Annotated in this window: 54 protein-coding genes, 1 tRNA gene and 2 pseudogenes (2 of these 57 running past the window's edge); 33 read left to right on the forward strand and 24 right to left on the reverse strand. The window is 61.2% G+C overall.

Going from position 1 to position 55,841, the window contains the following annotated elements; all coding sequences use genetic code 11:
* Positions 1–563, reverse strand: partial view of an ABC transporter substrate-binding protein gene (locus CAK95_RS13675; RefSeq protein ID WP_086091403.1) — the 5' end (the start) only. Its footprint begins 1,021 nt before the window's first position; only the first 563 of its 1,584 coding nucleotides appear in the window; it begins with the start codon at positions 561–563; its stop codon lies beyond the left edge, outside the window.
* A gap of 63 nt (positions 564–626) precedes the next feature.
* Positions 627–2,681, reverse strand: coding sequence for an ABC transporter ATP-binding protein (locus CAK95_RS30200; protein WP_280949876.1), 2,055 nt, complete (start codon positions 2,679–2,681; stop codon positions 627–629).
* A 162-nt stretch (positions 2,682–2,843) separates the two neighbouring features.
* On the opposite strand from CAK95_RS30200, the gene CAK95_RS13685 reads away from it, so the two are divergent.
* From CAK95_RS13685 to CAK95_RS13705, 5 genes are all read left to right on the forward strand, one after another.
* The gene (locus CAK95_RS13685; RefSeq protein WP_086088415.1) at positions 2,844–4,220 is read left to right on the forward strand and encodes a malonyl-CoA decarboxylase; all 1,377 of its coding nucleotides are present in this window, start codon (positions 2,844–2,846) and stop codon (positions 4,218–4,220) included.
* A gap of 22 nt (positions 4,221–4,242) precedes the next feature.
* Complete coding sequence (locus CAK95_RS13690) at positions 4,243–5,751, forward strand: malonate--CoA ligase (protein WP_086088416.1); 1,509 nt, start codon at positions 4,243–4,245, stop codon at positions 5,749–5,751.
* A gap of 15 nt (positions 5,752–5,766) precedes the next feature.
* On the forward strand, positions 5,767–6,936 hold the full coding sequence (locus tag CAK95_RS13695) for a hypothetical protein (RefSeq protein ID WP_425349688.1): 1,170 nt from the start codon (positions 5,767–5,769) through the stop codon (positions 6,934–6,936).
* A 134-nt stretch (positions 6,937–7,070) separates the two neighbouring features.
* The gene (locus tag CAK95_RS13700) at positions 7,071–7,994 is read left to right on the forward strand and encodes an ABC transporter ATP-binding protein (protein ID WP_086088417.1); all 924 of its coding nucleotides are present in this window, start codon (positions 7,071–7,073) and stop codon (positions 7,992–7,994) included.
* A complete protein-coding gene (locus tag CAK95_RS13705; RefSeq protein WP_086088418.1) occupies positions 7,991–8,752 on the forward strand; it encodes an ABC transporter permease in 762 nt (253 codons plus the stop codon). Before CAK95_RS13700 ends, CAK95_RS13705 begins: the two co-directional genes overlap by 4 nt.
* Positions 8,753–8,767: 15 nt before the next feature.
* On the opposite strand, the gene CAK95_RS13710 is transcribed toward CAK95_RS13705, so the two are convergent.
* Positions 8,768–9,874 (reverse strand): carboxylate-amine ligase, encoded by a 1,107-nt coding sequence (locus CAK95_RS13710; RefSeq protein ID WP_086088419.1) that lies wholly within the window; start codon positions 9,872–9,874, stop codon positions 8,768–8,770.
* A gap of 107 nt (positions 9,875–9,981) precedes the next feature.
* The gene (locus CAK95_RS13715) at positions 9,982–10,812 is read right to left on the reverse strand and encodes a universal stress protein (protein ID WP_086088420.1); all 831 of its coding nucleotides are present in this window, start codon (positions 10,810–10,812) and stop codon (positions 9,982–9,984) included.
* A gap of 163 nt (positions 10,813–10,975) precedes the next feature.
* Between CAK95_RS13715 and CAK95_RS13720 the strand changes: the two genes are divergently transcribed.
* Positions 10,976–12,469: an FAD-linked oxidase C-terminal domain-containing protein gene (locus tag CAK95_RS13720; protein ID WP_086088421.1), complete on the forward strand. Its 1,494-nt coding sequence runs from the start codon at positions 10,976–10,978 to the stop codon at positions 12,467–12,469.
* Positions 12,470–12,647: 178 nt separating this feature from the next.
* The gene (locus CAK95_RS13725; RefSeq protein WP_086088422.1) at positions 12,648–13,901 is read left to right on the forward strand and encodes a YeeE/YedE family protein; all 1,254 of its coding nucleotides are present in this window, start codon (positions 12,648–12,650) and stop codon (positions 13,899–13,901) included.
* Between the two features lie 7 nt (positions 13,902–13,908).
* Here the strand turns inward: CAK95_RS13725 and opgC are convergent, their stop codons facing one another.
* A complete protein-coding gene (gene opgC / locus CAK95_RS29985; RefSeq protein ID WP_245303754.1) occupies positions 13,909–14,481 on the reverse strand; it encodes an OpgC domain-containing protein in 573 nt (190 codons plus the stop codon).
* Positions 14,482–14,560: 79 nt separating this feature from the next.
* Positions 14,561–15,097 (reverse strand): annotated as a pseudogene (locus tag CAK95_RS30470) (OpgC family protein); the annotation flags it as partial.
* 135 nt (positions 15,098–15,232) lie between these two features.
* On the opposite strand from CAK95_RS30470, the gene CAK95_RS30475 reads away from it, so the two are divergent.
* The 3 genes from CAK95_RS30475 to msrP all read left to right on the forward strand — a co-directional run bounded on the left by CAK95_RS30475 (position 15,233) and on the right by msrP (position 19,337).
* Complete coding sequence (locus CAK95_RS30475) at positions 15,233–15,865, forward strand: class I SAM-dependent methyltransferase (RefSeq protein ID WP_157699621.1); 633 nt, start codon at positions 15,233–15,235, stop codon at positions 15,863–15,865.
* Positions 15,866–16,046: 181 nt separating this feature from the next.
* The gene (locus tag CAK95_RS13740; RefSeq protein WP_086088424.1) at positions 16,047–18,122 is read left to right on the forward strand and encodes an elongation factor G; all 2,076 of its coding nucleotides are present in this window, start codon (positions 16,047–16,049) and stop codon (positions 18,120–18,122) included.
* Between the two features lie 237 nt (positions 18,123–18,359).
* Entirely contained in the window at positions 18,360–19,337 is a 978-nt protein-coding gene (gene msrP / locus CAK95_RS13745) for a protein-methionine-sulfoxide reductase catalytic subunit MsrP (protein WP_086088425.1), read from the forward strand.
* A gap of 356 nt (positions 19,338–19,693) precedes the next feature.
* On the opposite strand, the gene CAK95_RS13750 is transcribed toward msrP, so the two are convergent.
* Positions 19,694–20,587 carry a LysR family transcriptional regulator gene (locus CAK95_RS13750; RefSeq protein WP_086091406.1) on the reverse strand — a complete coding sequence of 298 codons (894 nt, stop codon included), beginning with the start codon at positions 20,585–20,587 and terminating at the stop codon, positions 19,694–19,696.
* A gap of 49 nt (positions 20,588–20,636) precedes the next feature.
* Positions 20,637–21,602 (reverse strand): thioredoxin-disulfide reductase, encoded by a 966-nt coding sequence (trxB, locus tag CAK95_RS13755; protein WP_086088426.1) that lies wholly within the window; start codon positions 21,600–21,602, stop codon positions 20,637–20,639.
* A gap of 243 nt (positions 21,603–21,845) precedes the next feature.
* Here trxB and CAK95_RS13760 point away from each other — a divergent pair, with 243 nt between their 5' ends.
* From CAK95_RS13760 to CAK95_RS13775, 4 genes are all read left to right on the forward strand, one after another.
* A complete protein-coding gene (locus CAK95_RS13760) occupies positions 21,846–22,328 on the forward strand; it encodes an Lrp/AsnC family transcriptional regulator (protein ID WP_086088427.1) in 483 nt (160 codons plus the stop codon).
* Positions 22,329–22,508: 180 nt separating this feature from the next.
* A complete protein-coding gene (locus tag CAK95_RS13765; RefSeq protein ID WP_086088428.1) occupies positions 22,509–23,519 on the forward strand; it encodes a TRAP transporter substrate-binding protein in 1,011 nt (336 codons plus the stop codon).
* Between the two features lie 36 nt (positions 23,520–23,555).
* Entirely contained in the window at positions 23,556–24,041 is a 486-nt protein-coding gene (locus CAK95_RS13770) for a TRAP transporter small permease (RefSeq protein WP_086088429.1), read from the forward strand.
* Positions 24,038–25,348, forward strand: coding sequence for a TRAP transporter large permease (locus CAK95_RS13775; protein WP_086088430.1), 1,311 nt, complete (start codon positions 24,038–24,040; stop codon positions 25,346–25,348). The genes CAK95_RS13770 and CAK95_RS13775 overlap by 4 nt, the downstream gene beginning before the upstream one ends.
* A 144-nt stretch (positions 25,349–25,492) precedes the next feature.
* Here the strand turns inward: CAK95_RS13775 and CAK95_RS13780 are convergent, their stop codons facing one another.
* The 3 genes from CAK95_RS13780 to carB form a co-directional block, all read right to left on the reverse strand.
* On the reverse strand, positions 25,493–25,894 hold the full coding sequence (locus CAK95_RS13780) for a DoxX family protein (protein WP_086091407.1): 402 nt from the start codon (positions 25,892–25,894) through the stop codon (positions 25,493–25,495).
* Between the two features lie 284 nt (positions 25,895–26,178).
* Positions 26,179–26,652, reverse strand: coding sequence for a transcription elongation factor GreA (greA, locus tag CAK95_RS13790; RefSeq protein WP_086088432.1), 474 nt, complete (start codon positions 26,650–26,652; stop codon positions 26,179–26,181).
* Between the two features lie 152 nt (positions 26,653–26,804).
* The gene (carB, locus tag CAK95_RS13795; protein WP_425349689.1) at positions 26,805–30,320 is read right to left on the reverse strand and encodes a carbamoyl-phosphate synthase large subunit; all 3,516 of its coding nucleotides are present in this window, start codon (positions 30,318–30,320) and stop codon (positions 26,805–26,807) included.
* A 153-nt stretch (positions 30,321–30,473) separates the two neighbouring features.
* Between carB and CAK95_RS13800 the strand changes: the two genes are divergently transcribed.
* The gene (locus tag CAK95_RS13800) at positions 30,474–31,631 is read left to right on the forward strand and encodes a YihY/virulence factor BrkB family protein (RefSeq protein ID WP_086088434.1); all 1,158 of its coding nucleotides are present in this window, start codon (positions 30,474–30,476) and stop codon (positions 31,629–31,631) included.
* Here CAK95_RS13800 and CAK95_RS13805 read toward each other — a convergent pair whose 3' ends face one another.
* The 5 genes and pseudogenes from CAK95_RS13805 to CAK95_RS13825 form a co-directional block, all read right to left on the reverse strand.
* Positions 31,632–31,997: a DUF4180 domain-containing protein gene (locus tag CAK95_RS13805; protein ID WP_086091408.1), complete on the reverse strand. Its 366-nt coding sequence runs from the start codon at positions 31,995–31,997 to the stop codon at positions 31,632–31,634. It lies immediately after the preceding gene.
* A 103-nt stretch (positions 31,998–32,100) separates the two neighbouring features.
* Positions 32,101–32,175: transfer RNA gene (locus tag CAK95_RS13810), tRNA-His, on the reverse strand.
* Positions 32,176–32,258: 83 nt separating this feature from the next.
* Entirely contained in the window at positions 32,259–32,948 is a 690-nt protein-coding gene (locus CAK95_RS13815; RefSeq protein ID WP_157699622.1) for a class I SAM-dependent methyltransferase, read from the reverse strand.
* Positions 32,949–33,061: 113 nt separating this feature from the next.
* A pseudogene (locus tag CAK95_RS13820) lies at positions 33,062–33,270 on the reverse strand (hypothetical protein).
* Between the two features lie 9 nt (positions 33,271–33,279).
* Positions 33,280–33,801, reverse strand: a complete 522-nt coding sequence (locus CAK95_RS13825) for a cupin domain-containing protein (protein WP_086088436.1) — start codon at positions 33,799–33,801, stop codon at positions 33,280–33,282.
* Positions 33,802–33,877: 76 nt separating this feature from the next.
* Between CAK95_RS13825 and CAK95_RS13830 the strand changes: the two genes are divergently transcribed.
* Positions 33,878–34,090 (forward strand): GDCCVxC domain-containing (seleno)protein, encoded by a 213-nt coding sequence (locus CAK95_RS13830; protein ID WP_183044278.1) that lies wholly within the window; start codon positions 33,878–33,880, stop codon positions 34,088–34,090.
* A 6-nt stretch (positions 34,091–34,096) separates the two neighbouring features.
* Here the strand turns inward: CAK95_RS13830 and carA are convergent, their stop codons facing one another.
* Positions 34,097–35,290: a glutamine-hydrolyzing carbamoyl-phosphate synthase small subunit gene (gene carA / locus CAK95_RS13835; RefSeq protein ID WP_086088437.1), complete on the reverse strand. Its 1,194-nt coding sequence runs from the start codon at positions 35,288–35,290 to the stop codon at positions 34,097–34,099.
* 54 nt (positions 35,291–35,344) lie between these two features.
* Here carA and CAK95_RS13840 point away from each other — a divergent pair, with 54 nt between their 5' ends.
* Both CAK95_RS13840 and CAK95_RS13845 read left to right on the forward strand, forming a co-directional pair.
* The gene (locus CAK95_RS13840) at positions 35,345–35,674 is read left to right on the forward strand and encodes a YnfA family protein (RefSeq protein WP_086088438.1); all 330 of its coding nucleotides are present in this window, start codon (positions 35,345–35,347) and stop codon (positions 35,672–35,674) included.
* 12 nt (positions 35,675–35,686) lie between these two features.
* Entirely contained in the window at positions 35,687–36,139 is a 453-nt protein-coding gene (locus tag CAK95_RS13845) for a GatB/YqeY domain-containing protein (RefSeq protein WP_086088439.1), read from the forward strand.
* Between the two features lie 167 nt (positions 36,140–36,306).
* Here the strand turns inward: CAK95_RS13845 and CAK95_RS13850 are convergent, their stop codons facing one another.
* Positions 36,307–37,005: a helix-turn-helix transcriptional regulator gene (locus CAK95_RS13850; RefSeq protein WP_086088440.1), complete on the reverse strand. Its 699-nt coding sequence runs from the start codon at positions 37,003–37,005 to the stop codon at positions 36,307–36,309.
* 84 nt (positions 37,006–37,089) lie between these two features.
* Between CAK95_RS13850 and CAK95_RS13855 the strand changes: the two genes are divergently transcribed.
* Both CAK95_RS13855 and CAK95_RS13860 read left to right on the forward strand, forming a co-directional pair.
* Positions 37,090–37,845, forward strand: coding sequence for a glutathione S-transferase family protein (locus CAK95_RS13855; protein WP_086088441.1), 756 nt, complete (start codon positions 37,090–37,092; stop codon positions 37,843–37,845).
* 71 nt (positions 37,846–37,916) lie between these two features.
* Positions 37,917–38,285 (forward strand): hypothetical protein, encoded by a 369-nt coding sequence (locus CAK95_RS13860; RefSeq protein WP_086088442.1) that lies wholly within the window; start codon positions 37,917–37,919, stop codon positions 38,283–38,285.
* 59 nt (positions 38,286–38,344) lie between these two features.
* Here CAK95_RS13860 and CAK95_RS13865 read toward each other — a convergent pair whose 3' ends face one another.
* Positions 38,345–39,247, reverse strand: a complete 903-nt coding sequence (locus tag CAK95_RS13865; protein ID WP_086088443.1) for a LysR family transcriptional regulator — start codon at positions 39,245–39,247, stop codon at positions 38,345–38,347.
* A 98-nt stretch (positions 39,248–39,345) separates the two neighbouring features.
* Here CAK95_RS13865 and CAK95_RS13870 point away from each other — a divergent pair, with 98 nt between their 5' ends.
* From CAK95_RS13870 to CAK95_RS13900, 7 genes are all read left to right on the forward strand, one after another.
* Positions 39,346–39,996 (forward strand): pyridoxamine 5'-phosphate oxidase family protein, encoded by a 651-nt coding sequence (locus CAK95_RS13870; RefSeq protein WP_086088444.1) that lies wholly within the window; start codon positions 39,346–39,348, stop codon positions 39,994–39,996.
* Between the two features lie 217 nt (positions 39,997–40,213).
* Positions 40,214–41,095 carry an IclR family transcriptional regulator gene (locus tag CAK95_RS13875; RefSeq protein ID WP_198343843.1) on the forward strand — a complete coding sequence of 294 codons (882 nt, stop codon included), beginning with the start codon at positions 40,214–40,216 and terminating at the stop codon, positions 41,093–41,095.
* 31 nt (positions 41,096–41,126) lie between these two features.
* Positions 41,127–42,068, forward strand: a complete 942-nt coding sequence (locus tag CAK95_RS13880) for a dihydrodipicolinate synthase family protein (RefSeq protein WP_086088446.1) — start codon at positions 41,127–41,129, stop codon at positions 42,066–42,068.
* A gap of 90 nt (positions 42,069–42,158) precedes the next feature.
* Entirely contained in the window at positions 42,159–43,139 is a 981-nt protein-coding gene (locus CAK95_RS13885; protein ID WP_086088447.1) for a Bug family tripartite tricarboxylate transporter substrate binding protein, read from the forward strand.
* A gap of 157 nt (positions 43,140–43,296) precedes the next feature.
* Positions 43,297–43,533 (forward strand): hypothetical protein, encoded by a 237-nt coding sequence (locus CAK95_RS29205; protein WP_147413663.1) that lies wholly within the window; start codon positions 43,297–43,299, stop codon positions 43,531–43,533.
* Between the two features lie 2 nt (positions 43,534–43,535).
* Positions 43,536–43,826 carry a hypothetical protein gene (locus CAK95_RS13895; protein ID WP_086088449.1) on the forward strand — a complete coding sequence of 97 codons (291 nt, stop codon included), beginning with the start codon at positions 43,536–43,538 and terminating at the stop codon, positions 43,824–43,826.
* Between the two features lie 2 nt (positions 43,827–43,828).
* Positions 43,829–44,305: a phage holin family protein gene (locus tag CAK95_RS13900; RefSeq protein WP_342588008.1), complete on the forward strand. Its 477-nt coding sequence runs from the start codon at positions 43,829–43,831 to the stop codon at positions 44,303–44,305.
* Positions 44,306–44,344: 39 nt separating this feature from the next.
* Here the strand turns inward: CAK95_RS13900 and ppa are convergent, their stop codons facing one another.
* Positions 44,345–44,875, reverse strand: a complete 531-nt coding sequence (ppa, locus tag CAK95_RS13905; RefSeq protein ID WP_086088451.1) for an inorganic diphosphatase — start codon at positions 44,873–44,875, stop codon at positions 44,345–44,347.
* A 244-nt stretch (positions 44,876–45,119) separates the two neighbouring features.
* Here ppa and CAK95_RS13910 point away from each other — a divergent pair, with 244 nt between their 5' ends.
* Entirely contained in the window at positions 45,120–47,270 is a 2,151-nt protein-coding gene (locus tag CAK95_RS13910; RefSeq protein WP_086088452.1) for a PQQ-dependent dehydrogenase, methanol/ethanol family, read from the forward strand.
* Positions 47,271–47,378: 108 nt separating this feature from the next.
* Here CAK95_RS13910 and CAK95_RS13915 read toward each other — a convergent pair whose 3' ends face one another.
* Entirely contained in the window at positions 47,379–48,035 is a 657-nt protein-coding gene (locus CAK95_RS13915; protein WP_086088453.1) for a hydrolase, read from the reverse strand.
* Between the two features lie 100 nt (positions 48,036–48,135).
* Here CAK95_RS13915 and CAK95_RS13920 point away from each other — a divergent pair, with 100 nt between their 5' ends.
* Together CAK95_RS13920 and CAK95_RS13925 are read left to right on the forward strand one after the other, a co-directional pair.
* Positions 48,136–49,062, forward strand: a complete 927-nt coding sequence (locus tag CAK95_RS13920; protein ID WP_086088454.1) for a LysR family transcriptional regulator — start codon at positions 48,136–48,138, stop codon at positions 49,060–49,062.
* An 84-nt stretch (positions 49,063–49,146) separates the two neighbouring features.
* Positions 49,147–50,004, forward strand: a complete 858-nt coding sequence (locus CAK95_RS13925; protein ID WP_086088455.1) for a sulfotransferase family protein — start codon at positions 49,147–49,149, stop codon at positions 50,002–50,004.
* A 19-nt stretch (positions 50,005–50,023) separates the two neighbouring features.
* Here CAK95_RS13925 and CAK95_RS13930 read toward each other — a convergent pair whose 3' ends face one another.
* Complete coding sequence (locus tag CAK95_RS13930; protein ID WP_086088456.1) at positions 50,024–50,815, reverse strand: N-formylglutamate amidohydrolase; 792 nt, start codon at positions 50,813–50,815, stop codon at positions 50,024–50,026.
* A gap of 178 nt (positions 50,816–50,993) precedes the next feature.
* Between CAK95_RS13930 and CAK95_RS13935 the strand changes: the two genes are divergently transcribed.
* Together CAK95_RS13935 and CAK95_RS13940 are read left to right on the forward strand one after the other, a co-directional pair.
* Positions 50,994–51,872, forward strand: a complete 879-nt coding sequence (locus CAK95_RS13935; RefSeq protein WP_086088457.1) for a transglutaminase family protein — start codon at positions 50,994–50,996, stop codon at positions 51,870–51,872.
* A gap of 145 nt (positions 51,873–52,017) precedes the next feature.
* The gene (locus CAK95_RS13940; protein WP_086088458.1) at positions 52,018–52,824 is read left to right on the forward strand and encodes a transglutaminase-like domain-containing protein; all 807 of its coding nucleotides are present in this window, start codon (positions 52,018–52,020) and stop codon (positions 52,822–52,824) included.
* 34 nt (positions 52,825–52,858) lie between these two features.
* On the opposite strand, the gene CAK95_RS13945 is transcribed toward CAK95_RS13940, so the two are convergent.
* Complete coding sequence (locus CAK95_RS13945) at positions 52,859–53,212, reverse strand: lysozyme inhibitor LprI family protein (protein WP_086088459.1); 354 nt, start codon at positions 53,210–53,212, stop codon at positions 52,859–52,861.
* A 115-nt stretch (positions 53,213–53,327) separates the two neighbouring features.
* Entirely contained in the window at positions 53,328–54,170 is an 843-nt protein-coding gene (locus tag CAK95_RS13950) for a class I SAM-dependent methyltransferase (RefSeq protein WP_245303756.1), read from the reverse strand.
* A 207-nt stretch (positions 54,171–54,377) separates the two neighbouring features.
* Here CAK95_RS13950 and dnaG point away from each other — a divergent pair, with 207 nt between their 5' ends.
* Positions 54,378–55,841: the 5' portion of a DNA primase gene (gene dnaG / locus CAK95_RS13955; RefSeq protein ID WP_086088461.1), read on the forward strand. The gene runs 480 nt beyond the window's last position; only the first 1,464 of its 1,944 coding nucleotides appear in the window; the start codon lies at positions 54,378–54,380; its stop codon lies beyond the right edge, outside the window.

Here is a 55,841-nt window from a genome sequence, read left to right on the forward strand (position 1 = left end):
TTGGTGCGCGGCGCGGCCGGATCGGCAGCCAGATCCTTCGCCGAATAGATCACGTTCCACGGCGAGGCGAAGTGTTCGAGCATCGCCGCATTCACATTCTTCATCTTGAAGACGACGGTGAGCGGATCGGGCGTCTCGATCGAACCGATATCACCGAAAGTGGCTTTGCGGGTGGACACCACGCCCTGCGGCGGGCTGCGCATCCGGTCGTAGGTGGCTTTCACGTCGGCGGAGGTCAGCGGCGTGCCGTCATGGAATTTCACGTTCGGCTGCAGCTTGAACGTGAAGGTCATCAGGTCGGGCGCGACTTCCCAGGATTGCGCGAGATCGCCTTCGACTTCCGGAAACTTGTCGAGGTTGAAGCGAAGCAATGTCGAGTAGAACGGTGCCGAGAAATGCAGCGTCGCATAGGTGTCGCTGCCATGCGGATCGTAATGCGGCGTCTCCGCGCTGATGGCGAAATTCAGCGTGCCGCCCTGTTTCGGCGTTTGCGCATTCGCGGCGTGGCCCGCGAATGCGAAAGCCGCAAGTGCGGCAACCCATAACCCCAGCTTCCTTATCATCTTCATTTCTCCCTAGAGTATATTTTTTGTCGTTATCGTTGTCGTCGACGCCCCGCTTAACTCTTAAACCTTGATGCATGCCGCGAAATGGCCTGGCCGCTTTTCCTCCAGCGGCGGAATGACCTGCCGGCATTCGTCGCTCGCGATCGGGCAGCGCGTGTTGAAGACGCAGCCTGACGGCGGTGACATATGTGACGGCAACTCGCCCTTGATCAGCCGCGGTTCACGCCCCTTTTCGACAGTCGGATCGGGGATCGGCGCCGCGTCGAGCAGCACCTTCGTGTAAGGATGCAGCGGGTTACGATAGATTTCATCGCGGTCGGCCACCTCCATCACGCGGCCGAAATACATGACGACGACGCGCATCGAAATATGCCGCACGACCGCGAGGTCATGCGCGATGAAAAGATAGGCAAGGCCGAGCCGCCGCTGCAGGTCTTCCAGAAGATTGATGATCTGCCCCTGGATCGACACGTCGAGTGCCGACACCGCTTCGTCGCAGACAATGAAGGATGGCTCCATCGCCAAAGCACGGGCGATGCCGACACGCTGCCGCTGGCCGCCTGACAACTGGTGCGGATAGCGTGCCGCCATTTCGGGACGCAGGCCGACCTGCTCCAGCAATTGCGCCACGCGCTCGTTCTCACCCTTGCGGTTCGGCACGAGCTTGTAGACATGCAACGGCTCGCCGATGATCTGGCCGACCGTCATGCGCGGATTGAGCGAGGAGTACGGGTCCTGGAAGATCACCTGGATCTTGCGGCGGACCGCCTTCATGTCCGCGGCGCTCGCGGTCGTGAGATCGCGTCCCTCGAAGCGCAGTTCGCCTTCGGTCGGATCTTCCAGCCGCAGGATCAGACGGCCGACTGTGGTTTTGCCGCAACCGGATTCGCCGACCAGACCCAGCGTTTCGCCGGGAAGAATATCGAAACTGACATCCTGCACGGCACGCACGGTACCGCTCGCCGCGCGCAGGCCGCCGCGCACTTCGAAATGCTTGGTGAGATGGCGCACCGACAGGAGAGGAGTGCCGGTTTTGGTAATGCTGGTCTGCAGGGCCTGATCGGCCGCCGTCCAGACGATTTTGCCTTCAGCGATCTCCTCATGCCGATGACAGCGCGACAACCCTCCGGTATCGGTGCGCAGAAGCCTAGGTTCGGTTTCGCAGATCGCGATTTTGTAAGGACAGCGCGGCGCGAAGCGGCAGCCGGGCGGCGGCGCTGCGGCATTCGGCGGTAAGCCCTCGATGGTTTCGAGCTTGGCACCGCGCGGCCGATCAAGCCGCGGCACCGAGCGCAGAAGGCCCATCGAATAGGGATGGCGCGGCCGATGAAATACGTCGTCAGCGTCGTTCTCTTCCACAAGCTGCGAGGAATACATAACGATGACGCGGTCGGCGTAACGCGCAACCACGCCGAGGTTATGCGTGATGACGATCAGCGCAATGTTCAGCTTACGCGACAGATTCTTCATCAGCTCGAGAATCTGCGCCTGGATCGTCACATCCAGCGCAGTCGTCGGCTCGTCGGCGATGATCAGCTTCGGATTGCAGGCGAGACCGATGGCGATCATCACCCGCTGGCGCATGCCGCCGGAAAACTGGTGCGGATATTGTTCGAGTCGCCGCGCCGGGTCGGGGATACCGACGAGACCGAGCAGTTCGATCGCCCGCGCACGGGCCTGCTCGGTCGTCATGCCCATGTGGATGAGCAGGGGCTCGGTGAGCTGCATCCCGATCGTCAGGATCGGATTGAGCGAGGTCATCGGTTCCTGGAAGATCATCGAGATATCGCGGCCGCGGATCTCGCGCATTTGCTCGTCTGACAATTTGAGCAGGTCGCGGCCGTTGAAGGTCACGCGGCCTTTCGGAATGCGGCCGGTATGGCGCGGCAACAGGCGCATGATCGACAGGGCCGAGACCGACTTGCCGGATCCCGACTCACCGACGATGGCGACGATCTCTCCCGGATCGACGTGAAAGCTCAATCCCTCGACCGCCCGGACGATGCCGCGCGACGTAAGGAATTGGACGTGAAGGTCCTCGACCTCAAGCAGAGGTGAGGCGGACTCCAGGCCCACCCGATCCTTCGTTTCCACCCGCTGTTCGATGGTAACCACCGATTATTTTTTTTATCCCAATTACAGCCTATAGCTGATTGGGCCGAAAACGACCACCTCGAAAATCCGCCAGCTTTGTCGTCATTTCTGCTAAGAGCTTGTCTGCTATAGCTGCGACGGGCTGCGGGAAATCGCCGCACAAACCTTGGAGCCGACCTGTCCATGAATGGCGCCTTTTTTGGCGATATGCTGCAATCGATATCGGACCGCGGACGCAAGCTGCTGGACCGGACCCTGTCGCGCCGGCCGGATTCGGTCACGCGGTCGGCCGATTTCGTTGTGCTCTGCGATGACCTGCTGTCCGGCCGGGGCGAGGCCTCCGGTGTCGCGCTCGCCCGCGAAATCCTGAACCGCTATGCGACCCTGACGACCGGTCCGCGGGTCGCCTTCTTCGAGGCGCTGGCGCAGCGCTTCGGGCCGGACCGCGAGCGCATGGATAAAGCCATTGCCGCCTGGCAGGCCGACCCGAACGACGCGACCGCTGCCGAAGTTCACCACGCGGCAGAGCCGCGCCGGCAGGAGCTGTTCCGCCGGCTCAATCTCGCGCCCGGCGGGACCGCGGCGCTGGTTCGCATGCGCGAACAATTGTTGGATGCCATGGCGCATCGCGACGATTTCAAGGTCGTGGATGCCGACTTTGTCCATCTGTTCTCATCATGGTTCAACCGCGGCTTCCTTGTGCTGCGCAGCATCGACTGGTCGACGCCGGCCAACATTCTGGAAAAGCTGATCAAGCATGAAGCGGTGCACAAGATCCGCAGCTGGGACGATCTGCGCCGCCGCATCGATCCGTCGGACCGCTGCTGCTTCGCCTTTTTTCATCCGGCGCTGAACGACGAGCCGCTGATCTTCGTCGAGGTCGCGCTGACCGACGACATACCGGGGGCGATCGAGCCGATCCTGGCCGCCAAGCGCGACACGCTGGAGGCCGACAAGGTCGATACCGCGGTGTTCTATTCGATCTCGAATTGTCAGCGCGGTCTTGCCGGCGTGTCCTTCGGTAACTTCCTCATCAAGCAGGTGGTGGAGGAAATCTCGAAGGATAATGCCAAACTCCAGACGTTCGTCACGCTGTCGCCGGTGCCAGGTTTTGCATCCTGGCTGAATCGTGAGCGCACGTCGGGCTCCTCCCGCGCCCTGACGCAGAACGATATCGACGCTTTGGCCAATCTCGACATCGAGGGGTGGTGGCAGGTACCGGAAACCCGGGAACCGGTCGAGGAGCCGCTGATGCGGGCTGCGGCCTGGTATTTCCTTTATGCCAAGAGCCCGCGTGGCTTGCCGATCGATCCGGTGGCGCGTTTCCATCTCGGCAATGGTGCGCGGCTGGAGAAGATGCACTTCCTCGCCGACAGTTCCGAAAACGGCATGAAGCAAGCCTATGGCGTCATGGTGAATTACCTCTACGACCTCGACGATATCGAGAAGAACCACGAAGCCTTTGCCGAAAACCGCGTCGTGGTCACAGCGAACGCCATTCGAAAAATGGCACGCCCCGGCCCGACCGGCGACGTCGTTCCCCTAGCCAACAAAGCCTGAACCAAAAAGTCTGTATCGCATCATGAATCTGTTTGAGCTGATCCGCAGCCGTATCACCGATCCTGCGCGTACCTTCATCATCAAGGCCGATGGCTCGACCATGTCCTATGCCGACATGCTCGATCGCTCCGGTCAGATCGCCAATGTGCTGGTGCTGGATGGCGTCGAGCCCGGCGACCGTGTCGCCGCGCAGGTCGAAAAAACGGTCGAGAATTTCATCACCTATCTCGCGGTGCTGCGCGCCGGTGCGGTCTATCTGCCGCTCAACACCGCCTATACGCTGGCCGAACTCGATTACTTCATCGGCGATGCCGAGCCGAAACTGGTCATCTGCGATCCAGCCAAACGCGAAGGACTGGCCGAGATTGCCAAAAACCGCGGCGTGGCATCGGTCGAGACAATCGACGCAAAAGGGCAGGGCAGCCTGATCGAGGCCGCCGACAAGGCGCCGAAGGATTTCGCCGATGTGCCGCGCGAGGATGACGATCTCGCCGCCATTCTCTACACATCCGGGACGACCGGCCGCTCGAAGGGCGCGATGCTGACGCATCGCAATCTGTCGTCGAATGCAGAGACGCTGCGCGAGTATTGGCGCTTCACCGACAAGGACGTGCTGCTGCACGCCTTGCCGATCTATCATACGCATGGCCTGTTCGTGGCCAGCAACACGGTGATGATGGCCGGCGGCGCGATGATCTTCCTGCCAAAATTCGATGCCGATGAGGTGATGCGTTATCTGCCGCAGGCGACGTCGATGATGGGTGTGCCGACCTTCTACACGCGGCTGCTCAAGCATCCCGGGCTGACCAAGGCAGCCTGCGCGCATATGCGGCTGTTCACATCAGGTTCGGCGCCGCTGCTGGCCGAAACGCACGACGAATTCCGCGCCAAGACCGGTCATGCCATTCTCGAGCGCTACGGCATGACCGAGACCAACATGAACACGTCCAATCCGTATGACGGTGACCGTATTGCCGGCACCGTCGGTTTCCCGCTGCCGGGGGTGGGCGTGCGCATCGCCGATCCGGAGAGCGGCGCGGTGCTGAAACAGGGTGACATCGGCGTCATCGAGGTGAAGGGCCCGAACGTCTTTCTGGGCTATTGGCGCATGCCGGAAAAGACCAAGGCGGAATTTCGGCCCGATGGCTTCTTCATCACTGGCGACGTCGGCAAGATCGACGAGCGTGGCTATGTCCACATTGTCGGCCGCGCCAAGGATCTCATCATTACCGGCGGCTTCAACGTCTATCCGAAGGAAGTCGAGACCGAGATCGACGCCTTGCCGGGCGTGGTCGAATCGGCTGTCGTCGGCTGCCCGCATCCGGATTTCGGCGAAGGCGTAACAGCCGTTGTCGTGTTGCAGAAAGGTGCGAGCGCGGACGAGAAAGCCATCATCTCTGCGCTTGAAGGCAAGCTCGCCAAATTCAAGCTGCCCAAGCGCGTGTTGTTTGTCGATGATCTGCCGCGCAACACCATGGGCAAGGTGCAGAAGAACGTGTTGCGGGAGCAGAATGCGAAGCTCTACGGATAGCGGGATCATCGTTGCATGCGGCATCTGTTTCTCGGCTTTTCCATCGCTGCAACGATCTTTGTCTTCGGCAGCGCAGTTGCGCAGGATGACAACGCCGCACGGCCCAAGGTGCGGGCGCCATCGCTCGATCAGGCGATGGCGGAATACCGGCGCAAGCTGAAGGACTATGAGGCCACCCGCGCGAAGTTCGAAGCGGTGGCCGGGCCCTACTGGGAGCAAGTCGGGGAAAAGCGAAAGGGCCGCATCGCCAAGCGCCGCGCTGGCCACGCGATTGCGCTGTCGGATTACGTGCTCGAACAGCCGCCGCTCTATTCAGGACCGTCGCGCCCGGCCGATCCTTCCAAGCCCGGCGAACGGCCCGAGCGTGCCGAAATCCCCGTGGTGGCGGACTTTCTGCGAAACGCCAAAGAGCATTTCGGTTTCGTGCCGGAAAAGCCTGAAAGCGAAATGGATTTCAAGCGCGCTTATGCGCGCGTTGCATCGGCGGCCGGCATCACCCGCGATCAGGCGGTCCGCGTTTACAGTTTCGAATCCGGCGGCAACGGCAAATACGACGTGCAGGCCGGACTGGAATCGGTGAGGCCAGGCGCACGCGCGATCTCGACCGCACTTGGCTACAACCAGCTTCTCACCGCCAACACCATCAGCATCCTGGCCGAGAAGGGCGATCGCCTGATCAAGACGATGCATGCCAAGGCGGTGTCCGCTTCCGGCGACCGCAAAAGGACACTGGACGCCAAGACCGAGGTGCTGAAACGCATGGTGGCTTACAGCCACACGGTGCCGTCGCGCTGGAGCGAGCATGTGAAGCTTGGCCGCACGCCGAAGGGGCTCGGCCTGCATGCGCTCAATCTCGATATCGATATCGGGCCGCTGCTGCAGACCCAGAAGCTGCTCGATTCCGTCCTGTTCGCACGCATCAAGGGCCTTGCCCGGACCTTGACGGCGGCAGAACTCGAAATGATGAATCTGACCGGTGATGGCAACGGCTTCGATATGATCTCGATGCCGCAGGCGATGCGCCCGCAGGTGCCGACGTCGAACTTCTTCCAGCAGCGCGGCTATGAGCGCAATCCGGTGGCGATCCGCAACAACGTGGTCGAAAAACTGCTGGCTGCGACCGACGCTGTGATGGACCGTGAATCCAAATTGCAGGGCGCCCGGGACATGGCAGCGTTGTTTTAGCGTCACACCAGGCGCGGGTTTCGGCCGTTTCGGGGTAAATTTATCCATTCTCCTATGGCATCATGGCATGGGATGACTAGATGCCGACCCCTAGTCTTTGCTAATGCAGGCGCCCCGCCTCCGATCGCATCATCATGTCCTCCGTCATTTCCATCCAAAATCTCTCAAAGACCTACGCCACCGGCTTCCAGGCGTTGAAGACCATCAACCTGGATATCCGCCGCGGCGAGATCTTCGCGCTGCTGGGGCCGAACGGGGCCGGCAAGACGACGCTGATTGGCATCATCTGCGGCATCGTCAATCCATCGACCGGCAAGGTGACGGTCGATGGGCATGACATCGTCGACGATTATCGCGCCGCGCGCTCCGAAATTGGGCTCGTGCCGCAGGAATTGACGACCGATTCTTTCGAGACGGTGTGGGCCACGGTCAATTTCAGCCGCGGGCTATTCGGCAAGCCGCGAAATCCAGCTCACATCGAAAAGATCCTGAAACAGCTTTCACTCTGGGAGAAGAAAGACTCCAAGATCATGACGCTGTCCGGCGGCATGAAGCGGCGTGTGATGATCGCCAAGGCGCTTTCGCATGAACCGCGCATCCTGTTCCTGGATGAACCGACCGCGGGCGTCGATGTCGAATTGCGCAAGGACATGTGGCAGGTGGTGCGCGAGCTGCGCGCGTCCGGCGTCACCATCATCCTGACGACGCATTATATCGAGGAAGCCGAAGACATGGCGGACCGTATCGGCGTGATCTCCAACGGCGAGATCATGCTGGTCGAGGAAAAAGCTGAACTGATGCGCAAGCTCGGCAAGAAGCAGCTCACCATCCTGCTGCAGAAGCCATTGGCCGCGATCCCGCCCGAGCTGGCGCCGCACAATCTGTCTTTGGCCGATGGCGGCAATGAACTCGTTTATGGTTATGACACGAAGGGCGAGCGCACCGGCATCACCGCGCTCTTGTCCGATCTGAATGCCGCGAATATTCGCTTCAGCGATCTGCAGACCACGCAGTCGTCGCTGGAGGATATCTTCGTCGGTCTCGTGGGGCGGAAATGAACTGGCGAGCGATCTGGGCCATCTACCGGTTTGAAATGGCACGCACGGGCCGCACGCTGCTGCAAAGCATCGTCTCGCCGGTGATCTCGACCTCGCTTTATTTCGTGGTATTCGGCGCCGCCATTGGCTCACGCATCCAGGAGATCGATGGCGTCCCCTATGGCGCCTTCATCGTGCCGGGCCTCGTCATGATGCTGATCCTGACGCAAAGCGTCATGAACGCATCCTTCGGCATCTATTTCCCGCGCTTCGTCGGCACGATCTACGAGATCCTGTCGGCGCCGGTCTCGTTCCTGGAGATCGTCATTGGCTATGTCGGCGCGGCTGCGACCAAATCGATCATCCTTGGTGTCATCGTCCTGATCACCGCCGGCTTCTTTGTGCCGCTGCATATCGCCCATCCATTCTGGATGATCGCCTTCCTGATCCTCACGGCCGTCACATTCAGTCTGCTCGGCTTCATCATCGGCATCTGGGCCGACGGGTTCGAAAAGCTGCAGGTGGTGCCGCTGCTCGTCATCACGCCGCTGACGTTCCTTGGCGGCAGCTTCTATTCGATCGATGTGCTGCCGAAATTCTGGCAGGTCGTCAGCCTGTTCAACCCCGTCGTCTATCTCATCAGCGGCTTTCGCTGGAGCTTCTTCCAGGCTTCGGATGTCGGCATCGGCGTCAGCATCGGCATGACGCTGTTTTTCCTCGCCGCGTGTCTCGTCACGGTGTGGTGGATTTTCCGGACCGGATACCGGCTGAAGAACTAGCACCGGACTGCTGCGTCACTGCAGCGTGGTATCGGCGAGCCATTCGGTCACGGCCTGCAAGGCCTTCTCGGGTTCTTCGGCACAGCTATCGTAGATCGCGATCTGCCGGTCGGCCGACGTGCCATGCTCGATGATGCGACGGCAATGCAGCACTTCCTCGAGGCAGCCCAGCGTCTGCGCATCGCGCCGCACCTCTTCGATGGTGTGCTCGAGCATCTCGGCGACGCTGATAGAACCATCCCCATCGATCCGGGCGAAGGTGCCGTTGACGCCATAGCGTTGCGCCCGCCACTTGTTCTCGACGATGATGGCGCGCGAAATCGGGCTCATGCCCCAGTTCTGCCAAGGATTGTAATAGAGCCGCCGTGCCAGCGCGCGATAAAGTGCGGCGATAGCGATCGTATCTGCGAGACGCGTACAGGCATCCGGTGCCCGCAATTCCAGCGTCGGATGGTTGAACGACGGCCGTATCGCCCACCAGATATAGCTCGAATCCGGGATGATGCCGGCTTTCACCAGCGCTTCGATATATGAGTCGAAATCGGCCTTGGTCTTGAACAGCTCCGGGATGCCCGTGCGCGGCAGCTCATCATAGGCAGCAAGGCGATAACCCTTCAGTCCGGTCGGCTGCGAACGCCAAAAGGGCGATGAGGCCGACAAGGCGATGAACAGGGGTAAATGCGGCAGCATCCGCGTCATAATATCGATGCGCTGGTCGGGGTCCGGCAGTTCAACATGGACATGCATGCCGCACAGCATATTGCGGCGGCCGATCATCTGCAGGTCGTCCATGACGTTGTCGTAACGCTCGCCTGCCGATTGTCGCGATCGCTCCCACACTGCGGTCGGATGGGTGCCCGAGGCGAGAATGCTAAGGCCATGCTGGGCGGCGATCTCGCCGAGCGTCGAACGCAAAAAACGCAGTTCGTCTCGCGCTGCAGTAATGTCGGTATGCGGCGCGGTGACGACTTCGATCTGAGACTGCAGGAATTCGCCGACGACCTTGTCTTCCAGGGCCAGCTTGGCGGCCTGGAAAAAGCCTTCAGGCATCCTGCGCATCACCGCGAAGGTTTCACTGTCGACCAGAAAATATTCTTCTTCAATGCCAAACGAAAAGGACATTCACCCTCATTGCATATTCGCCTCGCCGTGCAAATGATGCCAGCGGCATAGCCACGCGCAAGGTGCAAGGCAACGCAATGAGAGTGAACGGGTTCCTTTTTTTGCGATCAGTGTGACATCAGGGTCGGGATGGTCATCGACTGCAGCAAGCCGCGCGTGGCGCCGCCCAGCACGAATTCCCGCAGCCTGGAATGTCCGAAGCCGCCCATGACGATCATGCTGGCATCGGTATCGGCGGCATGTGAGAGAATCGCATTGGCGACATCGATATCGGCGGCTGGGATACGGACGACCTCCGTGTTGATGCCATGGCGCGCCAGATGAGTGGCGACGTCGGCGCCACTGACGTCCTTCTCATCGAATTTGCCGGTCACCACAGTCAGAACCTTCACGCTCTTCGCCTTTTTAAGAAGCGGTAAACTGTCACCAATGGCGCGCGCGGCCGCACGGCTGCCGTCCCAGCAGCACAGGACATCGTCGACCGAGAAGCCGCTTTTCTGAATATAGGGGACGATCAGTGTCGGACGCCCCGACGCGAACAGAGCGGCTTCGACCATGTCCTGCGCGGCGGCGCTGCCATCGGGCTCGGCCTGGCCGACCACAACGAGATCGCTTGTCCGGCCGAGAGCCGCGAAGGCGTCCGTTGCCGCCAGCAGCGACGCCTCGATCACGAGCGGCTGCGCCGAGAGCTGCGACTGTTTCGTTGATCGCTCGAAACGGGCAACCGCCTCTTTCGCCTTCTTCTGCTGGTCGTCTTTTGCGGTTCGATAGACGTCGATAACCGCGCCCTCCATGATGGACGGGGGCCATGGCGGCTCGTAGGCGAAGGCGACACCTGTGATGTGGGCGTTGTAGGCTTCGGCCAGCGAGATCGCGTAACGGCAGGCCGGATCGGTTTCAGCCCCCAAGGCCAGATTGACGACGATATCCTTGATCATGAACGCCCTCCGAAGGCTTTGTGTGCTATATTGAATGTAGCACTGAGGTTATGTGATTTCAGGCGCGCGGGACTGTTGATGCATATCAATCGATCTGAGCAATTGCAGATGTCTTGGGTGGACGTGTCAAGCCGGCTAGTGTCCCGGTTGATAGGAAATTGAGATGTCCGTGAAAATGCCGCCCATCGACGAAGCGCTGATGACGCACCGCGAAGAGATCGTCGCGGCGTTGCGGAGGATCGTGCCGGGCGAGGGGGTGATCGACGGCGAACGCGAGATGCGTCCGTTCGAATCCGACGGCCTCACCGCTTACAGGCAATTGCCGATGGTCGTGGTGCTGCCCTCGACCACGCAGCAAGTCTCGGACGTGTTGCGCTATTGTCATGAGCATAACATCAAAGTGGTGCCGCGCGGCGCCGGCACGTCGCTGTCGGGCGGTGCATTGCCACTGGGTGATGGCGTTCTGCTCGGCCTCTCGAAATTCAGCCGCATTCGCGAAATCGATTTCGAAAACCGCGTGGCGGTGGTCGAGCCGGGTGTCACCAATCTTGGCATCTCCAATGCGGTAGCGCATCGCGGTTTCTATTATGCGCCAGACCCCTCATCGCAGATCGCCTGTACCATCGGCGGCAATATCGCTGAGAATTCCGGCGGCGTGCATTGCCTGAAATACGGCATGACCACCAACAACGTGCTCGGTCTTGAAATGGTGCTGATGACGGGAGAGATTGTTCGCATCGGCGGGCGGCATCTGGATTCCGGCGGCTATGATCTGCTCGGCGTCATCACCGGCTCAGAGGGATTGCTCGGTGTCGTCACCGAAATCACCGTGCGTATCCTGAAGAAGCCGGAGACGGCGCGGGCGGTGTTGATCGGCTTTCCGACCTCAGAGGATGCCGGCGCTTGTGTCGGCCGCATCATCGGCGCTGGTATCATTCCGGGCGGCATGGAGATGATGGACCGTCCGGCGATCCATGCGGTCGAGGAATTCGCCCATGCCGGTTATCCGCTCGATGTCGAGGCGTTGTTGATCGTCGAGCTCGATGGCGGCAAGGCCGAGGTCGATCATCTAATCGATCGCGTCGAAGCCATTGCCAGGGAGTGCAAGGCCAGCACATGCCGCGTGTCGCAGAACGAGGATGAGCGGTTGTTGTTCTGGGCCGGGCGCAAGGCAGCATTTCCAGCGGTCGGCCGTATCTCGCCGGACTATTACTGCATGGACGGCACGATCCCGCGGGCGGCGTTACCGCTTGTCCTCTCGCGCATGCGCGAGATGAGCGAAAAATACGGACTGCAGGTGGCCAATGTTTTCCATGCCGGCGACGGCAATCTGCACCCGCTCATTCTCTATGACGCCAATGTGCCGGGCGAGCTCGATAAAGCGGAAGCCTTCGGCTCGGATATTCTTCGCCTGTGCGTGGAAGTGGGGGGCGTGCTGACCGGCGAACACGGCGTCGGCGTTGAAAAGCGCGACCTGATGCCGGAGATGTTTTCAGAGATCGATCTCAACCAGCAGCAGCGGTTGAAATGCGCCTTCGACGCGCAGGGCCTGCTCAATCCCGGCAAGGTGTTTCCAACGCTCCATCGCTGCGCCGAACTTGGTCGCATGCATGTGCGCGCGGGCAAGGTCGCGTTCCCGGATATTCCGCGATTCTAGCGTTTCTCTCTCAAGCAATCGCGCTGAAAAAATCTTCTTTGGATGGCGCGATCGAGAGGATGCCCATCCTTTTTTCCCAAAACAATGCATAGGGCACACCAACCCTTTGCAATGGTGTCGTTCGCGTGCGGACCTTATCTCAATTCCTGAGATCCGTAATCCCCGAACGAGACCGATCATGACCGATCTTTCCGTAGATGCCCGCCTGCTCGACAGCGACAGGCGGACAGAAACGTCTATCAATTCGCGCGTTGTTACCTTTGCCCTCGTCATATTGGCGGCAGGTTCGATCGCGCTGGCGCAGGCCTATGGCTGGCGGCAAGGAGCGCTCTTTGTCTTAGGCGGAGGGCTCGGCCTCATCCTTTATCACGCGTTGTTCGGCTTCACGTCGGCATGGCGTGTCTTCATCGCCGACGGACGCGGCGCAGGTCTGCGCGCGCAGATGGTGATGCTTGCGGTCGCCTCGGTGCTGTTCTTGCCTGTGCTCGAACAAGGATCGCTGTTCGGTGAAACGGTTCGCGGTCTCTATGGAGCCGTTGGCGTGTCCGTTATCGTCGGCGCATTCCTGTTTGGCATCGGCATGCAATTGGGCGGCGGCTGCGCCTCCGGCACGCTCTACACCGCTGGCGGCGGCAATACGCGCATGCTGGTGGTGCTCACCTTTTTTATCGTCGGCTCCGTCTGGGGCGCGCACGATCTGCCGTGGTGGTCGGCGCAGCCGAATGTCGGTCCGGTCTCGCTCGTTCATACGATGGGATGGCCGCTTGCGCTGTCGCTGAGCCTTCTGCTGTTCGCGGCGATCGCATCATCGACCGTTTTCATTGAGCGTTGGCGTCACGGCACACTGAAATCCGGCGTCTCGCCGGAGCATCGCGGCTGGCGCCGCTTTCTGCAGGGACCTTGGCCGCTGGTTGCGGGTGCGATTGCGCTGGCGATCGGAAATTTCGCAACGCTGTATCTCGCCGGCCGCCCGTGGGGCATCACCTCGGCCTTTGCGTTGTGGGGGTCGAAGATCGCGGCGCTCGGCGGTCTCGATGTCGCCTCCTGGCCTTACTGGAAAGTGCCGGCCAATGCGAAGATGCTGCAGGAGAGCATTTTTGCCGACATTACGTCGGTGATGGATTTCGGCATCATCCTGGGCGCGCTGCTGGCGGCCGGTCTCGCCGGCAAGTTCAGCCCCGGCTGGCGGGTGGCGCCGCTGTCGCTTCTTGCGGCGGTCATCGGTGGCCTGCTGCTCGGCTATGGCGCGCGCCTCGCCTATGGCTGCAATATCGGCGCGTATTTCAGCGGCATCGCCTCGTCCAGCCTGCACGGTTGGGTCTGGCTGGCGGCGGCCTTCGCCGGAAGCTGGCTTGGCATCTGGCTGCGGCCGTATTTCGGCCTCAGCGTCGAGCGTGAGCCTGGACGGACGAAAAGCCTGCGCGGTCAGTAAAGTCCCGTCAGGCATAACCACCGGCAATATCGGCATCGGCCACACGGCCATCGAAGCCGTATTTCCGATTGAAATTCTTGAAGAAATCGAGCCAGGCGGCGACCGCGACCATGATCGCGACGCCGGCCAGGCTGATTGTGATTTGCGTCGGCCAGCCGCCCGAAGTCTCGGTGATGATGAAATGGGCCGCAGAGGACAGGAAGACGCCGAGGCAGAAAATTTCCAGCGAATGCTGACCGCACAGGATAGCGGGCTTCAGCCACGGCGAATGCAGCGCGCTCCAGGTTTTCGGCACAAGCCATGCGGCGAGCACGGCGTAAGCCGCGAAATGGATGAAGCGCAGCGGATCGAGATTGGTCTTGTCGATCGGATAGAGGAAGTCGTGCAGCCATCCCGGCTTGAATTCACTGAGCGTCGGGTAGTACCACGAGCGCACGATCAGGAACGCGAAGACAAGATAGGCGATCGCCAGCACAATCGTGATCGGCGATTTCAGGACGGGAGACAGCTTTTGCGCCCCGCCCAGCGCGCACCATGCGCCGAAGACGAACAGCAACTGCCAATGCAGCGGGTTGATCACCCAATAGCCTTGCGGATAGGCGGTGAAAGTGCCATTCGAAATGCCCGGCCGCGATATACAGAGCCAGCGATAGTCCTAGCGCCAGTACTGGTGCGCGCAGCAATAGCCACAGCGCGAACGGAAACGTCAGCAGCAGGACGATATAGACCGGCAGAATGTCCATGTTCGCCGGATTGAATTGCAGCGTCAGCGCGCGCGGCAGCGTCACATCAGGCTGCTTCAGCAGATCGACGATGTTCATTTCCTCAGCGAAAAGCGGGTTCTCGAACGTCCTTGCCACATAGGCGATCTGCGCGAAGAACGCCGCAAGCAGAAGGACGAAGGCGACATAGAGTTGCCAGACCCGCTTCAGGATACGCGCCGACGCAATGAGAAAGCCCTGACCGGACATGGCGCGGGCATAGGCGATGGCGGCCGAATAGCCGGAAATAAAAATAAAAATTTCGGCGGCATCGCTGAAGCCGTAATTGCGGACCGTGACCCGGCCGACGATGTTGCCTGGAATGTGATCGACGAAGATCAGCCACAGCGCCAGGCCGCGGAAGAAATCAAGCCGGAGGTCGCGCTGACGCAACGCGGTTGGACCGTCGCCGCTTTTCTCCGTCGCCTGTTGCATGGCCGGACAACACCAGCCGAGTACCGCTTAGTTCCGGGCTGGCGGTGCGGCATTTTTCCCTTGCAATGCGACGACGGGAACCGAGCGGACAACAGCGTATTAGCGATATCGTGTCGTGAAACCATGAGGTCGCTGATGTCGAATACTGCCCTGATTCCGGATCATGAGACGATTGCCCGCTGGTACGACGGGAAGGATTTTTCCTGCGACTGGACGACGGCCAACATTCCGATCTGGGCGAATATCCTGCACGAGCATCGCAACCGGGCCGTGCGTGTGCTCGAAATCGGCTCGTGGGAGGGCCGTTCGGCTTTGTTCTTCTTGAATTATCTGCCGAAAGCGCATGTCGTCTGCATTGATCCGTTCGGCGGCAATGCCGAACATCAGCTGGACGAGTATTTTGCTAATCAGGTGCCAGCCACTGAAGGTCGCTTCGACCGCAACGTGGTGGCGCCGTTCGGCGGCCGTGTCGAGAAGATCAAGGGTGCGTCGGGAACCGTCGTGCCGCGGCTTGCCATCGAGGCTCGGCAATTCGACATCGTCTACATCGACGGCAGTCACTTCGCGGCCGATGTCTATGCCGATGCGGCCTTGATCTGGCCGCTGGTCGCGCCGGGCGGCATCGTGATTTTCGACGATTACAACTGGGATCTGATGGATACCGAACAGGAGCGCCCCAAGCTGGGCGTCGACGCGTTCCTGGCCGGTATTGCGGGGCAATACCGGCTCGTACATTCCGAATACCAGCTCGTCATCGCGAAATCATGAGCGGGCAAAGCGGCGGGAACGCGGCAGAAACACGCGGATCGATCCTTAAATTTGTGCCGACCACGAACCCTCTTGCCTTCACCGTAAAGCAGGCAGAGCATAGGCCTTCCGGCGTCTGATTGCGGCCGGAAGTTCTCCGGCCCTTTCTCGTCAGGCGCTCGCTCACATAAGGGAGGCGTCGATGACGGAAGCGAATGCGAACGGCACAAGAGCCAATGGCAATAGGCCAACGGGTCCCCGGTGCATTGCATTGGTGGGCCCCTTCCAGAGTGGAAAGACCACACTTCTCGAAGCCATTCTTGCGCGCACCGGCGCGATCCAGCGCCAGGGCAGCGTTGATGCCGGCACGAGTGTCGGCGACAATTCCAAGGAAGCGCGCGATCACCGCATGAGCGTGGAATTGTCGGTCGCGACTACTTCTTTCATGGATGAGAATTATACCTTTATCGATTGCCCCGGTTCGATTGAATTCTTGCACGACATGCGCGCCGTATTGCCGGCGGTCGATGCCGCGGTCGTGGTGTGTGAGGCGGATGAGAAGAAAATCCCGCAATTGCAACTCGTGCTGCGCGAGCTCGAGGATCTGAACATTCCCCGTTTCGTGTTTCTCAACAAGATCGACAAGGCCGACAAGCGCCTGCGCGAAACGCTGCAGATGCTGCAGCCGGCCTCACGCGTGCCGTTGCTGCTTCGACAAATTCCGATCTGGCGCAATGGCATCGTCACCGGTTTTGTCGATCTCGCGCTTGAACGCGCCCATGTCTACAAGGAATACACGGCTTCTCAGGTGGTCGAATTGTCGGGTGACGATCTGGAGCGCGAAAGGACCGCACGCTTCACCATGCTGGAGACGCTCGCCGATCACGACGACGAATTGATGGAACAATTGCTGGAGGATATCCCGCCGCCGCGCGACAAGATCTTCGATGATCTCGCGAAGGAGCTGCGCGAGGGACAAGTCTGTCCGGTGCTGATCGGCGTCGCCACGCGCACCAACGGCGTGCTGCGCTTGCTGAAAGCTTTGCGGCATGAGGCGCCGAATGTCGAAACGACGGCGCAGCGTCTTGGCGTCAAAGCCAACGGCAACGACGCCGTCGGATATGTTTTGAAGACCATCAATACCGCCCATGGCGGCAAGATGTCGGTTACGCGCGTGCTTGCTGGTTCCATTGGCGACGGCACCGTGATGAATTCACAGGATCGCGACGCCGGCCGCGTCTCTGGCGTGTACAAGATGATGGGGCAGGCCTTCGAAAAACGCGGGGCGGCATCTGCCGGCGAAACGGTGGCGCTCGGCAAGCTCGACAATGCCAAAACCGGCGACACGCTGGCATCGGGCAGGGAGTTGCCGAAGCGATTGACCGAAGTCACGGCCTATCCGCCGGTGTTGGCGATCTCCATCGCAGCCAAGGAGCGCAAGGACGACGTGAAACTCGGCCAGGCGCTCAACAAGCTGGTCGAGGAAGATCCATCGATCACCATCGTGCACAATCCTGATACCCATGAGGTCATCCTGTGGGGGCAGGGCGAAATGCATCTGCGTGTGATCGCCGAGCGGCTGACGGATCGCTTCGGCATCGCCATCGAAAAGCGGCAGCCGCAGGTCGGCTATCGCGAAACGATTAAGAAAACGATCCAGCAGCGCGGCCGCCACCGCAAGCAATCGGGCGGTCATGGGCAGTTCGGCGACGTGGTGCTCGATATCAAGCCACTGGGGCGCGGTGAGGGCTTTACGTTCGCTGAAACGATCACCGGCGGTGTCGTGCCGCGCAACTATATTCCGTCGGTGGAGGAGGGTGTGCTCGACGGCCTGAAGCAAGGGCCGCTCGGTTTTCCAGTGGTCGATATAGCGGTCACCCTGATCGACGGCTCGTACCATACCGTCGATTCATCGGATCAGGCATTCCGCACGGCGGGCCGCATCGGCATTGTCGAGGCGTTGCCACACTGCCATCCGGTGCTGCTGGAGCCGATCCATCTGGTGGAGATCGTTTGCCCCAACGATGCGACGGCGAAGATCAACGCCATCCTGTCCGGACGGCGCGGCCAGATCCTCGGCTTCGATACCCGCGAGGGCTGGTCGGGCTGGGACAGCGTGCGCGCGCAATTGCCGGAATCGGAGATCGGCGATCTGATTGTCGAGGTGCGATCGGCGACCGCCGGCGTCGGCACCTTCACCTTCCAGTTTGACCACATGGCCGAACTTACTGGCCGCACGGCGGACCAGATTGTCGCCTCGCGGCGGGCGGCGGAATAAATCGTCTCGTTGCCGCCGAATGGATGAAATCCGGCGCCAGATGCAGCCGCGTTTGGCGCCGGTTCCTTTTCGAAACGCAAACAAACACGGCGCGCTCAAGACTATTCGGATGCGGAGCGGTGTTTGTTACATCGAGCGGATGTCAATTTCGTTTCCCGGATCCGTGATTTGCGGAGCGCGGCCGCCTTGCGTATCTCGGGAGCAACCACGGAAATTTGCGATGCAAGGATACCTACAATGAATGTGATCCGCCGCCGCGGCTGGGAAATTCCGGAAAGCCAGGTCACGCCTGAGCATCTCTTCTTCAACCGGCGGGCGTTCCTGACCGGCGCGGCCGGTATCGCCGCCAGCATCCCGGTGATGTCGCCGCAACTCGCCTCCGCGCAGCGTATTGCCGATCTGCCGGACCCGACCGCCGATCTCTACCCGGCCAAGGCCAACACGACATACCCGATCGATCGTCCGCAAACCGACGAGAAGATCGCGACCACCTACAACAATTTTTATGAGTTCGGCGGCGACAAGGCCATCTCGCAGCGCGCGCAGGTGTTGAAGACGCGGCCCTGGACCGTCAAGATCGATGGCATGGTGGAGAAGCCGTTCGAAGTCGGCATCGACGATCTCATTCGCAAGATGCCGCTCGAGGAGCGCATCTATCGCCTGCGTTGCGTCGAAGCCTGGAGTATGACCATTCCGTGGACCGGTTTCCCGCTCGCCAGGCTGGTCGAAATGGCGAAGCCGCTGTCATCGGCGAAATACCTGCAGATGCAAACCTTCAAGGATCCGTCGATGGCGCCTGGCCAGCGGCAGACCTGGTATCCATGGCCTTACACCGAAGGTCTGACGATCGAAGAGGCGAATAACGATCTCGCCTTCCTCGTCACCGGTGTTTACGGCAAGCCGGCGCCCAAGCAGATGGGTGCGCCGCTGCGTCTCGCGGTGCCCTGGAAATACGGCTTCAAGTCGGTGAAATCGATCACGCATTTTACCTTCACCGACAAACGGCCGAAGTCCTACTGGGAATCGCTGCAGGCACGTGAATACGGCTTCTGGGCCAATGTGAATCCGAAGGTCGATCATCCGCGCTGGAGCCAGGCGACCGAGGAGGTGATCGGCGCCGGCGGCAAGCGCGTTCCGACGCTGCTGTTCAACGGCTATGGCGAATATGTCGCCGATCTCTACAAGGGCCTCGAGAACGAACGATTATATGCGTGAGTTCATTCCGCGCAGGTGTGAATCTAGAAGGTTTGATTCAAAGCTGTGTCGTCGGCGCTTGCGTTTGAACGAACGAAGCGATTGATCGTCACATAAGCGCAAGAAAAAACCGGGCCGCGAGGGGAGCGGCCCGGTTGAGTTCATGCCGACGCGGGATGTCGGCATTCACCTTCCAGAGGGGAATCACTGTCTGCGGTTGGTCGCGATCTGGGAGGATTCGAAAACCGCTCGCATCCAGCATATGTAAGAGTATCGGTCTGCAACGCCGCAGCGACAACGTCTAAGCTCGTGAAGCTGCCATGCGCGATCCGCAAGCCTGTGCGCGATAGGCAAACACAATCAGGTCATTTGCGCGATCAGAACGTCCAGCGCTGCGCCTTCGACACCAAAAAGTCACGGAACACCTGCACGCGCGCAACGGACTTAAGTTCTTCCGGATAAACGAAATAGGCGTCAAGCGTGATTGGATCTGTTTCGCCGAGTAACTGCACAAGTCCGCCTTTTTCTTCAATGAGATAATCTGGCAGTAGTGCGATACCCAAACCCTGCTGACATGCGCGCAGTAACGAGATGATGTTATTCACGACGAGGATGGGTGTGCGCGGCGCTTTGCCCTCGCGGCCCACTTCGAGCGGCCATGCGCGATTCTGCAGGAAGGTTGGGATGTTTCCACCGCCCAGCATCAGAATGCGATGATTGTCGAGATCGTCGATCTTTGAAGGCGTTCCAAACCGCTTCAGATAGTCCGGCGATGCATAGACATGGAAATGCACCGAGAACAGTTTGCGCTGGATCAAATCCGGCTGCGTCGGAATGCGCAATCGTATTGCGACGTCGGCCTCGCGCATTGCGAGATCGAGTTCTTCGTCCGTCATGATCAGCGACATGCGGATATCGGGATAAAGATCGAGGAATTCGCCGATCTTCGGTGTCAGCCAATGCGTGCCAAGGCCGACTGTTGTCGTCACCTTGAGATCGCCATTGGGCCTCTCGCGGCTGTCGGTCAGCTTCGCTCTGGCCGATTCCAGCTTCATGAAGACTTCATGCGCGGTCCGATAGAGCAGTTCGCCTTGCTCTGTCAGGATCAGCCCGCGGGCATGGCGGTGGAACAGCGACACGTTGAGTGCCTGTTCGAGCGCGCTGACCTGGCGCGAGACGGCCGATTGCGAAAGGCCGAGCTGCTCTCCGGCATGCGTGAAGCTGCCGGCTTCCGCTGCTGCATGGAAGACCTTCAGCTTGTCCCAATCCATCGAGGTCATTGAGAAACGTGATCGTTGCTGGAGCAAAATCTCACCGCCCTTATTCCGCCGCCGTAAGCAATTGCTCGTGCGCGGCCAGGAATCGTTCGGCCTCGAGCGCGGCCATGCATCCTTGTCCGGCAGCGGTGACCGCCTGCCGGTAGATATCGTCGGTGACGTCGCCGGCGGCGAACAGGCCGGGCACCGACGTCGCGGTCGAATGCGGCTTTGTCGCCACGTAGCCCGACGGCTTCATCTCGACTTTGCCCTGCACCAGTTCGGTGGCAGGCGTGTGCCCGATGGCGATGAATACGCCATCGACATTTCGTTCGCTGACAGCGCCGGTCTTGATGTTGCGCAGTTTGGCTGCCGTCACTTTTGACGGTGCTTCGGACCCGATGAGATCGTCCACCACCGTGTCCCACAGCACTTCGATCTTCGGATTCTTGAACAGGCGCTCCTGCAGGATGCGTTCGGCGCGCAGGTTGTCGCGGCGGTGCACGAGCGTCACCTTGCTGGCAAAATTGGTCAGGAACAGCGCCTCTTCAACGGCGGTATTGCCGCCGCCGACGACGATCACTTCTTTACCGCGATAGAAGAAGCCATCGCAGGTGGCACAGGCTGAGACGCCATAGCCTTTGAATTGTTCCTCGAATGGCAGGCCCAACCAGCGCGCCTGCGCGCCGGTGCAGAGGATCACCGCATCGGCGAAATAAACATCGCCGGAATCGCAGGTCAGGCGGAAGGGCCGGCTGGAGGTATCGAGATTGTTAACGTGATCGGTGACGATGCGGGTGCCGACATGCTCGGCCTGCTTCTGCATCTGCTCCATGAGCCAGGGGCCCTGGATCACATCGGCGAAGCCCGGATAATTCTCAACGTCCGTGGTGATCGTCAGCTGTCCGCCCGGCTGATAGCCCTGGATCAGGATCGGCTCCAGCATCGCGCGGGCGGCATAAATTGAGGCCGTGTAGCCGGCGGGGCCGGACCCGATGATGACGACCTTGGCGTGGGTGGTTTGGCTCATCTGGACTTCCCGGCTTGGAAGGGTTGCAGCCGGGTCAGACACAATCAGCGATCCCGGTCTTGTGCGGTGCGAATTTAGGCATTTGACGCAGCTATGCAAGTTTTGCAAAGCGGCCGACTCGCACGGGCCACCGGAATAGTACCAGAAGTGCCTAAAAAAGGTCGTCCGCGTAATTTTATTTCGTGCTCGGCAGGTATATCTCTAGGGTCCCTGCGAATTTCAATAACTGAGGACCGACGCGGCATGCTGGCCCGACTTGACGCCATCGACCGGAAAATCCTGGCCGAATTGCAGGAGGATGGCCGCATCACCAATGTGGAGCTGGCCCGGCGGGTCGGAATTTCGGCGCCGCCCTGTCTGCGCCGGGTGCGGGCGCTGGAGGATGCGGGCTATATCCGCGGCTACCGGGCACTGCTGGACGAAAAGCGGCTCGGCTACGAGATCACCATTTTTGCGCTGGTGCACCTGTCGAGCCAGGCCGATGCGGACCTTACCGCGTTCGAGGCCTTCGTGCGGGCGCAGCCCCTGGTGCGCGAATGCTGGATGCTCTCGGGCGAGGTCGACTTCATCCTCAAATGCGTGGCGCCGGACCTGAAGACCTTTCAGGCCTTCGTCAATGAACTCACCGGCGCGCCGCATGTGCGCAACGTCAAGACGTCGCTGACGCTGCGCGTCTCGAAAGACGCGCCGAGCGTGCCGATGGAAAGGTTGCCTGCGGCGCTTTGACATCCGCAGGCAATTGACCTGCCTTGGACGGTCGATAACATCGCTTCTACACGTCAGGAGACGAGGGCACCGCACAACAAGCAGACTCTAAATCAAAGCCAAAGTGCTGCAGCCGAGAGCAGATCCGGAAAATCGGACGGCTCGTCGACAGCGAAATCCGTTCCTTGGGAGGAATCGCATATGCAATCGACTCGACGCACTTTTCTTGCCGGCAGCTCGGCATTCGCAGCCGCAAGCACCCTCTCGCTTCCGGCCTTCGCGCAGGACGAATTGAAGCTCGCGACTTTCGTGCCGCCGTCGCATCCGATTCCGCACCAGGTGTTCACCGCCTGGTTTCCTGAGGTCGAGAAACAGAGCGGCGGCAAGCTGAAGATCAAGCTGTTCCCCTCGATGCAGCTCGGCGGCAAGCCGCCGGAGCTCTACCGCCAGATGATCCAGGGCGTCTCCGACATGTGCTTCACATTGCCGGGATATACGTCGAACGATTTCCCGCGGATGGCGCTGACGGAATTGCCCGGCCTGTCGGCGACCGGAGAAAAAGGCACCCGCAATCTCTGGGCCGCCCTCGAAAAATATCTGGCTCCCGAGTTCAAGGGCGCGAAGGTGCTGATGCTCTGGAACAACGACGAGGCCGCGTTGATGAGCAAGTCGAAGCCGATCCGCACGCTGGACGACATGAAGGGCATGAAGATCCGCACGCCGTCGGCCGCGCAATCGGCCCAGCTTGAAGCGCTCGGCGCCGTGCCGATCGATATGCCGGCGAACCAGATCTACAATGCACTCGACCGCGGCGTGGTGGACGCCACGATGATCCCGGTGTCCGGCGCGATCGATTTCAAGCTGATCGAGGTAGCGCGCTATTTCACGCTCAATGCGCCGCTCGGCCGCTCGCCGTTCCTGGTGGCGATGAATCAGGCCCGCTACGACAAGCTTGGTGCCGACGAGAAAAAGACGATCGACAACACCACAGGTCTTGGCCTCAGCCTGAAAGGGACAGAGACTTATGAGGCGCGCGGCCGCATGGCGGTCGAACAGATCAAGAAGGATCGCGAACTGATCATGCTGTCGGACGCCGAGCACAAGCGCTGGCTGGATGCATTCAAGCCGCTGATTGCGAGCAAGACCGCGGAAGCTGAGAAGGCGGGAATTCCGGCCAAGGGCCTGCTCGGTGTCTACGGTATGACGGTATAAGTCGCAGGACTCAACGGCCGATCGGGGCGGCAATCGATGCAGTCATTTGAGCGCGCGTTCCGCGCCCTCGCGCTTGCGAGCGGCTTCATCCTGCTGTTCGTGATGGTCTATACCGTCGCCGATGTGTTGATGCGTTACGCATTCAACCGGCCGTTCAGCGGCTCGGTCGAGGTCACCGAGTTTGCGATGTCTCTCATCGTGTTTCTGGCCTTGCCCTATACAGGCTGGGCGGGGGCGCATATCTCGGTCGATCTGTTCGAGAAATATCTCGACCGTCCCGCTTTGCGATTGTTGCCCTCGGTGATCGCCTTTATAGGTGCGGCGTTGTTCGCGCTGATCGCATGGCGGGTGATGCTGGAAACGGCCGCAACGCTCCATCAGACCAGCAATATGCTGCGCATGCCGCATTACCCGTTCCGGCTTGCGGTCGCGGTCTGCTCGCTTCTGTTTGCCCTCGTCCTGCTGGTCCAGGGCTGGCAAGCCTTGCGGCGCAGGCATGAACACGGCACGCACCATCCATGACGCTCGACAGCGAAACCATCGGCATCATCGGCATTGTCGTGATGCTGATCCTTCTGGCTCTGCGCATGCCGATTGGCATTGCGATGCTGCTGGTCGGCATCACAGGTTTTGCCTGGCTGAACGGGTTGCCGGCGGCGTTGTCGTCGCTCGGCAACGCACCCTATTCCTATTCCACCGTCTATGATCTGGCGGTGATCCCGCTGTTCGTCCTGATGGGTAATTGCGCCGCGGTGTCGGGCATGAGCCGCGACCTTTACGCCGCGGCCTATGCTTGGCTTGGGCATCTGCGGGGCGGGCTTGCATCCGCAACCATTGCGGCCTGTGCGGGCTTTGCCGCCGTGTCAGGGTCGAGCATCGCGTCCGCCGTGACCATGGGGCGGGTCTGCCTGCCGGAAATGAAGCGCTACAAATATTCGGACGCGCTCGCGACCGGCACGGTTGCGGCGGGCGGCACACTCGGCATCCTCATTCCGCCCAGCACCGCGTTCGTCATCTATGCGATCCTTACCGAGCAATCGATCGGACGCCTGCTCCTCGCGGGCTTTCTGCCCGGCCTATTGTTGTCGCTTCTGTTCATCCTGACCATCGCGATCTGGACTTATCTGAAGACCGACATAGGACCGCCGGGCGAGCGTGCAAGCCGCGAGGAGCGGATGCGCACGTTGATCCAGTCTGGCCCCATGATTGCGATTGTCGCGATCAGCATCGGCGGCATTTATGTGGGAGCTTTCACCCCGAGCGAGGCGGCTGCGGTGGGCGCATTTCTGTCCTTCGCGCTCGCCCTGTGGCGGAGGACGATCAACTGGGACTCGCTGTCGATCATCCTGATCGAAACGGTGAAGACGACGGCGTTCGTGTTTCTGATCCTGATCGGGGCGTTCGTGTTCGGGCCGTTTCTCGCCTTGAGTGGCCTGCCGGAGCAGATTGCGACCGCGCTGGTCGCAATGGAGCTGCCACGCTATCTCATCCTGTTCGCGCTGATCCTGATCTATATGATGCTCGGAATGTTTCTCGAGGGCTTCTCGATCCTCGTGCTCACGCTCGCGATCGTGATTCCGATTATCGATGCACTCGGTTTCGACCTGATCTGGTTTGGCGTGATTATGGTGATCGTGCTGGAAATGGGTCTGATCAGTCCGCCGGTCGGCATCAACGTGTTCGTGGTCAAGGGGCTCGTTCCCGACGTCCCGATCGGCGAGATCTTCAAGGGCATCTTGCCGTTCTGGCTGGCGATGGGTGTCTGTATTCTGCTGCTGGTCCTGTTCCCTCAGATCGTGCTGTTCATCCCCAACACGATGATCAGATAAAGCGTTTTCGAGCGAAGTGGGTACGGTTCGCGTGAAGAAAACGCGTCAAAACAAAACTGGAGCCGGCTTTGATTCCATCAAAGCCGGAAGGGCTCTGGGCGCGGTCCGGCGGCCTCATCCGGGAGGCCGCCGGTCGTCGTGGGACTATTGTTTGTTACGCGCCGCGTCGACGCTCCAGGCGCCGCCGCCTGCGAATGCGAGATAGAGGAAGACGAAGCAATACAGCACCGCCAGCTCGCCGCCATTGACGATCGGATAGAAGCCGCGCGGCGCATGCGCAATGAAGTAGGCGAAAGCCATCAGTCCCGAGAGAACGAAAGCCACCGGCCGTGTGAACAGGCCGATCACGAGCAAGGCGCCGCCGATCAGTTCAAACAGGCCGGCCGTCCAGCTCAGGCCATAGGGTTGCAGCTTGGCGAATTGCTCCATGGGCGGAATGCTGAGGAATTTCGCTGTACCATGCTGCATGAAAAGCAGGGCGGACATGATGCGCAGAACACTCAGCATGCGTGGTGTCCAGGCGGTGCAGACGTCTTTCAAAGCCATGAGAATTCCCGTGTGAACGTAGGAGAAGCGATCAACCCGCATTCCATGTTCTGCGACGTGTTGTCATCCGGTTTTCGTCTTATGCACGTTCAAATTCACGTTGAACAGAATAGAGGTATTCAAAACTGGCTGCGTCGGTTTGCCACGCGCACGGTTTGCGTGTGCGTATTTGAAAAAAAGCCACTGGATCAAAAAAATCGTCGAACCAAAAAAGAAATCGCCGGACGAGTGCCCGGCGATCGATTGCATCGATATGAATATATCCGCGTTCGGGAAGACGCCGCTCAGCGCCACTCCACCTTCAGCACTTCATAGGCTTTGGCGCCACCGGGTGTAACCACCTCCACATTCGCGCCCTTCTTCTTGCCAAGCAATGCGCGGGCCAGCGGCGAGGAGATCGAGATGCGGCCGGATTTGGCGTCCGCTTCAGGCTCGCCGACGATCTGCCACACCTGCTTCTTTTCGGTATCTTCGTCCACCAGTGTCACGGTGGCGCCGAACTTGACGGTGTCGCCTGACAGTTTCGAAACGTCGATCACTTCGGCGCGCGCCATCTTGTCTTCAAGCTCGGCGATGCGGCCTTCGTTATGCGACTGTGCCTCTTTGGCGGCGTGATATTCGGCATTTTCCGAAAGGTCGCCATGGCCGCGCGCTTCCGTGATCTGCTGGATGATGCGCGGGCGCTCCACCTGCTGGCAGTGCTTCAGCTCGGTCTCAAGCGCCGTATAGCCGGCCGCCGTCATCGGGATCTTTTCCATCGTCTTCCAACCTCCGGTCCGCAGCCCCCTTTTCGGGCTGCGAGACGCAAAAAAGACAAAAGTGTTGATCGCAAGCCGGCCATTCTGCCCGGCACGCGATCGAAACTCCTGTCCAGAAATAACCGCCACCAACACGCCAAGCGGCGTCTGGTTCAGTTCCGACTGCCGAAATAATTCTGCAGCGCGCGGACCTCGAGGTCACCCTCGAGAAAGGCTTTTATTCCTCTGGCCGCCGCGACGGCCCCGGAAAGAGTGGTGTAGTACGGCACTTTATGCAAGAGGGCAGCGGCCCGGAGCGATCGGGAGTCCGCCAGGGCCTGGGCCCCCTCGGTGGTATTGAAGACGAGCTGGACCTCGCCGTTCTTGATCGCATCCACGATATGGGGCCGGCCTTCCAGTACCTTGTTGATCTTGGACGACGGGACCCCTCGCTCATCAAGATAGCGCTTGGTTCCCGATGTGGCGATGATCTTGAAGCCCAGTTCGGACAGCATCCCCAGGGTTTCGGTGATCCGCGGCTTGTCTTGGTCGCGGACGGATACGAACACCGTCCCGGCCCGGGGAACGCGGGTTCCACCGCCCATCTGGCTCTTGGCAAAGGCGATGTCAAAATTCCGGTCGAGGCCCATGACCTCGCCGGTGGACTTCATCTCGGGTCCAAGGACGGTATCCACGCCGGGGAAGCGTGCAAACGGGAAAACGGCTTCCTTGACGCCGATATGATCAAAACGCGGTGGTTGCAGGTTGAAGCTGGCCAGCTTTTCGCCGGCCATGACCCGCGAGGCGATTTTCGCCACCGGCAGGCCGATCACCTTGGCGACGAACGGCACGGTCCGCGAGGCGCGCGGATTGACTTCGAGCACGTAAATCTCGCGGTCCTTGATCGCGTATTGCACATTCATCAGCCCGCCGACTTTCAGCGCCAGCGCCAATGCACGGGTCTGCCGTTCCAGTTCGGCGATCAGATCGGCATCGAGTGAATGCGGCGGCAACGCGCAGGCGCTGTCGCCTGAATGCACACCGGCTTCCTCGATATGCTCCATGATGCCGGCGATGAAAGTGTCCTTGCCGTCGGCCAGGCAATCGACATCGACCTCGACGGCATCCGACAGATAGCGGTCGAGCAGCAGCGGCCGTTTCTTCGACACCACAAGCTCGGACGGACGATCGAGATCGCCGGTCAGCCGATGCAAGTAGCGATCGAGTTGATGCGTATCGTGCACGATTTCCATCGCGCGGCCGCCCAGCACGTAAGACGGACGGATCACGATCGGGAAACCGATCTGGCCGGCAATCTCACGCGCTTGCTGCGGCGAGGTTGCAATCGCATTCTGCGGCTGTTTCAGGCCGAGCTTGTCGAGCAGCTTCTTGAAGCGGTCGCGGTCTTCCGCAAGATCGATCATGTCGGGCGAGGTGCCGAGGATCGGCACGTGCGCTTTTTCCAGCGCTTCGGCCAGCTTCAGCGGCGTCTGGCCGCCGAACTGCACGATCACGCCATGCAGCGTGCCGTTGCTGCGCTCGATATCGATGATTTCAAGGACGTCTTCTGCTGTGAGCGGTTCGAAATACAGGCGATCCGAGGTGTCGTAGTCGGTCGACACCGTTTCCGGATTGCAGTTGACCATGATGGTTTCATAGCCCGCATCTTTCAGCGCGAAGCAGGCATGACAGCAGCAATAGTCGAACTCGATGCCCTGGCCGATGCGGTTCGGCCCGCCGCCGAGGATCACGACCTTCTTCTTGTCGGACGGCGCGGCCTCGTTGGACGGCGTGCCGGCGAAGGGCGCCTCATAGGTCGAATACATATACGCCGTCGGTGACGCGAATTCGGCGGCGCAGGTGTCAATGCGCTTGAACACCGGGCGGACATTCAGCGCGTGCCGTTTCTGCGTCACCTCGGCGGTGGTTTGCCCAGTCAGCTTGGCGAGCCGCGCATCGGAAAAGCCCATGGCCTTCAGCCGGCGCAAGGCGCCCGGTGTTGAAGGCAAGCCCTTCGCCTTGATCGTTGCTTCCATATCGACGATGCCGCGGATCTGTTCGAGGAACCACGGATCGATCTTGCAGGCAGCATGGATCAGGTCGTCATCCTGGCCGAGCCGCATCGCCTGCGCGACCTTCAAAAGGCGGTCCGGCGTCGGCGTACCGAGCGCAGCGCGGATCGCGTTCTTGTCGTCGCCTTCTTCCAGGCCTTCGATGGCGATATCGTCGAGACCGGTCAGGCCAGTTTCCAGCGAACGCAAGGCCTTCTGCAGCGATTCCTGGAACGTGCGGCCGATTGCCATCGCTTCGCCGACCGACTTCATCGAGGTGGTCAGGACTTGCGAGGCACCGGCGAATTTCTCGAACGCAAAGCGCGGGATCTTGGTGACGACGTAATCGATTGTCGGTTCGAACGAGGCGGGCGTCGCGCCGCCGGTGATGTCGTTGGCGATCTCGTCGAGCGTGTAACCGATCGCAAGCTTGGCCGCGACCTTGGCAATCGGGAAGCCGGTCGCCTTCGAGGCCAGCGCCGAGGAGCGTGACACGCGCGGATTCATTTCGATCACGACAAGCCGGCCATCCGCCGGATTGACCGCGAATTGCACATTCGATCCGCCGGTCTCGACACCGATCTCGCGCAGCACCGCCACCGAGGCGTCGCGCATCATCTGATATTCTTTGTCGGTCAGCGTCAGCGCCGGCGCCACCGTGATCGAATCGCCGGTATGAACGCCCATCGGATCGAGGTTTTCGATCGAGCAGATGATGATGCAATTGTCCGCCTTGTCGCGGACAACCTCCATCTCATATTCCTTCCAGCCGAGCACGGATTCCTCGATCAGCACTTCGGTGGTCGGCGAGGCGTCGAGCCCGCTCTCGATGATCTCCAGATATTCTTCGCGTGTGTAGGCGATGCCGCCGCCGGTACCGGCCAGCGTAAAGGACGGGCGGATGATCGCCGGCAATCCGATCACAGACAGCGCTTCCAGCGCCTCGATCAGACCGCGTTCGATATAGCGCTTCTTGCGCTCGGCATCGCCCGCAGACCAGGTGGCCTCGAAGGCGGCAATCGCCTTCGATTCTTCCGCGGCGGGAAGCCCGCGGGCCTTGATCGCATTGATTTCGGCTGTGTGCTTCTCGCGATCCGCATGTTTGAGGCCGGTCGCATTGGCCAGTGCAGAACGCGGCGTCTCCAGCCCGATCTTGTGCATGGCCTCGCGGAACAGCTCGCGGTCCTCGGCCTTGTCGATCGCCTCGGCAGTGGCGCCGATCATCTGCACGTTGAACTTTTCGAGCACGCCCATGCGCTTCAGCGACAGCGCGCAATTCAGCGCAGTCTGGCCGCCCATGGTCGGAAGCAGGGCGTCCGGCCGCTCCTTCTCGATGATCCTGGCGACGATTTCGGGGGTGATCGGCTCGATATAGGTGGCGTCGGCCAATTCCGGGTCGGTCATGATCGTCGCCGGATTGGAGTTGACCAGGACGATCCGGTAGCCTTCTTCGCGCAAAGCCTTGCAGGCCTGCGTGCCGGAATAATCGAATTCGCAGGCCTGCCCGATGACAATAGGGCCCGCGCCAATGATCAGGATCGATTTTATGTCGGTTCGTTTCGGCATCGGCTCCGCTATCGGCACATAAAAAAAGGGCGCGCTTTGCGCGCGTCCCGTGTGTGCCCCGGCCCGAGGCATATGGCCTCGCGCGGGCCGGTGTCTAGACCAGAATCGGGGAAGGGGGAAGGCGCAAGACGCCGATTCCGGCAACTTTGGCCACAGCTTTGCGTTGGGTGCATGCCCAAGAGATGTCCAAGAGGATGCCTAAGGGCGGCATAGCGAGACCGGACGATGGCCGCCCGCAAGCGCTCGAAAAATCGACCACATGGCGTTCCGGTCTGGGTGAGCGGCTTGGCGCTGGCGGCGGCGATCGGGCTGGCGGCCTATTTCGAAAAGCCCCGCAAAGGGATACCGCCAGCCCGTAAGAGCGCCTCCAATCGCCCGTTTGGCGAAGCGAGGTCGTCGGACGAGCCGCGGGCACTGCAACTTCAGCGGGCCGCTGAGCGCGGCCGCGGGCGCCGCGCACTCTCCTTGGTCCACATCCCGATCGAGGGCTGGCGAGACATCGTCTGGCGCACCGTTGCCGAGATCGGCAACGACCGGCTGCTGGCGGTCGCCGCCGGTGTTGTTTTTTACGGCCTGCTGGCTCTGTTTCCGGCCATTACGGCGCTGGTTTCGTCCTATGCGCTGTTCGCGGACGCGGCGACCATCGGCAAACACCTCGCTTTTGCTGCCGCGCTGATGCCGGCCAGCGCCTTCGGTATCGTCGAGGAACAGATCACGCGCATCGCGCAAGCCGGTGGCGGCCAACTCAGTTCGGCCTTCATCGTCGGATTGTTGTTGGCGATCTGGAGTGCGAATGCCGGCATGAAGGCGATGATCGACGCGCTCAATGTCATCTATGACGAGACCGAGAAGCGCAGCTTCATCAAACTCAATTTTCTGTCGCTGGCGATGACGCTTGGCGTGCTGGCTTTTCTTCTGATCGCCATCGGCGCGGTGGTCGTGTTGCCGCTCGTGTTTTCTTGGCTTGGCATCGAGAGTTGGGGACAATGGGCGGTGGCGTGGTTGCGCTGGCCAGCGATCATGATCGTCATCGCGTTCGCTCTGTCCGTGCTTTACCGCTTTGGGCCGAGCCGGCGCCAAGCGAAATGGCGCTGGCTTAGCGTCGGCGCGGTGGTGGCGACCCTGTTATGGGTGGCCGGTTCGGCGCTGTTCTCATGGTATCTCTCGAACTTCGCCGATTACAACGCGACCTATGGCTCGCTCGGCGCCGGTATCGGCCTGATGATGTGGCTGTGGCTCACCTCCATTGCCATTCTGATCGGCGCTGAACTGAATGCCGAGATCGAGCATCAGACCGCGCGTGATACGACCGTCGGTCATGCCAAACCGCTGGGTGGGCGCGGCGCCGAGATGGCCGATACCGTCGGCGCTGTGCAGGATTGATCAGCCGGCGAGACGCGCTTCCAACTCGGCCATATCCTTCACGAACCAGAGCTGCTGCCCGCGATTGGCTTCGTAGACAAAGTCGTGCAAAGCCTTGCTCTGCGCAATCTGTGGCGAGAGGTCGCCGACAATGGCAAGACGCACTTTGTAATTGGCGAATTTCTGCACCACGTCACCGGCGAGCCGTGTGTTAAGGCGCAGAAAGTCGTCGCCAAGCCGGGCGACGGGGATCGCCACCAGCGTCGCGCTATGCGCGAAGGCCGCGCTGAGCAGGTCGTTGGCATCGCGTTCATGCGCGAGCTTGGGTCCCTCCGCATCGCAGATCAGAACGTGATCGGTGTGAATGTCTTTGGCGATGTCGGACATCATGGCTTTCTGGATTGTGGCGCGAACAAAATTATCCGCGGGATGAGGTGTCTCTGCCAAATAAAAGGCGGGACTCGTGCCGATCGAGTCCCGCCTTGGAATTTGGAGGCTCGGCCAGGATTCGAACCTGGCTATTAGGTCTTGCACGACCCCTGCGTTGCCGCTCCGCCACCGAGCCGAGGGCACGATAACCGCCGCGTGATCGGCATCAAGTTAAACCAATCGTTAACCACAACAGGCGTGGTTAACGTCAAGGCATGATCAACGTGGGATCGCGACGAAGGTCATGCGCGTCTGCAGATGGCCGATATTTGGCACATGCCGGTGCGCCCGATAGCCGGCGCGTTCGAGCGTCTTGCGCATCTCGTCCTCGCTGTAGCGTGACAGACCGGCATCCTTGCGCAGCTTTGCGTAATCGGACAGCGCCGTCCGAAACAGTCCCGCGACCGCCGCAAGAAAAAATCCCTCGCGCCAGCCGAACTGCAGCAGCGCCAGCGCATCCTTCCAGGCCGGTGTGTCCGGCTGCACCACATCGCCGATCACGAATTTTCCGCCCGGCTGCAGCAGCCGCCGAAACAGCGTCAGCAACGTGTCGAGCTGCGCGGGTGACAGATATTGCGATACCGAATGCATGATCACGACGTCGAATGAACCGCCCGGCAGCGCGGCAACTTCGTCCGGCGACATCACCGCGATGTAGCGTTCATGCGCCACGCGCCGCTTCAGCGCTTCGGCGAGATTCGGTGCAGCCTCGCATAATGTCAGCGTCTCGGCTTCGCGGACGAGGCGCTCGGCATAGGCCGCCTCGCCGCAGCCATAATCCAGCACGCGGTCGCTGCGGGTGATATGCGCCATCATGCCGTCGCCGGTGATGCGGGCATGCACTTCGCGATGGCGCGCGTTCACATAGATCGAATGGTCGGAATCGAAGAACGAAACCCAGTCGGACATGGACACGCTGTCTCCATCGACATCCCCGATGTTGACCGGGCGATGCGGCAATTGCCGGACAAAGGAATGGATGCCCCGGCTTTGCCAGGGATGACAAGGGGCAACGGCGCGCTTTACGAATATTCCTTGTCGTGTATCGGCGCCTGTGGCCATTCGCGGTCGAGAGATTCCCGGTATTTGACGCAGCCGCGCAGGAATTTCGGCCAGGGAGGCACCGCAATGCCGCTCGGAATCGGCTCGGGCAGCAGGCCCCATAATTGCGGGTGATGCCAGTACAGGTCATGCCGCTGCTGTCGCGATGCGCGCGAATGCCGGCCCGCAGCCGCGCTCCTTATCGCCATGCATGCAGCAACGGACCATCTCGTCCGAAGATGGGATCCTTGTCTGGCAGCGGTACCGTTGGAATCGCCTGCAAGGCCTTCGCGCGTTCGGTCGCCGAGGCGAGACAAAGATCGTAGGTGCCGGCTGGCGGATAGGCGCCGATCAGAACGAAGTCGGATGACGTCGTCAGGCCATGATGGCCGGTACCGGCGGGCAGCACGACCGCATCGCCGGCCGCGATGTCGATTTCTTCGCCGTGATTGCCGCCGAACCGGACCGTCGCTTTGCCGCGTGCGACGGCAAGCGCTTCATGGATACGCGAATGGTAGTGCACATAAGGATAGATGCCGTTGCGCCAGCCATCGCCCCAGCCATTCTTTGCAAAAGTCATCTCGATCACCGAAGCCGGGTCTCTGGTGTCGGTCAGATCGAAGACGTTCGGGTAGAGGACAAGCGGCAACGTCGGATTGTTCGGGATGATGCCGTCATCGGCGAACAGAAAAGTGCGGACTTTGGTTCCGGCGCTCGGCATGGCTTACCAGAACGCGGGCGCGGCCGATGCGTTCCGCCGTTGCGGTCTGTTTGGCGATGACACAAAATGTCGGGCCATGGGCCAGATCGTCAATCAATCGATCCTGACATGCCCCTCCTGCGGCCATGCCGAACAGGAAGACATGCCGGCCGACGCCTGCGTCTTCTTCTATGACTGCAAAGGTTGCGGCGTTCGCCTCAAGCCCAAGCCCGGCGATTGCTGCGTGTTCTGTTCCTATGGTTCGGGGCCATGCCCGCCGGTCCAGGCTGGCGGGGATTGCTGCACGTAACCGCGATCAGGCTGCCTTGCGCTTGTGCTCGCGCATCATGTCGACGAAGCGCTTGAACAGATAATGGCTGTCGCGCGGGCCGGGCGAGGCTTCGGGGTGATACTGCACCGAGAAGACCGGCTTGTCCTTCAGCGCGATGCCGCAATTGGAGCCGTCGAACAGCGATACGTGCGTCTGCTCGACATTCTTCGGTAGCGAATCCTTGTCCACCGCAAAGCCGTGATTCATCGAGGTGATCTCGACCTTGCCGGTGGTCAGGTCCTTGACCGGATGATTGGCGCCATGGTGGCCCTGATGCATCTTCATCGTCCTGCCGCCGAGCGCGATGCCGAGCATTTGATGGCCCAGGCAAATGCCGAAGGTCGGCATGCTGCTCTCGATCATGGTCTGGATCACCGGCACGGCATATTCGCCGGTCGCCGCCGGATCGCCCGGGCCGTTGGAAAGGAACACGCCGTCCGGCTTCAGCGCCATGATGTCTTCGGCCGAGGTCTTGGCCGGCACCACGGTCACCTTGCAGCCCTGCGAGGCGAGCAACCGCAGGATGTTGCGCTTCACGCCGTAATCGATTGCGACCACATGGAATTCCGGATTCTCGAGGCGGGAATAGCCTTCATTCCATTTCCACTCGGTCTCGTCCCAGGTGAAGCGCTGGCCGCTCGTCACCATCGGAACGAGATCCATGCCTTCCAGGCCGGGCCATTCGCGCGCTTCCTTTTTCAGCGCTTCGATGTCGAACTTAGCCGAAGGCTCATGCGCGATCACGGCGTTGGGCATGCCCTTTTCACGGATGAGGGCGGTCAATGCGCGGGTATCGATGCCGGCGAGGCCGATAATGCCGCGGGCCCGCAACCATTGGTCGAGGTGGCGGGTGGCGCGGTAATTGGATGGATTGGTAATCGACGAATGCAGGATGACGCCGCGCGCACCGGGCGTCGCCGCCATGTTGACCGTTTCGATATCGTCGTCGTTGGTGCCGACATTGCCGATATGCGGGAAGGTGAAGGTGATGATCTGCCCGGCATAGGACGGATCGGTGAGGATTTCCTCATATCCGGTCATGGCGGTGTTGAAGCAGACTTCGCCGACGGCGGAGCCGGTTGCGCCGAGGCCTTCGCCTTCGAGAATGGTGCCGTCAGCCAGCACCAGCAGGGCCGTCGCCTTTGGCTCGGTCCATCCGGAATCGTGTAATGTGCTCATGAGCGGCCTCAATAATCGCATGCGGCGCGAAAGCCAATAAGTGGAAAGCCTTTAATGTCGGTCCTTGTGTATATAGGCGCGGCTTTGGCCGAAATTGCGGGCTGTTTCGCGTTCTGGGGCTGGCTCCGGCTGGAAAAGCCGTTCTGGTGGCTGGTTCCGGGCGTGGTATTCCTCGTCCTGTTCGCCTATCTCCTGACTTTGGTGGAATCGCCCTTTGCCGGCCGGGCCTATGCGGCCTATGGCGGCGTCTATATCGCCGCTTCGCTCGCATGGCTCTGGGCCGTGGAGGGAGCAAAACCCGACCGCTGGGATGCGTTCGGGTCCGCCATCTGCTTTCTGGGCGCCGTGGTGATCCTGTTCGGACCGCGCGCCGCAACACACTGACACGAGGTCTTCATGCTGCGCGACGATATCAACAATGCCCTGAAAGAGGCGATGAAGGCCAAGGACGAGCGCAAGATCTCGACGCTGCGCCTCGTCAATTCCACCTTCAAGAATGCCGACATCGAGGCGCGCGCCAGCGGCAAGACGCTGGGCGATGCCGAACTGCTTCCGGTGCTGCAGAAGATGATCAAGCAGCGCCAGGAATCGAAGGAACTGTACGAGAAAGGTGGCCGCCCGGAACTCGCGCAGCAGGAAGGCGAGGAGATCGCGATCATCTCCGCCTATCTGCCCAAGCAGATGTCGGAAGCCGAGATGACCGCCGCCATCGATGCCGCGATCGCCGAAACCGGCGCATCGGCCATGAAAGACATGGGCAAGGTGGTCGGCCTGCTGAAAGGCAAATTCGCCGGCCAGATGGATTTCGCCAAGGCCAGCGGCATGGTGAAGGGCAAGCTCGGCGGGTGATGCAAAAAGTCTTTCGGGCATAGCAGTCCGAAGGACGGCGTCGCTTCCGCTCGCCTATGTCCCGGCCATCCACGTCTTCCTTTGCGACAAAAGACGTGGATGTCCGCGCAGACAAGTTTCTGCAGTCTGCGCAAAGCTTGACTGCAAGCGCGGGCATGACGATAACTTCAGCACTTCGCCGCGTGCATCTTCTCCAAACTCTGCCGCCACTTGCTCCGCAACACCGCCGGCCGCTCCGGATAGCGCTCCTCGAGAAATTCCGTCGTGACGATGCGGTCGGTGCGGAAATGGCGGAAGTCGTTGCGCAATTCGCACCACGCGATCAACAGCCGCACGGTGTCGTGATAGCCGATGGTGATCGGCCACACCTTGCGCTGTGACTCGCGGCCTTGTTCGTCGCGATAACTCATTGCGATCTTGCGGCCATTGCGGATCTGCGTGCGGAGCATCGGCATATCGAGCGCATCCGGCACGGCTTTCCAGGCCGGTGGTGCACCGCTCACCGGCTCGAGCACGTAAGGGCGCAACCGTTCAGGGACCGATGCTGCGATCTTCGCGATCAGGTCTTCGGCCGCCTTCGCCAAAGCCGGGTCGGCGCGGCGCGCCACCCATTGCGCGCCGAGCACTGCCGCCTCGATCTCGTCCGGCGTCAGCATCAGCGGCGGTAAATCGAAACCGGCATCCAGCACATAGCCGATCCCGGCTTCGCCACGGACCGGCACGCGCTGCCCCATCAGGTCGGCAATGTCGCGATAGATGGTGCGTTTCGATGTCTCGAGTTCCGCGGCGAGCTGATCGGCCGTCACCGGCTGTCGCGCCCGCCGCAGAGCCTGAATGATCTGGAAAAGCCTGTCTGCGCGTCTCATGAAATCCGGTTAGCCGATCGCTGCTGACACCATGTTGTCAGCAGGATGTCAGTAGGACGGAGCATCAGCAAGGAGAGACGTTCCATGGCCCCTCAGACCAGCACCACAGCTTCGACCATCACGCTCCACGGCTTCGGCCCCGGCTTCGGCCTTCCTGAAATCAGCCCCTACTGCACCAAGGCAGAGGTTCATCTCAAAATGGCGGGTCTGCCGTATCGCAAGGAAAAGGCGATGCCCGATGCCTCGCCCAAAGGCCAGCTTCCCTTCATCGAAGATGCGGGTGTGCAGATCGCCGACACGACCTTCATCCGCGCCCATATCGAAAACAAATACGGGTTCGATTTCGATCGCGGGTTGGACGCGACCGGCCGCGCGCAGGCCTGGGCGATCGAACGCATGCTGGAGAACCAGCTCGGCTGGGCCGCGGGCTATTTCCGCTGGTTGGTTCCGGTCAATTTCGCCAAAGGTCCCGCGCATTTCTTCGACGACGCACCGGAGGCGATCCGCGACAAGCTGCGCAACGACGTGCAGGCGCGCGTGGCCGAGACGATGAAAGCGGTCGGCATCGCCCGTCATTTTCCGGACGAGATCGTCTGGCTCGGCGAGCGCTCGCTCATGGCACTGTCGGCATTGCTGGGCAACAAGCGTTATCTGTTGGGCGATCGGCCGTGCGGCACAGACGCCACCGCATTCGCCGTGCTGGCGGGACTGCTTACGCCGTTTTTCGATTCCCCGCTCCGGCGGAGGGCAGAGACCTACACGAACCTGGTCGATTACACCGATCGCATGATGAGCGAGTATTTCGCAGACCATCCATGGAAACAGGCCATCGCGGCCTGATCGAATGACGCGAGTGGCTGCCGGTGTCAGCCGGCAGCGAAAGAGCTGGCGGGACGCTGCAATGCGGCGCTATGGAACGAACGAAGCCGCCAACTTCGGCGGCCTTTCCTGGGACGCTGTTCATGCTGGCCGCCGATTATGCCTTTTGGCTCGCCGTCGCATTCATTGTTGCGTGCAATTTCTATTACGGTCCGCGGATCAAGAGCGACCGCGTTGCGATGCAATGGGGGTTGGACGGAAAACCGACATGGCATGCGCCAAAGCAGATCGCGCTCTGGGGCACGGTCGCATTCGCGCTGATCGTGCGGCTGCTGATCTGGACGGCGATGACCTATGCACCATCCTGGACAAACAGTCCTGAAATCGGCCTGCTGTTGTTCTCGGTCGTGCTGGCGGCTGTCCACCTTTGGGTGTTGCGCGGAGCAGCGCAGGCAAAATAGACGGCGCCCGAAGCGATATTTCTGCCGAACCCGCGGCGAGAAATGGACGAGGAGCCTGATTATGCTGCGGCTGACCTGCGCAGCCGCGGCACTGCGAATTCCAGAAAGCTGCGCAGCTTGAGCGGCGGCCGTGTTTGCGCCGGATAAAGCACATGGATCGGCAGCGGCTCGACTTCGAAATCCTTCAGCACGATCTTCAGCCGCTTGTCCTTGATCGCCTGCGCCGCCTGATAGGACAACACTTGCGTGATGCCGACGCCGGCAATGGCAGCATCGAGCGCCGCCTCCGCGGTATTGACGGCAAGCCGCGCCTGCACCGGCACGTGACGAGTGGCACGCTTGTTCTTGGCTGCAAACATCCAGGATGAGCCTGACACCATGTTGCCGAAGGTGACGCAGGGCAGGGTGGCAAGATCGTCCGGCGTCTTCGGTGTGCGATGCGCGGCGAGAAAGTCCAGGCTCGCGCAGGCGACGCGGCGCACGAAGCCGACGCGCGTCGCCACCATGCTGCTGTCGGACAGCGCACCGATCCGCACCGCCACGTCGATATGATCGTCGATCAGGTCCGCGTTGCGATCCGACAGCACCATCTGCACGTTGATGTCCGGGAATGTCGCCAGGAAATCGTTGACCGCCGGAAGCACGTGCAATCGCCCGAACACGATCGGCGCGGCGATGATGAGGTCGCCCTTTGGCGAGACATATTCGCCGGACGCCGCACGTTCAGCCTCGCCCACCTGTTCGAGAATGTTTTTGCACGCGGCGAGATAGGCGGCGCCGGCATCGGTCAGCGCCAGCTTGCGTGTCGAGCGGACCAGCAGACGGGTGTTCAGATGTGCTTCGAGATCGGCGACCTTGCGGCTGACCGTTGGTAGCGGCACGCCGAGCTTGCGGCTGGCCGCTGAAAAACTGCCGGCTTCGACAGCGGCGATGAAGATCGACATGGCGTCGAGGCGGTCCATGTATCTCTCATGTTTCGAGAGGATAATTACCGAAAATAACAGATTATGCATTTGTTCGGTAGGGGTTATGTCGGGTTGGCCTCGAATGGAGTGCCATCATGTCCTACGGATTTCTCGACATCGCCGTCACGCCCAGTGTGAAAGCAGCCCAGGAAGCCAATGGCGCAGCAGAGCTCTGGTCCGATTTCAAAGGCAACCGCACGTTCGACCGCTTCACGGACAACGAGGCCACGTTCATTGCCGAACGCGACAGCTTCTACATGGCGACGGCGTCGGAAACCGGCTGGCCCTATGTGCAGCATCGCGGCGGGCCGAAGGGCTTTCTGCGCATGCTCGACGACAGGACGCTCGCCTTCGCCGATTTCCGCGGCAACCGCCAGTATATCAGTGTCGGCAATCTCGCAGCCGATAATCGCGCATCTCTGTTCCTGATGGATTATGCCGGCCGCCGCCGTCTGAAAATCTACGCGCGGATCGAAACCAGAAGCCTGAACGATGATCCCGCGCTGACGCAAGCGGTCGCAACGTCCGGCTATCGGGCCAAGGCGGAGCGGGTGATGCTGCTGCATCTCGAAGCGTTCGACTGGAATTGCCCGCAATTCATCACGCCGCGCTTTACGGAAAGCGAAATTGCCGAAGCCCTGGCGCCGGTCAACCAACGTCTCGAACAGCTCGAGGCGGAGAACAGGATGCTACGGGATAAGCTTGCGGCCGGCGCGAGTGACGCTCCGATGAAAGAGTCACGATAGGGCGTTGCGCCTCACGCTCGCGCGCCGGCGGTGACAGCCGTCCTTTCAGGATGATCGCACACGCGCATCCGCCTTCTGCGGCTGCGCAAAATTTTGCGCGCACCAATCACTATTCTCATCGCCTGAAATCGGCGTCTTGACGAGCCGCCGCCGGCCGTGTTTTAACCTCCCACAAATGCGAAAAATTCTTCGCAATCCGAAAAAAGGGAGAGGCGCCTTGCCGCCGAAACAGGCCAAATCCTTGCTGACCAAGCCCGCGAAAGCGCGCGGCGCATCCGGCGCCGGCTCGGCCAAGGCCGCTGCTTCGGACAAGGATCAACGCAATTCGGTGCAATCGCTCGCCAAGGGCTTCCGCATTCTGGAAAGTTTTTCGAGCGGCGCCGAAGAGATGACGCTCAGCGAGATCGCGGATGTGTCCGATCTCGATCCGGGTACGACCTTCCGCATGCTCAACACGTTGGTGTCGCTCGGCTATGTGTCGCGCATTCCCGACAGCAAACGTTTCGCGCTGACGTTGAAGGTGCTCGATCTCGGTTTCCATGCCATCGGCCGCAAGGATCTGCGCGCCATGGTGCGGCCGACCCTGCGCTCACTGGTCGACGAAGTGAGCGAAGCGGCGAGTTTCGGCGTGCTCGAAGGCGGCGATGTTCTCTATATCGAGCGGGTGCGCGCGGGCTTCACGCGGCTTGGCGTCGATATCCGCATCGGCACGCGCATTCCGGCCAGCATCTCGTCGATCGGCCAGGCGATCCTCGCCTTTCTGCCCGAGCAAAAGCTGAAGGCAACACTGGAGGCGCAACCGGCACAGGAAAACTTCATCGTGCCGCCGATCACGCGCGCACGGCTTCTGCCGAAGCTTGATCGCATCCGCAGCGACGGTTTTGTTGTCGAGGATTCGGTGATCACCGCGGGTCTTCGCATTCTGGCGGCGCCGGTGCTTGATCCCGACGGCTTTGCGCTTGGCGCCATCAGCATCGCGGCGCCGGCCGTGCGCAGTTCCGCCGATGATTTGCGCAAGCGCGCGCTCGAGCCGTTGCGCATCGCCGCCCACAATGTCGCGCGCGCCCTGGAGGCGGGCGGCACCACCGTTTCATCCTGAAACCCAAAGCACACAAAAGGGAGTAAACGTTATGGCTTGGGAATACCGTGGCATTCTGCCGGCATTGCAATTGCCGTTCGATCAGAATCTCGACATCGACGAAGCGGAGATGCGCCGCTTCGCGGAGTGGCTGGTCAGCCACAAGGGAATCGGCGGCCTTGTCACCAACGGTCATACCGGTGAAGTCTTCGCGCTGACCGCAAAGCAACGCGCGCAGGCGACGCGTCTCGCGGCGGAAGCTGCGAAGGGCAAAGTGCCGGTCGTCTCGGGCATCTGCTGCGAGGGCATCAGCGAAGCGGTCGAGCACGCGGTGATGGCGCGCGAGGCTGGTGCCAGCGCGCTCTTGCTGATGCCGCCACATGGGTGGTTGCGTTTCGGCATGACCCAGCCCGACAACGTCGTCGATTATTTTACGGCGGTCGGCAAGGGCTCGGGTCTCGACATCATCGTCCACATCTATCCGTCCTGGACGCGCGCGTCTTACAGTTTCGAAACGCTGGCGGCGCTGGCCAAACTTCCCTGGGTGAAATCGATGAAGGTCGGCACCCGCGACATGAACAAATATGCGCGCGATCTGCGCGTCATCAAGGAAGCCGATCCGTCGGTCACGGTGCTGACCTGTCACGACGAATATCTGCTGCCGACGATGGTGCAGGGCGTCGATGGGGCATTGGTCGGCTTTGCCTCGTTCATCCCGCAGATGATCATCGATCTTTATGCGGCAGTGCAGGCCGGCGATCTCAAGACAGCGGCCGCGCTGCAGGAGCGCATCAATCCGCTGAAGGATGTCGTCTATGGCGGCGGCGAGCCGACCGGCAACGCGCACGCCCGCATGAAGATGGCGATGTATCTCGCCGGCATTCTCAAGTCGCCGACGGTGCAGCCGCCGACGAAACTTCCGGTCGGCGCCGAATTGCAGGCGATCAAGGACGCGGTTCGCAACGCGGGCATGATGCAACGCGAGGCGGCCTAACCCGACAGGCGGCGGGTGTGGCATCCGACGATGCCGCGCCCGTCAGCCACAAAGATCGGGACAGCCATAATCAACAACGGGAGGAGAAATATGCTCAGGCGACGTGAGTTTGTCGTGTCTTCGCTGGCCCTGCTCGGTGGCGCTTTGCCGGCCGGCCATGCCTTCGCGCAGAAGGATTATCCGAACAGGCCCATTCGTCTCGTCGTTCCTTTCGCGGCCGGCGGCGGGGTCGATGTCTTCGCGCGCGTGCTGGCCGAAAAGCTGAAGGAGACAAAGGGCTACACTGTCGTCGTTGAAAACCGTGGCGGCGCCAATGGTGCGGTCGGCGGCGGTGCAGTGAAGCAAGCCGATCCGGACGGCTACACGCTGCTGTTCTCGGCGGCGACGCATCTGATGGCGCAGCAGGTGATGAAGAATGCGCCCTACGATCCGATCGCCGATTTCACCTCGATCGCGCGTGTCGGCGAAGCGCCGATGCTGCTGGTGATGTCGCCGAAGCTGCCGCAAAAGACGATTGCTGAAGTCGTCGCTGATGCAAAGAAGCAGCCGGACAAGTGGACCTTCGCCACGGCGGCGCTCGGTGCGCCGGGACATCTCGCAACCGTGGCGTTCAACCGGCTGGCCGGGTTGAAGCTCATGATCATTCCTTATCGCGGCACCGCTCCGGGATTGACCGATGTTGCCGCAGGCAATGTGCAGTTGATGATCGATCCGGTGCTGGCGTTGTTGCCGATGGCGCAGGGTGGACAGGTGAGAGGGCTGGCGGTCACGTCGGCCAAGCGCAGTGCGCTCGCACCCGATATCCCGACGGCGGCGGAGAGCGGTCTGCCCGGTCTCGAACAAGCCACCTGGTATGGCGTCTGGGGTCCGAAAGGCATGCCGGCCGACATCGTCACGACCCTGAATGCCGCGATCAATGAATCGATCAAGGCGCTCGCGCAGGAAGGCCGTCTCGCCAAACTCGGCATCGAGCCGGTGACGGAAACGCCAGCGCAATTTCTGGAGTTTTCGAAGAAGGATCTCGCCCGCAACACTGAGTTGTTGAAGTCGGTCGGCTTCCAGCCGGTCTGAACAATCCGGGTCAAAGAAAGCCACGATGCGCGATGGAGCGCATCGTGGCTTTCTTGCGAATGCGCTCGTTCCCGCCGATCCAACTTTGCGCCAGATCAAGCCGCCAGCCAAGGACTGTGCTTTTCTGTCTCTCCGAACAGACAGGAAAGGCAGAATCATGCAGAACTTCGAAAAGATCGTCGCAGATCTGAAGCAGGCGCGCGATGAAGCGCGCGTCAAGGCGCATCTGGGCTCGATGGCGGTTCAGGACGAGTGGCAGAAATTGGAGCATCGCTGGCAGGATTTCGAGGCGAAGGCACAGCTTGACCGCACCGCCAAGGATGTCGGCGCGGCCGTCTCGTTGCTCGCCTCCGAACTGAAATCAGCCTACGAGCGCATCAGCAAGGCCGTATAGGCATGGCCGGCAGGACCATGGAACAGGAGCTGGAAGCGTTGCGGCGAGAGCTGTCGCCAGTTCCGGTCATGGAGGATGACGGCGGCGGCCCTGCATCCGTTGACGATGTGTATGTCGACAATGACATGCGCAGCGAGATCGAGCGCGTCGTGCGGGAATTACAGACACATCTGACCGACGCCGTCGATGACGCCGAACAGGCCGTGTCGGATCATCCGGTGGCGGCGGTCGCTGCCGCCTTCCTGCTCGGCATTGCCGTCGGCGGTCTGCTCATGCGAATAGGAACGAGATGATCATGGACCGTTTCATCAACAACCTGCGTGTTCTCTGGCGGGCCGACAGCGCCATCGCCGATATCCGCCTGCGTCATGCGCTGGCGCGGTCCGGCTTCAATGCCGCTGCGGCTTTGATCGCCCTGTTCGGCCTGCTGATGCTGGAACTGGCGGCTTATTTCGCATTGCTGCAGGTGTGGGGTGCGATCGCATCAGCCGTGACACTGGGGCTGATCAATTTCGCCGTCGCCGGCATATTGTTTCTGATTGCCTCACGCCAGAAGCCGGGCCGCGAACTTGAGCTGGCGAACGAGATTCACAACTCGGCGATGCAGGCCTTGCAGGCCGATGCACGGCTTCTGCAATCCGAAGTGGCGGCATTCGGCAACGCGGTGAAGCATCCGATGGATTCTGCCCTCGGCGCGTTGCCGACCTTGATCGTGCCGCTGGCGAGCGTGTTGATCAACACGCTCAAGAAGCCGAAAAGCGAAGCGAAATAGTGAGAGCATGATTTTCCGAAAGGATCATGCTCAAACTAACTAAGCTTTCTTCGCCCGCTCGATCGCGTCGATCACGAGTTGTTCGGCGCCCTCGGCATCGAGCCAGTTCACGATCGTGACCCATTTGCCCTTTTCCAGATCCTTGTAGTGCTGGAAGAAGTGGGCGATCTGCTCGCACATGATCTGCGGCAGGTCCTTATAGCTCTGCACGCCGTTATAGAATGGATGCAGCGCATCCACCGGCACTGCGAGAATCTTCTCGTCGCCGCCGGCTTCGTCTTCCATCACCAACGCGCCGACGGGACGGCAGCGGATCACGGCGCCGGGCACCACCGGCACCTGGCTGACCACCATGACGTCGCATGGGTCGCCGTCGGCGGAGAGCGTCTGCGGGATGAATCCGTAGTTACCGGGATAGAACATCGCCGTATGCAGGAAGCGGTCGACGAACAACGCACCCGAACTTTTATCGATCTCGTATTTCACCGGCACGCCGCCGAGCGGGATCTCGATCACCGCATGAATATCCTTCGGCGGGTTGCGTCCCGATGAAATGCTCGAAATGTCCATTGATCGCTCCTGGCCGGTCCCGATCTCGCGGGGCCGGACGATACCGTCTGCAAATTTTGCCCACCGTCCTGCAGGTATAATGTCACGCGCTTGATGTTGGGCGGGCTCATCGAACACAACGCGTGGTGCATTGCAACACAGAATTTCGAACGATGAAAAAGAGGCAGACGCTGGGCGATTTTCCGCAATAGACTTCCTGAACGCAGGCCGCGGATCAAAGAGCCTGCATCAGGAAGGAGATGCCATGATCACCCAGCCTCCGGCGCGGGGATTTCTCGCGCTCTGCTCGTTTTCCATTCTGTTGACCGGACTTGTATCGACCGGACCTGTGTCGACCGGACCCGCAGCGGCCGCCGACGTCGATGGTGCCCGCATCGTCAATGCCGACAAGCAGCCGGGCAATTGGTTAAGCCACGGCCGCACCTATTCCGAGCAGCGCTTCAGCCCGCTCAAGCAGATCGATGCCAGCAATATCGGTCAGCTCGGTCTCGCATGGTCGCATGAGATCAAGAGCCGGACCGCGCGCGGGCTCGAGGCGACGCCGATTGTGGTGGATGGTGTCATGTACACCAGCGGAGCCTGGAGCCATGTGCTCGCGCTGGATGCGGGGACCGGCAAACTGCTCTGGGAGTTCGATCCGCAAGTCCCAGGTCAGTATGCCGCCAAGGGCTGCTGCGATGTGGTCAATCGCGGCGTTGCCGTCTGGGGCGGCAAGGTTTTTGTCGGCACCTATGATGGCCGTCTGATCGCGCTCGATGCCAAGACCGGCAACAAGGTGTGGGAGACGCTCACCGTCGATCAGAGCAAGGACTACACCATCACCGGCGCGCCGCGCATCGTCAAAGGCAAGGTCATCATCGGCAATGGCGGCGCGGAATTCGGCGTGCGCGGCTATGTCTCCGCCTATGACGCCGACAACGGCAAGATGCTGTGGCGCTTCTACACCGTTCCCGGCAATCCGAAAGAGCCGTTCGAAAGCAAGACCGTCGAGATGATCGCCAAGACCTGGGCCGGCGACTGGTGGAAATATGGTGGCGGCGGCACGGTCTGGGATTCGATGGCTTACGATCCCGATCTCGATCTCTTCTATATCGGCGTCGGCAACGGCTCGCCGTGGAATTACAAAATCCGCAGCGACGGGCAGGGAGACAATCTCTTCCTGACGTCCATTGTCGCGCTCCGTCCCGATACCGGAGAATATGTCTGGCATTACCAGACCGTGCCCGGCGAGGACTGGGACTATACGGCGACCCAGCACATGATCCTCGCCGATCTGCAGATCGGCGGACAGACCCGCAAGGTCATCATGCAGGCGCCGAAGAACGGCTTCTTCTACGTCCTCGATCGCGCCACCGGTGAATTCATTTCGGGCGACGCCTACGCGACCGTCACCTGGGCGAAAGGCATCGATCCGAAAACCGGCCGGCCGATCGAAAATCCGGATGCGCGGCACAGCACCATCGGCAAGCCGGGCGTTTATCTGCCGGGACCGGGCGGCGCGCATAACTGGCATCCGATGAGCTACAGCCCGCAGACCGGATATGTCTACATCCCGGTGATCGAGGCGGGCTTCCCTTATATCCCGATCGATCCAAAGGCGTTTGTGCAGCGGCCCGGTGTCGTCTGGAATCTCGGCATCGATCCGGTGAAGGCGGCCATGCCGGAAGACGAGGCGATCCGCAAGGCGATCCGCGCATCGAGCGTTGGCAAGCTGGTGGCGTGGGATCCGGTCGCGCGCAAGCCGGCCTGGACCGTCGATCATCCGCTCGCATGGAACGGCGGTCTGCTCTCGACCGCGGGCGGTCTCGTCTTCCAGGGCAACGGCAAAGGCTATTTCGTTGCCTATGATGCCGCGAACGGTAAGAAGCTTTGGGATTTCCACGCCCAGACCGGCATCATCGCTGCGCCCGTCACCTATGAAGTGAACGGCGAACAATATGTCACCGTGTCGGCCGGCTGGGGTGGTGCGATTCCCTTGCTCGCCGGCGAACTCGTGCAGGAGGCGGCGCGCGGTGGCACCAACCGCATCCTCACGTTCAAGATCGGTGCGAAGGGGACGCTGCCGGCCTTGCCGACGGTGGCCCGCGTCATCGATCCGCCGGCGATGACGGCGCCGCAGGAGGTCGTGGACATGGGGCGTGCGCATTATCAGCAATATTGCGCCGGTTGCCATGGCGACACCGTTGCGTCCGGCGGCGTCGTGCCGGATCTGCGCTATTCGCAGACATTGCCGCATGCTGATGCCTGGAAAGCCATCGTGCTGGACGGCGCGATGGTGCGGAACGGCATGGTGTCGTTCGCGACCTATCTCAAACCCGACGATGTCGAGGCGTTGCGCGCCTATGTCATCAAGCGCGCGCATGACCAGAAGGCAACGCTGGCGACGGCGAAGTAACGCGAACAGCCCCGGACGCCGTCACGGCGTCCGGGGCAACGCAGAACATGCTTATGAACCGGGAGCGGATATCGCGGGCCGCTCAACACGAGCGACCCGAGACCGTACTCAGGCTGCGCGCGTTGCCTGACCGAGCAATTGCAGTTCCCAGGCGAGAGCGACGCCGGAGCCGCCGGCATGTTGTGTGAGCACCTCGCCAAGGGCGGTGGCCGTTGCCTCACGCGCCCAGTCGCGCTGCCATTCGCTGGCCACAGCCAGCCAGGTGATCGGCGTGATCCCGGCCATGATCATGCGTTGCACAGCCATGTCGTGCGATTCGCGGCTCACACCGCCGGAGGCATCGGTGACGGCATAAACTTCATATCCCTCGCCGGCCGCCTGGATTGCCGGCATGGCGAGACAGACTTCCGACCACAGCGCCGCCATAACGATCTTCTTGCGGCCGGACTTCTTCACGACGTCAACGACATTCTTATCCTGCCACGTATTGATGAAGGTGCGATCGATCGGTTTCTGGTCGGGGAAGACATCCTGCAGACCCTTGATCAGGTAGCCGCCGCGCTGCTCGATGACCGTTGTGAGGATGGTCGGTACGTTGAACGTCTTCGCCGCCTTGGCGAGGCCGATCACGTTGTTGATCACCACGGTCGGTTCGTGACTGTGCAGGTTGGCGAACTGGAACGGCTGGTGGTCGATCAGGACCACGATCGAGTCTTCGGGGGTCAGGAGGGCGTTCAGGCCGGCTTTGGCTGTGACTTGGGTCATGAGGGTCTCCGTTATTGGTGGAGGCCATCTACCGGTTTATTTATCGTGGATTAGCCGGTAATAGTAAGAATTATTTTCAATCATCATTTGAAGGTGGCCGATGGAAAGCCTCGCCAACCTCGAATCCTTCGTCAAAAGTGCCGAATTCGGCGGGTTCTCCGCCGCCGCTCGGCGCCTCGGCCTGACCCCTGCGGCGGTCAGTCGCAATGTGGCGATGCTGGAGCGGAACATGGGCGTCCGATTGTTTCATCGCTCGACTCGCAAGCTGGCGCTGACCGACGAGGGCGAGCGCTTCCTGCAGGCGATCGGAGGTAGTCTCGAGGCTCTGCAGGCGGCCATCGCCGAAGCCTCGTGCGAGGGCGAGCCGGCCGGTATGCTCAAGGTCAGCATGAGTGTGACTTTCGGCTGTGACTATATCCTTCCGCGGCTTGCGGATTTCATGCGGCAATATCCGCACATTCGTCCGGACTATCACTTCGAAAACAGGCAGGTGGATCTGATTGCGGAGGGCTACGATGCAGCGATTGGCGGTGGCTTCGAGTTGCCGCTGGCGTTGCAGGTGCGTCTCCTGGCCCCCCTGCATGTGGTCGCGGTCGCGTCGCCGGCTTATATGCAAGGCCGTACGACGCCGGTCGATCCATCCGATCTTGCCGCGCTCGACGGCATTGTGTTGCGTTCCTCGCGCACCGGTCGCATCAATCAGCGCATCATGTGCAATGCCGCCGGAGAGGAAATGGCGGCGTTGCAGCCTGAGACCCTTGTGTTCAACGATCCGGCGGCGATGTGCAGGGCGGCGATACTCGGCCTCGGCGTTGCGCTGCTTGCCATGCCCGATGTCTTGCCGCATCTGGCACAAGGAACGCTCGTCCGCCTGTTGCCGCGCTGGTATGCCGATCTCGGCTCGATTTCGCTGTATTACCCCAGCAAGTCGATGTTGCCCGGCAAGACCCGCGCATTCATCGATCACGTCGTGGAATTATTCCGGCGCGAGCGGCTCGCCGAGCGGTTCGCCGGCAGTCTGGAATAGCAATTTGATGCAAGGCGCATCTGTGTGCCACAAGGCGGCGGCTCCGTGGGGGCGGGACCTTTAAGAGTTGGTGATCGGGTTAGGATGCAGCGTCTCAAGCGTTTCTTTCGGGCCAACAGGCGGGCCATCCGGTGGCGGATCGAGGCCGAGCCGACGCGGTGGACCAATCCCGACGCTTACCGCTTCTTCGCCACGCTGATGACGCACGGCTATCATCCCGATGGTACGATCGACGTCGTTCCGGCTCATCGGCTGATCTATGTCGGCGTGCCGAAAGCCGCGTCCAGCACCATCAAGAAATCATTGAGCCGGTTGGCCAATGGCAATGCGGAAGAGTTGCAGGCCGTGCACCGGCGGCAACAATCCGGGCTGCTCAGCCCGAGCAAAGTTGGCGTCGCGCCATTTTACAAACTTGCCACCGCGCCGGACACGCTGCGCTTTTCCTTCGTGCGCAATCCTTATGAGCGGTTGGTGTCGTGCTGGGCCGACAAGTTTCAGGGCCGTCCGCTGGTCGGCGGTGATGCCTTCGTCAATGTCTATCTCGCATATCGCAAGGCGACCGACCGCACCTTGCCGCGCGGTCGCGATGCCACGCTGCCGTTCCCGGTTTTCGTCGAGATGGCCATCGCCACCTGCATGATGCGGATCGATCCGCACTGGTCGTTGCAGGACGACATCATCAGCATGCCGGGCATCACACTCGATCTGATCGGCAAGGCCGAGACGTTCGATCAGGACTATCAGCGCGTGCTGGCGCATGTCGGCGGCGACGTCATGGGCACGCGCATGGCTGGCGGCAAGAGCTCCATGCAAAGCACGATGAATGTGTCGAAGCGCTCGCAATGCCGCGATTATTTCGATGACGCCCTGGCCAGGCGCGTCCACCGCGCCTTCGAAAAGGATTTCGACCGGTTCGGTTACTCCTCGGCTCTGCCGGATTGAGTAAAAATCAGCGCCGTGCTCATCGTCCGACGCCGTAGCTTTCGTCGCGCAGCACTTTCGCCGTCTTCAGGATGCGGCAGATGCGCTCTGCCCAAGCGCGCTGATCGCTTTCGGTCTCGATCAGGTCATGGCGGATCTCGATCGCGACATGCGGGATGCCGCGCTGCTCGCCATGCACCGGGATCGTGTAATCGGTGTCGTCGCTGACCATATAGGGCTCGTTGTCGCCGACGGTCATCGCATCTTCCTCGCGGAGCAATCGCAGAATGAAGGCGGCGAAGCGCGAGTCGCGGTTATAGAGCACACCCGAATGCCACGGCCGCTCCATGCCTTTGTAAACCGGCGTGAAGGAATGCATCGCCACCAGAAAGGCCGGCAAGTCCTCGCGCTCGCGCCGGTCCAGTTCGGTGGTGATCGCGTTGTGATAGGGCGCGAAGATCTCGCGCTGCCGCGCTTCGATTTCGCCCCGCGTCAGTTTGACGTTGCCCGGGACCGGCGTGTCCTCGCTCAGCGGCGCTATCGACGTCGGCGCTTGGAAGGGGCGATTGCAGTCGATCACGAGGCGCGAATAGGGCTGCAGGATCGCCGGCGCATCCAGCTCCTCGGCCATGAAGCGCACCACCGGTTCAATCCCGACGTCGTATGCGATGTGCCGGCGCAGTTCGCTCTCCGAGACGCCGAGGTCGCCGAGCTTTTTCGGGATGCGCCGTCCGGCATGGTCGCTCACCAGAAGGAAAGGCGACGAGCCTTCCGGTCGCAGCACCACAACCGCCGCGGGCTCCTCGGGCGCCAGAAGGGAGGGGCCGGTCATCGGTCTGCCCTCCCAAAAACTACAATTGCCCAGGATTTGTGCTCAATAATTGAACAGTCGGACGCGCATGATTCCATCATAGCCCTTGGAATATCTTGAGTTGGCCGCCAGTTTGGCTACGGGCAGAAACTGCCACGATTCTTGCTTCTTCCAGAACGGGAGGGAATTCCAGTCTGCCATGCCGATCCTGACGATCCACCACAAGACCGAATATCGCTACGCCCGGCCGGTCAGCTTCGGCGAACATCGTATCATGCTGCGGCCACGCGACGGCTATGACCTGCGGCTGATCGGCGAAGCGCTGACCATCGAGCCGACGCCGACCGCCATCCGCTGGATCAGGGACGTGTTCGGCAACACTGTCGGCATTGTGAAATTCGCCGCCCAGTCCGACCGCCTCGTGTTCGACAGCAAGGTCAAGGTGGATCATCGGCCAGTCCGGGGCCTGCATCTGTCGCCGGAGGATTACGCCTATCTGCATCCCTTCGCCTATGACGACGATGAGATGCCGGATCTCGCATTGTCGATCAATCGCAGCTTCGACGATCCCGACCGAAAGATCGAATTATGGGCGCGGCAATTCGTGCGCAACACCGGCCAGATGCGCACGCAGGATCTGCTCGCCGACATCACCCACGCGATCAAGCGCGATTTCGTCTATCGCCGCCGCTACGAGCCCGGCGTGCAGACGCCGCTTGAAACCTTGCGCAGCGGCATGGGCACCTGCCGCGACTTTGCATTGTTCATGATCGAGGCCGTGCGTTCGCTCGGTTACGCCGCACGCTTCGTCTCCGGCTATCTGCACGTGCGCGGCTCGGGCAACGAGCGCGTCGGCGGCGGCTCGACCCATGCCTGGGTGCAGGTCTATCTACCGAGCGCCGGTTGGGTCGAATTCGATCCGACCAACGGCATTGTCGGCAATCGCGATCTCATCCGCGTGGCCATCGCGCGCGAGCCGCAGCAGGCGATCCCGCTCTGGGGCAGCTATACCGGCGAGGCATCGGATCATCTCGAAATGAAAGTGAATATCAGCGTGGTGTCGGAGGCGGGGGCGTAAAGGTTGTGTGAGTGATGACATTTATCCGTTCGTCCCCGCGAAAGCGGGGACCCAGAGCAAAGCGTTCTGGATTCCCGCTTACGCGGGAATGAACGGAGGTTGGGGTTAGCTTCAAACCAAATTCACTTGGCGTAGTCACGCAAGCATGCAGATCAAGATCGGCTACGACATCGGCTATGGCGCGGATCTGGCGACGCCGATGGTCATCATGCTCAATGTGCATCCGTCGCGGCATGCCGATATCGTCGGGACTGAAGTCATTACGACGGATACGCAAACGCCGGTCACCTACTATCGCGACGGTTTCGGCAACGTCTGCGGCCGTCTTGTTCTTCCGGCGGGTGGCGCGGTCATCTCATGCCGCGCGCTGGTGCGCGATTCCGGTTTGCCGGATGTCGTGGTGCCGACGGCGATGCAGCTTCCGATCGATCAATTGCCCGACGAATGCCTCGTCTACCTCATGGGCTCGCGCTATTGCGAGACTGACAAGCTGACCGATCTCGCCTGGTCGCTGTTCAAGGATACCAAGCCCGGATGGGAACGCGTGCAGGCGATCTGCGATTACGTGCACAATCACCTGACCTTCGGTTATCACTTCGCTGCGCCGACCAAGAGCGCGCATTCGGTGCACGAGGAGCGGCAAGGCGTCTGCCGCGACTTCGCGCATCTGGCGGTGACGCTCTGCCGCTGCATGAATATCCCGGCGCGCTATTGCACCGGCTATCTCGGCGATATCGGCGTACCGCCGGTCGATGAGCCGATGGATTTCTCGGCCTGGTTCGAAGTCTATTTGTCCGGAAGCTGGTACACCTTCGATGCGCGCCACAACACGCCGCGCATCGGCCGCATCCTGGTCGGACGCGGCCGCGATGCCGCCGACGTGCCGCTGTCCAATTCCTTTGGGCGCACCACGCTGACCAAGTTTCAGGTTTATACCGATGAGGTCGGGTGACGATCGATCTCACCGCCGCGCCCCTCTCGGAGAATCATTGTCGGGTGTAGTTCTGCATGCCCCAGCGGATGCCGGCTTTCAGCGCACTGATCCGCGCCTGATAAACGCGGCGCAAACAGGCGACATTGGCGCCGCATTGGCGGCGGTCAGCCAGAAAGCGATGCGCGTCGTCCCATCGCACGCCGTTCGCGCCCATCAGGAAAGGGAAGCGCTTGTAGCTGTACCACAAGGCCGCCATCTGCGTGTCGAGTTCCGAAAGGCCGGGATGTCCGCAAACGGCCTTTTCATCCGGCATCCGGGCCTTGCTGCAATCAAAGCTTGCCGCGTCGGCCTGTGTCGCGATGGCCATCGCAACGAGAGCCAATGCTGCCAGTTTCAGACGCATCATTGTCTTCACTGTCTGCGCTCCGCTCTTTCGCTCATGAGCTAAGATGTTGGGGCCGTGAGAGTTGCGCAAACGTCACCGCAAAGCATGCAATTTATCAGTGGGGCCTCTAGCCGATCTACGCGCCGCCCGGCTTCTCCGCCGCAATATAAAGAAAAATGGCGGCATGCTCGCGCCAGCGCGCGAGCCAGGGATGGGCGGCGGCCATCTCTTCGGTCGGCCGCGGCTCGGTGAGGCGCGTGATGCGGAAGCCCGCATCGATCAGCCCGTTCACATAAGTCTCGAGACGGCGGGGAAAGCGCGGCACCTCGAATTTTTCAAACAGCTCCGCCTCGGGATCCTTGCTGAAGCGCCAGCGTTCGACGAAGGAACCCTCGTCGAAATAGCGGCTGACGACGAGTTCGGTGTCGCGCCCCTCCGCGTCCTTCAGCCAGCGGATGCCGGGTGTGACGAAGCAGGGGTGGAGCACGCTGAAGATAAAGGGCGCGCCCGGCTTCAGCAGCCGGAACGTCTCCCGCGCGGCGGCCGGGAAGTCCGGGCTGTCCATCAGCGCCATGGTGGAGACGGCCGCATCGAAACGGCCATCGGGAAAGGGCGTGCGCGTCGTATAGGACGCGACGTCATAAGCGATGCCGAGCGGCTCGCGTTTCTCCTCGGCGTGGGCGGCGGCAATCATCTGTGGCGACAGGTCGATGCCGGTCATGCGCGCGCCACGGCGGGCGAGAAGCCGCGTATTGGTGCCTTCACCGCAGCCGAGATCAATCACATCGCGGCCGGTAAGGTCCGGCAAGGCCGCAAGGAAGCTCGGATTGTTGAAAGCCTCGCGGTAGAGATCCATGCCGGCGCGCACGCGGTCCGCCCACAGGTCCGCGTTGCGGTCCCAGGCCTTGCGCACCTCATCCTCATCGATCGGCATGGCTCGAAACCCTGAATTTTCTTCGGAGATCTTATGGGACGCCATTTTGCATCCGCTCGGCCGAGCGGGCCGTTAACGACCGGGCTTCGCAAAAGGCGAGAGGATCGGAAAGGACGGGCGCCTGGAAGAAGCTGTTTCCTGCCTGTGGAAAAGCGGGGAAAAGCCCCCAAAAATAAATAAAATCAGTCCTTCCCGACTTCGCCTGGATCGGACGGCTATCCTCGGGGGACACCGATTCGGTATAGCCACCCCATGCGCTTTTCGCCCCAGTTTCTCGAGGAACTCCGCGAACGCCTCCCGGTGTCGGAGGTCGTGGGCCGCCGCGTGAAGCTGAAAAAGGCCGGGCGGGAATGGCGCGGCCTCTCGCCCTTCAATCAGGAAAAGACGCCGTCGTTTTTCGTCAACGACCAGAAACAGGCGTGGTTCGATTTCTCCTCCGGCAAGAATGGCAGCATCTTCGATTTCGTGATGATGACCGAAGGCGTCGCCTTCCCCGAAGCCGTCGAGCGACTGGCGGCGATGGCCGGCGTGCCGATGCCGAAGGTGTCGCAGGAGGAGACCGTCCGCGAGCAGCGACGGAAGACGCTGCATGAAGTGATCGATCTTGCCGCCAGGTTTTTCGAAAGCACGTTGCAGTCGCGCGCCGGCGCCAAGGCGCGCGGCTATCTCGCCGATCGCGGCATCGGCCCGGAAACGCAGGTGCGCTTCCGCATGGGCTATGCGCCGGCCGACCGTTTCGCATTGAAGGAGCATCTCGGCCATCAGGGCGTTCCGGTCGAAGACATGATCGAGGCCGGATTGACGATTGCCGGCGACGATATCCCGGTGCCGTATGATCGCTTCCGCGATCGCGTGATGTTTCCCATTCCCGATTGGCGCGGACGGCTGATTGCATTCGGCGGCCGTGCGCTCGATCCCGAAGCACCGGCGAAATATCTCAACTCGCCGGAAACGCCGCTCTTCCACAAAGGCTCGATCCTGTTCAACGGCGCGAAAGCGCGGCAGGCGGTGCATGACGGCAAGGCGCTGATTGTCGTCGAAGGCTATGTCGATGTGATCGCGATGGTGACGGCGGGTTTTGAAGGCGCGGTGGCGCCGCTCGGCACCGCGCTGACCGAAGAACAACTCGGCCTTCTGTGGCGCATCGCCGACGAGCCGATGCTGTGTTTCGACGGCGATAAAGCGGGACGCAGAGCCGCCTATCGCGCGGTCGATCTGGCGTTGCCGAAATTGATGCCGGGCAAGAGTCTGACCTTCGCCATGCTGCCGGAAGGGCAGGACCCGGACGATCTCATTCGCTCCGGCGGCCGCGCGGCGATGGACGAGGTGCTGAAAAGCGCCCGCCCGCTCGCCGATATCCTCTGGATGCGCGAGACCGAAAGCGCCGCCTTCGAGACGCCGGAACGCCGTGCCGCTTTGGAAGCGCGTCTCGGCGAGATTCTCAATGGCATCGGCCATGAGGCGGTGCGGAAATATTACAAGCAGGATTTCGATGCTCGCGTACGGGCCTTGTTCATGCCGCCGCAGGGCCAGGGCTTCGAACGCGGCCGGCGCTACGAAACAGCGGGACGGCGCAGCGGCGGCGGCAACCAGCGCGGCAACTGGCGGGGTGGGCAGCGGCCGATGCCCGATCCCTTCGCGGCGCCATCACCCCGGATCGGGCAAAGTTCGCTGGTCCGCGGCCATCGCAGCGCCATGCCGCCGCGGGAGGCGCTG

Origin of the sequence: Pseudorhodoplanes sinuspersici, assembly GCF_002119765.1 — a bacterium.
Lineage (GTDB): Bacteria > Pseudomonadota > Alphaproteobacteria > Rhizobiales > Xanthobacteraceae > Pseudorhodoplanes > Pseudorhodoplanes sinuspersici.

What these genes read in the sequence shown, in the direction of transcription:
- CAK95_RS13770 (WP_086088429.1), top strand. Translation starts at nt 23,556, where the DNA reads ATGCAGTCATTTGAGCGCGCGTTCCGCGCCCTCGCGCTTGCGAGCGGC.
- CAK95_RS13750 (WP_086091406.1), bottom strand. Translation starts at nt 20,587, where the DNA reads ATGGATTGGGACAAGCTGAAGGTCTTCCATGCAGCAGCGGAAGCCGGC.
- CAK95_RS13930 (WP_086088456.1), bottom strand. Translation starts at nt 50,815, where the DNA reads ATGACCGGCCCCTCCCTTCTGGCGCCCGAGGAGCCCGCGGCGGTTGTG.
- CAK95_RS13900 (WP_342588008.1), top strand. Translation starts at nt 43,829, where the DNA reads ATGGACCGTTTCATCAACAACCTGCGTGTTCTCTGGCGGGCCGACAGC.
- CAK95_RS13800 (WP_086088434.1), top strand. Translation starts at nt 30,474, where the DNA reads ATGGCCGCCCGCAAGCGCTCGAAAAATCGACCACATGGCGTTCCGGTC.
- ppa (WP_086088451.1), bottom strand. Translation starts at nt 44,875, where the DNA reads ATGGACATTTCGAGCATTTCATCGGGACGCAACCCGCCGAAGGATATT.
- CAK95_RS13775 (WP_086088430.1), top strand. Translation starts at nt 24,038, where the DNA reads ATGACGCTCGACAGCGAAACCATCGGCATCATCGGCATTGTCGTGATG.
- CAK95_RS13925 (WP_086088455.1), top strand. Translation starts at nt 49,147, where the DNA reads ATGCAGCGTCTCAAGCGTTTCTTTCGGGCCAACAGGCGGGCCATCCGG.
- CAK95_RS13840 (WP_086088438.1), top strand. Translation starts at nt 35,345, where the DNA reads ATGTCGGTCCTTGTGTATATAGGCGCGGCTTTGGCCGAAATTGCGGGC.
- CAK95_RS13885 (WP_086088447.1), top strand. Translation starts at nt 42,159, where the DNA reads ATGCTCAGGCGACGTGAGTTTGTCGTGTCTTCGCTGGCCCTGCTCGGT.
- CAK95_RS13685 (WP_086088415.1), top strand. Translation starts at nt 2,844, where the DNA reads ATGAATGGCGCCTTTTTTGGCGATATGCTGCAATCGATATCGGACCGC.
- CAK95_RS13845 (WP_086088439.1), top strand. Translation starts at nt 35,687, where the DNA reads ATGCTGCGCGACGATATCAACAATGCCCTGAAAGAGGCGATGAAGGCC.
- CAK95_RS13690 (WP_086088416.1), top strand. Translation starts at nt 4,243, where the DNA reads ATGAATCTGTTTGAGCTGATCCGCAGCCGTATCACCGATCCTGCGCGT.
- CAK95_RS13725 (WP_086088422.1), top strand. Translation starts at nt 12,648, where the DNA reads ATGACCGATCTTTCCGTAGATGCCCGCCTGCTCGACAGCGACAGGCGG.
- CAK95_RS13760 (WP_086088427.1), top strand. Translation starts at nt 21,846, where the DNA reads ATGCTGGCCCGACTTGACGCCATCGACCGGAAAATCCTGGCCGAATTG.
- CAK95_RS13740 (WP_086088424.1), top strand. Translation starts at nt 16,047, where the DNA reads ATGACGGAAGCGAATGCGAACGGCACAAGAGCCAATGGCAATAGGCCA.
- msrP (WP_086088425.1), top strand. Translation starts at nt 18,360, where the DNA reads ATGAATGTGATCCGCCGCCGCGGCTGGGAAATTCCGGAAAGCCAGGTC.
- CAK95_RS13695 (WP_425349688.1), top strand. Translation starts at nt 5,767, where the DNA reads ATGCGGCATCTGTTTCTCGGCTTTTCCATCGCTGCAACGATCTTTGTC.
- CAK95_RS13935 (WP_086088457.1), top strand. Translation starts at nt 50,994, where the DNA reads ATGCCGATCCTGACGATCCACCACAAGACCGAATATCGCTACGCCCGG.
- CAK95_RS13830 (WP_183044278.1), top strand. Translation starts at nt 33,878, where the DNA reads ATGGGCCAGATCGTCAATCAATCGATCCTGACATGCCCCTCCTGCGGC.
- CAK95_RS13705 (WP_086088418.1), top strand. Translation starts at nt 7,991, where the DNA reads ATGAACTGGCGAGCGATCTGGGCCATCTACCGGTTTGAAATGGCACGC.
- CAK95_RS13815 (WP_157699622.1), bottom strand. Translation starts at nt 32,948, where the DNA reads ATGTCCGACTGGGTTTCGTTCTTCGATTCCGACCATTCGATCTATGTG.
- CAK95_RS29205 (WP_147413663.1), top strand. Translation starts at nt 43,297, where the DNA reads ATGCAGAACTTCGAAAAGATCGTCGCAGATCTGAAGCAGGCGCGCGAT.
- CAK95_RS13940 (WP_086088458.1), top strand. Translation starts at nt 52,018, where the DNA reads ATGCAGATCAAGATCGGCTACGACATCGGCTATGGCGCGGATCTGGCG.
- greA (WP_086088432.1), bottom strand. Translation starts at nt 26,652, where the DNA reads ATGGAAAAGATCCCGATGACGGCGGCCGGCTATACGGCGCTTGAGACC.
- CAK95_RS13895 (WP_086088449.1), top strand. Translation starts at nt 43,536, where the DNA reads ATGGCCGGCAGGACCATGGAACAGGAGCTGGAAGCGTTGCGGCGAGAG.
- CAK95_RS13855 (WP_086088441.1), top strand. Translation starts at nt 37,090, where the DNA reads ATGGCCCCTCAGACCAGCACCACAGCTTCGACCATCACGCTCCACGGC.
- CAK95_RS13700 (WP_086088417.1), top strand. Translation starts at nt 7,071, where the DNA reads ATGTCCTCCGTCATTTCCATCCAAAATCTCTCAAAGACCTACGCCACC.
- carA (WP_086088437.1), bottom strand. Translation starts at nt 35,290, where the DNA reads ATGAGCACATTACACGATTCCGGATGGACCGAGCCAAAGGCGACGGCC.
- CAK95_RS13765 (WP_086088428.1), top strand. Translation starts at nt 22,509, where the DNA reads ATGCAATCGACTCGACGCACTTTTCTTGCCGGCAGCTCGGCATTCGCA.
- CAK95_RS13710 (WP_086088419.1), bottom strand. Translation starts at nt 9,874, where the DNA reads ATGTCCTTTTCGTTTGGCATTGAAGAAGAATATTTTCTGGTCGACAGT.
- CAK95_RS13860 (WP_086088442.1), top strand. Translation starts at nt 37,917, where the DNA reads ATGGAACGAACGAAGCCGCCAACTTCGGCGGCCTTTCCTGGGACGCTG.
- CAK95_RS30475 (WP_157699621.1), top strand. Translation starts at nt 15,233, where the DNA reads ATGTCGAATACTGCCCTGATTCCGGATCATGAGACGATTGCCCGCTGG.
- trxB (WP_086088426.1), bottom strand. Translation starts at nt 21,602, where the DNA reads ATGAGCCAAACCACCCACGCCAAGGTCGTCATCATCGGGTCCGGCCCC.
- CAK95_RS13715 (WP_086088420.1), bottom strand. Translation starts at nt 10,812, where the DNA reads ATGATCAAGGATATCGTCGTCAATCTGGCCTTGGGGGCTGAAACCGAT.
- CAK95_RS13805 (WP_086091408.1), bottom strand. Translation starts at nt 31,997, where the DNA reads ATGTCCGACATCGCCAAAGACATTCACACCGATCACGTTCTGATCTGC.
- CAK95_RS13910 (WP_086088452.1), top strand. Translation starts at nt 45,120, where the DNA reads ATGATCACCCAGCCTCCGGCGCGGGGATTTCTCGCGCTCTGCTCGTTT.
- CAK95_RS13915 (WP_086088453.1), bottom strand. Translation starts at nt 48,035, where the DNA reads ATGACCCAAGTCACAGCCAAAGCCGGCCTGAACGCCCTCCTGACCCCC.
- CAK95_RS13920 (WP_086088454.1), top strand. Translation starts at nt 48,136, where the DNA reads ATGGAAAGCCTCGCCAACCTCGAATCCTTCGTCAAAAGTGCCGAATTC.
- CAK95_RS13720 (WP_086088421.1), top strand. Translation starts at nt 10,976, where the DNA reads ATGTCCGTGAAAATGCCGCCCATCGACGAAGCGCTGATGACGCACCGC.
- CAK95_RS13950 (WP_245303756.1), bottom strand. Translation starts at nt 54,170, where the DNA reads ATGGCGTCCCATAAGATCTCCGAAGAAAATTCAGGGTTTCGAGCCATG.
- carB (WP_425349689.1), bottom strand. Translation starts at nt 30,320, where the DNA reads ATGCCTCGGGCCGGGGCACACACGGGACGCGCGCAAAGCGCGCCCTTT.
- CAK95_RS13825 (WP_086088436.1), bottom strand. Translation starts at nt 33,801, where the DNA reads ATGCCGAGCGCCGGAACCAAAGTCCGCACTTTTCTGTTCGCCGATGAC.
- CAK95_RS13780 (WP_086091407.1), bottom strand. Translation starts at nt 25,894, where the DNA reads ATGGCTTTGAAAGACGTCTGCACCGCCTGGACACCACGCATGCTGAGT.
- CAK95_RS13945 (WP_086088459.1), bottom strand. Translation starts at nt 53,212, where the DNA reads ATGATGCGTCTGAAACTGGCAGCATTGGCTCTCGTTGCGATGGCCATC.
- CAK95_RS13850 (WP_086088440.1), bottom strand. Translation starts at nt 37,005, where the DNA reads ATGAGACGCGCAGACAGGCTTTTCCAGATCATTCAGGCTCTGCGGCGG.
- CAK95_RS13880 (WP_086088446.1), top strand. Translation starts at nt 41,127, where the DNA reads ATGGCTTGGGAATACCGTGGCATTCTGCCGGCATTGCAATTGCCGTTC.
- CAK95_RS13870 (WP_086088444.1), top strand. Translation starts at nt 39,346, where the DNA reads ATGTCCTACGGATTTCTCGACATCGCCGTCACGCCCAGTGTGAAAGCA.
- CAK95_RS13865 (WP_086088443.1), bottom strand. Translation starts at nt 39,247, where the DNA reads ATGGACCGCCTCGACGCCATGTCGATCTTCATCGCCGCTGTCGAAGCC.